This window comes from Streptomyces sp. 184 (genome assembly GCF_045781775.1).
GTDB lineage: Bacteria > Actinomycetota > Actinomycetes > Streptomycetales > Streptomycetaceae > Streptomyces.
The window spans coordinates 4,992,554-5,048,348 of the sequence record NZ_CP123230.1 but is presented as its reverse complement, the minus strand read 5'-3'; the positions used below and the strand labels follow the sequence as shown (position 1 = coordinate 5,048,348).

General features: G+C 74.7%; 54 protein-coding genes, 4 tRNA genes and 1 pseudogene (1 of these 59 only partly in view). 43 read left to right on the top strand and 16 right to left on the bottom strand.

From position 1 onward, the window contains the following. Positions 1–765: 765 nt before the first annotated feature. The gene (locus QBL21_RS21250; protein WP_407563814.1) at positions 766–1,623 is read right to left on the bottom strand and encodes a 3-hydroxybutyryl-CoA dehydrogenase; all 858 of its coding nucleotides are present in this window, start codon (positions 1,621–1,623) and stop codon (positions 766–768) included. 245 nt (positions 1,624–1,868) lie between these two features. Here QBL21_RS21250 and QBL21_RS21245 point away from each other — a divergent pair, with 245 nt between their 5' ends. Next, positions 1,869–3,083 (top strand): glycoside hydrolase family 10 protein, encoded by a 1,215-nt coding sequence (locus QBL21_RS21245; protein WP_407566498.1) that lies wholly within the window; start codon positions 1,869–1,871, stop codon positions 3,081–3,083. A gap of 57 nt (positions 3,084–3,140) precedes the next feature. Here the strand turns inward: QBL21_RS21245 and QBL21_RS21240 are convergent, their stop codons facing one another. Continuing rightward, on the bottom strand, positions 3,141–3,344 hold the full coding sequence (locus QBL21_RS21240) for a DUF1918 domain-containing protein (RefSeq protein WP_407563813.1): 204 nt from the start codon (positions 3,342–3,344) through the stop codon (positions 3,141–3,143). Between the two features lie 130 nt (positions 3,345–3,474). Here QBL21_RS21240 and QBL21_RS21235 point away from each other — a divergent pair, with 130 nt between their 5' ends. The 3 genes from QBL21_RS21235 (at position 3,475) to QBL21_RS21225 (ending at position 6,446) form a co-directional block, all read left to right on the top strand. After that, the gene (locus QBL21_RS21235; protein ID WP_407563812.1) at positions 3,475–3,960 is read left to right on the top strand and encodes a GNAT family N-acetyltransferase; all 486 of its coding nucleotides are present in this window, start codon (positions 3,475–3,477) and stop codon (positions 3,958–3,960) included. 21 nt (positions 3,961–3,981) lie between these two features. Further along, a complete protein-coding gene (locus tag QBL21_RS21230) occupies positions 3,982–4,557 on the top strand; it encodes a histidine phosphatase family protein (RefSeq protein ID WP_407563811.1) in 576 nt (191 codons plus the stop codon). Positions 4,558–4,688: 131 nt separating this feature from the next. Continuing rightward, positions 4,689–6,446, top strand: a complete 1,758-nt coding sequence (locus QBL21_RS21225; protein WP_407563810.1) for a GMC oxidoreductase — start codon at positions 4,689–4,691, stop codon at positions 6,444–6,446. Positions 6,447–6,496: 50 nt separating this feature from the next. On the opposite strand, the gene QBL21_RS21220 is transcribed toward QBL21_RS21225, so the two are convergent. Next, complete coding sequence (locus QBL21_RS21220) at positions 6,497–6,898, bottom strand: GlcG/HbpS family heme-binding protein (RefSeq protein WP_407563809.1); 402 nt, start codon at positions 6,896–6,898, stop codon at positions 6,497–6,499. Positions 6,899–7,048: 150 nt separating this feature from the next. Between QBL21_RS21220 and QBL21_RS21215 the strand changes: the two genes are divergently transcribed. From QBL21_RS21215 to QBL21_RS21180, 8 genes are all read left to right on the top strand, one after another. Then, positions 7,049–7,897 carry a helix-turn-helix domain-containing protein gene (locus tag QBL21_RS21215; protein WP_407563808.1) on the top strand — a complete coding sequence of 283 codons (849 nt, stop codon included), beginning with the start codon at positions 7,049–7,051 and terminating at the stop codon, positions 7,895–7,897. Between the two features lie 97 nt (positions 7,898–7,994). Continuing rightward, positions 7,995–9,023 (top strand): N-acetyl-gamma-glutamyl-phosphate reductase, encoded by a 1,029-nt coding sequence (gene argC, locus QBL21_RS21210; protein WP_407563807.1) that lies wholly within the window; start codon positions 7,995–7,997, stop codon positions 9,021–9,023. An 85-nt stretch (positions 9,024–9,108) separates the two neighbouring features. After that, complete coding sequence (argJ, locus tag QBL21_RS21205) at positions 9,109–10,311, top strand: bifunctional glutamate N-acetyltransferase/amino-acid acetyltransferase ArgJ (protein WP_407563806.1); 1,203 nt, start codon at positions 9,109–9,111, stop codon at positions 10,309–10,311. Beyond that, on the top strand, positions 10,308–11,249 hold the full coding sequence (argB, locus tag QBL21_RS21200) for an acetylglutamate kinase (protein ID WP_407563805.1): 942 nt from the start codon (positions 10,308–10,310) through the stop codon (positions 11,247–11,249). Before argJ ends, argB begins: the two co-directional genes overlap by 4 nt. Further along, positions 11,246–12,478, top strand: coding sequence for an acetylornithine transaminase (locus tag QBL21_RS21195; RefSeq protein ID WP_407563804.1), 1,233 nt, complete (start codon positions 11,246–11,248; stop codon positions 12,476–12,478). Before argB ends, QBL21_RS21195 begins: the two co-directional genes overlap by 4 nt. A 23-nt stretch (positions 12,479–12,501) precedes the next feature. Continuing rightward, positions 12,502–13,026 carry an arginine repressor gene (locus QBL21_RS21190; RefSeq protein WP_407563803.1) on the top strand — a complete coding sequence of 175 codons (525 nt, stop codon included), beginning with the start codon at positions 12,502–12,504 and terminating at the stop codon, positions 13,024–13,026. Between the two features lie 133 nt (positions 13,027–13,159). After that, on the top strand, positions 13,160–13,483 hold the full coding sequence (locus QBL21_RS21185; RefSeq protein ID WP_407563802.1) for a DMT family transporter: 324 nt from the start codon (positions 13,160–13,162) through the stop codon (positions 13,481–13,483). Then, positions 13,473–14,033, top strand: coding sequence for a TetR/AcrR family transcriptional regulator (locus tag QBL21_RS21180; RefSeq protein WP_407563801.1), 561 nt, complete (start codon positions 13,473–13,475; stop codon positions 14,031–14,033). The genes QBL21_RS21185 and QBL21_RS21180 overlap by 11 nt, the downstream gene beginning before the upstream one ends. 21 nt (positions 14,034–14,054) lie before the next feature. Here QBL21_RS21180 and QBL21_RS21175 read toward each other — a convergent pair whose 3' ends face one another. Together QBL21_RS21175 and QBL21_RS21170 are read right to left on the bottom strand one after the other, a co-directional pair. Beyond that, entirely contained in the window at positions 14,055–14,609 is a 555-nt protein-coding gene (locus QBL21_RS21175; RefSeq protein ID WP_407563800.1) for a GNAT family N-acetyltransferase, read from the bottom strand. A 52-nt stretch (positions 14,610–14,661) separates the two neighbouring features. Next, positions 14,662–15,717, bottom strand: a complete 1,056-nt coding sequence (locus QBL21_RS21170) for a tartrate dehydrogenase (protein ID WP_407563799.1) — start codon at positions 15,715–15,717, stop codon at positions 14,662–14,664. Positions 15,718–15,801: 84 nt separating this feature from the next. On the opposite strand from QBL21_RS21170, the gene QBL21_RS21165 reads away from it, so the two are divergent. The 11 genes from QBL21_RS21165 to QBL21_RS21115 all read left to right on the top strand — a co-directional run bounded on the left by QBL21_RS21165 (position 15,802) and on the right by QBL21_RS21115 (position 27,800). Then, positions 15,802–17,409, top strand: a complete 1,608-nt coding sequence (locus QBL21_RS21165; RefSeq protein ID WP_407563798.1) for an SLC13 family permease — start codon at positions 15,802–15,804, stop codon at positions 17,407–17,409. A gap of 148 nt (positions 17,410–17,557) precedes the next feature. Further along, the gene (locus tag QBL21_RS21160) at positions 17,558–18,754 is read left to right on the top strand and encodes an argininosuccinate synthase (protein WP_407563797.1); all 1,197 of its coding nucleotides are present in this window, start codon (positions 17,558–17,560) and stop codon (positions 18,752–18,754) included. Further along, positions 18,751–20,226 carry an argininosuccinate lyase gene (gene argH / locus QBL21_RS21155; protein ID WP_407563796.1) on the top strand — a complete coding sequence of 492 codons (1,476 nt, stop codon included), beginning with the start codon at positions 18,751–18,753 and terminating at the stop codon, positions 20,224–20,226. Before QBL21_RS21160 ends, argH begins: the two co-directional genes overlap by 4 nt. A 120-nt stretch (positions 20,227–20,346) precedes the next feature. Further along, entirely contained in the window at positions 20,347–21,318 is a 972-nt protein-coding gene (locus QBL21_RS21150; protein WP_407563795.1) for an aldo/keto reductase, read from the top strand. A gap of 106 nt (positions 21,319–21,424) precedes the next feature. Continuing rightward, complete coding sequence (locus QBL21_RS21145) at positions 21,425–21,661, top strand: hypothetical protein (RefSeq protein ID WP_407563794.1); 237 nt, start codon at positions 21,425–21,427, stop codon at positions 21,659–21,661. Next, the gene (locus QBL21_RS21140) at positions 21,658–22,725 is read left to right on the top strand and encodes an AAA family ATPase (protein WP_407563793.1); all 1,068 of its coding nucleotides are present in this window, start codon (positions 21,658–21,660) and stop codon (positions 22,723–22,725) included. The genes QBL21_RS21145 and QBL21_RS21140 overlap by 4 nt, the downstream gene beginning before the upstream one ends. Then, on the top strand, positions 22,722–23,681 hold the full coding sequence (locus QBL21_RS21135; RefSeq protein WP_407563792.1) for a DUF58 domain-containing protein: 960 nt from the start codon (positions 22,722–22,724) through the stop codon (positions 23,679–23,681). The genes QBL21_RS21140 and QBL21_RS21135 overlap by 4 nt, the downstream gene beginning before the upstream one ends. A 226-nt stretch (positions 23,682–23,907) precedes the next feature. Further along, positions 23,908–24,858, top strand: coding sequence for a VWA domain-containing protein (locus QBL21_RS21130; protein WP_407563791.1), 951 nt, complete (start codon positions 23,908–23,910; stop codon positions 24,856–24,858). 11 nt (positions 24,859–24,869) lie between these two features. Further along, the gene (locus QBL21_RS21125) at positions 24,870–25,799 is read left to right on the top strand and encodes a S1C family serine protease (protein WP_407563790.1); all 930 of its coding nucleotides are present in this window, start codon (positions 24,870–24,872) and stop codon (positions 25,797–25,799) included. A 10-nt stretch (positions 25,800–25,809) separates the two neighbouring features. Beyond that, a complete protein-coding gene (locus QBL21_RS21120) occupies positions 25,810–26,481 on the top strand; it encodes a response regulator transcription factor (protein WP_407563789.1) in 672 nt (223 codons plus the stop codon). After that, positions 26,478–27,800, top strand: coding sequence for a sensor histidine kinase (locus QBL21_RS21115; RefSeq protein ID WP_407563788.1), 1,323 nt, complete (start codon positions 26,478–26,480; stop codon positions 27,798–27,800). The genes QBL21_RS21120 and QBL21_RS21115 overlap by 4 nt, the downstream gene beginning before the upstream one ends. 34 nt (positions 27,801–27,834) lie before the next feature. Here the strand turns inward: QBL21_RS21115 and QBL21_RS21110 are convergent, their stop codons facing one another. Then, positions 27,835–28,506 (bottom strand): lysophospholipid acyltransferase family protein, encoded by a 672-nt coding sequence (locus QBL21_RS21110; RefSeq protein ID WP_407563787.1) that lies wholly within the window; start codon positions 28,504–28,506, stop codon positions 27,835–27,837. Between the two features lie 216 nt (positions 28,507–28,722). Here QBL21_RS21110 and QBL21_RS21105 point away from each other — a divergent pair, with 216 nt between their 5' ends. Genes QBL21_RS21105 through QBL21_RS21095 form a run of 3 tightly spaced genes read left to right on the top strand, consistent with a single transcriptional unit; the run spans position 28,723 to position 31,107 of the window. Further along, a complete protein-coding gene (locus tag QBL21_RS21105) occupies positions 28,723–29,892 on the top strand; it encodes a glycerophosphodiester phosphodiesterase (protein ID WP_407563786.1) in 1,170 nt (389 codons plus the stop codon). A 51-nt stretch (positions 29,893–29,943) separates the two neighbouring features. Beyond that, a complete protein-coding gene (locus QBL21_RS21100) occupies positions 29,944–30,528 on the top strand; it encodes a sigma-70 family RNA polymerase sigma factor (protein WP_407563785.1) in 585 nt (194 codons plus the stop codon). A gap of 54 nt (positions 30,529–30,582) precedes the next feature. After that, the gene (locus QBL21_RS21095; protein WP_407563784.1) at positions 30,583–31,107 is read left to right on the top strand and encodes a GNAT family N-acetyltransferase; all 525 of its coding nucleotides are present in this window, start codon (positions 30,583–30,585) and stop codon (positions 31,105–31,107) included. Here QBL21_RS21095 and QBL21_RS21090 read toward each other — a convergent pair. After that, positions 31,040–31,501: a hypothetical protein gene (locus tag QBL21_RS21090; protein WP_407563783.1), complete on the bottom strand. Its 462-nt coding sequence runs from the start codon at positions 31,499–31,501 to the stop codon at positions 31,040–31,042. The two genes, QBL21_RS21095 and QBL21_RS21090, sit on opposite strands and share 68 nt — an antisense overlap. Further along, entirely contained in the window at positions 31,494–31,862 is a 369-nt protein-coding gene (locus QBL21_RS21085; protein WP_407563782.1) for a hypothetical protein, read from the bottom strand. Before QBL21_RS21085 ends, QBL21_RS21090 begins: the two co-directional genes overlap by 8 nt. Positions 31,863–32,487: 625 nt before the next feature. Here QBL21_RS21085 and QBL21_RS21080 point away from each other — a divergent pair. The 8 genes and pseudogenes from QBL21_RS21080 to QBL21_RS21045 all read left to right on the top strand — a co-directional run bounded on the left by QBL21_RS21080 (position 32,488) and on the right by QBL21_RS21045 (position 44,174). Then, positions 32,488–33,531 (top strand): methionine ABC transporter ATP-binding protein, encoded by a 1,044-nt coding sequence (locus tag QBL21_RS21080; protein ID WP_407563781.1) that lies wholly within the window; start codon positions 32,488–32,490, stop codon positions 33,529–33,531. Further along, positions 33,528–34,247, top strand: a pseudogene (locus QBL21_RS21075) (methionine ABC transporter permease); the annotation flags it as partial. The gene QBL21_RS21080 and the pseudogene QBL21_RS21075, both read left to right, overlap by 4 nt. Before the next feature lie 84 nt (positions 34,248–34,331). Next, a complete protein-coding gene (locus tag QBL21_RS21070) occupies positions 34,332–35,048 on the top strand; it encodes a MetQ/NlpA family ABC transporter substrate-binding protein (protein ID WP_407566497.1) in 717 nt (238 codons plus the stop codon). A gap of 77 nt (positions 35,049–35,125) precedes the next feature. Then, positions 35,126–35,731 carry a GNAT family N-acetyltransferase gene (locus QBL21_RS21065; RefSeq protein ID WP_407563780.1) on the top strand — a complete coding sequence of 202 codons (606 nt, stop codon included), beginning with the start codon at positions 35,126–35,128 and terminating at the stop codon, positions 35,729–35,731. Between the two features lie 134 nt (positions 35,732–35,865). Further along, positions 35,866–37,185 carry a precorrin-6y C5,15-methyltransferase (decarboxylating) subunit CbiE gene (gene cbiE, locus QBL21_RS21060; protein WP_407563779.1) on the top strand — a complete coding sequence of 440 codons (1,320 nt, stop codon included), beginning with the start codon at positions 35,866–35,868 and terminating at the stop codon, positions 37,183–37,185. Positions 37,186–37,547: 362 nt separating this feature from the next. Beyond that, positions 37,548–41,753 (top strand): nicotinate-nucleotide--dimethylbenzimidazole phosphoribosyltransferase, encoded by a 4,206-nt coding sequence (gene cobT / locus QBL21_RS21055; protein WP_407563778.1) that lies wholly within the window; start codon positions 37,548–37,550, stop codon positions 41,751–41,753. 232 nt (positions 41,754–41,985) lie between these two features. Beyond that, positions 41,986–43,227 (top strand): uroporphyrinogen-III C-methyltransferase, encoded by a 1,242-nt coding sequence (gene cobA, locus QBL21_RS21050; RefSeq protein ID WP_407563777.1) that lies wholly within the window; start codon positions 41,986–41,988, stop codon positions 43,225–43,227. 128 nt (positions 43,228–43,355) lie between these two features. Beyond that, on the top strand, positions 43,356–44,174 hold the full coding sequence (locus QBL21_RS21045; protein ID WP_407563776.1) for a TrmH family RNA methyltransferase: 819 nt from the start codon (positions 43,356–43,358) through the stop codon (positions 44,172–44,174). A 111-nt stretch (positions 44,175–44,285) separates the two neighbouring features. Here the strand turns inward: QBL21_RS21045 and QBL21_RS21040 are convergent, their stop codons facing one another. Then, positions 44,286–45,596 (bottom strand): protein kinase domain-containing protein, encoded by a 1,311-nt coding sequence (locus tag QBL21_RS21040; protein WP_407563775.1) that lies wholly within the window; start codon positions 45,594–45,596, stop codon positions 44,286–44,288. Positions 45,597–45,766: 170 nt separating this feature from the next. Here QBL21_RS21040 and QBL21_RS21035 point away from each other — a divergent pair, with 170 nt between their 5' ends. The 4 genes from QBL21_RS21035 (at position 45,767) to QBL21_RS21020 (ending at position 48,140) form a co-directional block, all read left to right on the top strand. After that, entirely contained in the window at positions 45,767–46,021 is a 255-nt protein-coding gene (locus tag QBL21_RS21035; protein ID WP_407563774.1) for a hypothetical protein, read from the top strand. 184 nt (positions 46,022–46,205) lie between these two features. Then, the gene (locus tag QBL21_RS21030; RefSeq protein WP_407563773.1) at positions 46,206–46,412 is read left to right on the top strand and encodes a hypothetical protein; all 207 of its coding nucleotides are present in this window, start codon (positions 46,206–46,208) and stop codon (positions 46,410–46,412) included. A 275-nt stretch (positions 46,413–46,687) separates the two neighbouring features. Then, complete coding sequence (locus QBL21_RS21025) at positions 46,688–47,776, top strand: phosphotransferase family protein (RefSeq protein ID WP_407563772.1); 1,089 nt, start codon at positions 46,688–46,690, stop codon at positions 47,774–47,776. A 67-nt stretch (positions 47,777–47,843) separates the two neighbouring features. Then, positions 47,844–48,140, top strand: coding sequence for a zf-TFIIB domain-containing protein (locus tag QBL21_RS21020; protein ID WP_407563771.1), 297 nt, complete (start codon positions 47,844–47,846; stop codon positions 48,138–48,140). Between the two features lie 112 nt (positions 48,141–48,252). Here QBL21_RS21020 and QBL21_RS21015 read toward each other — a convergent pair. The 6 genes from QBL21_RS21015 to QBL21_RS20990 all read right to left on the bottom strand — a co-directional run bounded on the left by QBL21_RS21015 (position 48,253) and on the right by QBL21_RS20990 (position 51,467). Next, a tRNA-Val gene (locus tag QBL21_RS21015) sits at positions 48,253–48,324 on the bottom strand. A 156-nt stretch (positions 48,325–48,480) separates the two neighbouring features. Further along, on the bottom strand, positions 48,481–49,623 hold the full coding sequence (locus QBL21_RS21010) for a S1 family peptidase (RefSeq protein ID WP_407563770.1): 1,143 nt from the start codon (positions 49,621–49,623) through the stop codon (positions 48,481–48,483). A gap of 226 nt (positions 49,624–49,849) precedes the next feature. Then, positions 49,850–51,064, bottom strand: a complete 1,215-nt coding sequence (locus tag QBL21_RS21005) for a GNAT family N-acetyltransferase (RefSeq protein WP_407566496.1) — start codon at positions 51,062–51,064, stop codon at positions 49,850–49,852. Positions 51,065–51,221: 157 nt separating this feature from the next. Next, positions 51,222–51,296 (bottom strand) — tRNA-Val (locus tag QBL21_RS21000). Between the two features lies 1 nt (position 51,297). Then, positions 51,298–51,368 (bottom strand) — tRNA-Cys (locus tag QBL21_RS20995). 26 nt (positions 51,369–51,394) lie between these two features. Further along, positions 51,395–51,467 (bottom strand) — tRNA-Gly (locus QBL21_RS20990). 171 nt (positions 51,468–51,638) lie between these two features. On the opposite strand from QBL21_RS20990, the gene QBL21_RS20985 reads away from it, so the two are divergent. The 3 genes from QBL21_RS20985 to QBL21_RS20975 are packed head-to-tail and all read left to right on the top strand — an operon-like array spanning position 51,639 to position 54,456. Next, on the top strand, positions 51,639–52,736 hold the full coding sequence (locus tag QBL21_RS20985) for a chorismate-binding protein (protein ID WP_407563769.1): 1,098 nt from the start codon (positions 51,639–51,641) through the stop codon (positions 52,734–52,736). Then, the gene (locus QBL21_RS20980) at positions 52,733–53,572 is read left to right on the top strand and encodes an aminotransferase class IV (RefSeq protein WP_407563768.1); all 840 of its coding nucleotides are present in this window, start codon (positions 52,733–52,735) and stop codon (positions 53,570–53,572) included. The genes QBL21_RS20985 and QBL21_RS20980 overlap by 4 nt, the downstream gene beginning before the upstream one ends. Positions 53,573–53,625: 53 nt before the next feature. Continuing rightward, positions 53,626–54,456, top strand: a complete 831-nt coding sequence (locus tag QBL21_RS20975) for a GNAT family N-acetyltransferase (protein ID WP_407563767.1) — start codon at positions 53,626–53,628, stop codon at positions 54,454–54,456. A 53-nt stretch (positions 54,457–54,509) separates the two neighbouring features. Here QBL21_RS20975 and QBL21_RS20970 read toward each other — a convergent pair whose 3' ends face one another. Beyond that, on the bottom strand, positions 54,510–55,022 hold the full coding sequence (locus QBL21_RS20970; RefSeq protein ID WP_407563766.1) for a DsbA family protein: 513 nt from the start codon (positions 55,020–55,022) through the stop codon (positions 54,510–54,512). Positions 55,023–55,150: 128 nt separating this feature from the next. Here QBL21_RS20970 and QBL21_RS20965 point away from each other — a divergent pair, with 128 nt between their 5' ends. Together QBL21_RS20965 and QBL21_RS20960 are read left to right on the top strand one after the other, a co-directional pair. Beyond that, positions 55,151–55,630, top strand: a complete 480-nt coding sequence (locus QBL21_RS20965; RefSeq protein WP_407563765.1) for a hypothetical protein — start codon at positions 55,151–55,153, stop codon at positions 55,628–55,630. A 152-nt stretch (positions 55,631–55,782) separates the two neighbouring features. Beyond that, positions 55,783–55,795: the beginning of a hypothetical protein gene (locus QBL21_RS20960; RefSeq protein ID WP_164492506.1), read on the top strand. The gene runs 140 nt beyond the window's last position; 13 of the gene's 153 nt are visible here — the first part of the coding sequence; it begins with the start codon at positions 55,783–55,785; the stop codon falls past the right edge of the window.

The window sequence follows — 55,795 nt, the reverse complement described above, 5'->3', positions numbered from 1 at the left end:
GGGTGACGGCCCGGGGCCTGGGCACGGGCGCCGCGGGCGTTCGCCACGATTGCCGGGACCCGCGCCCAGGCGGGTGCTGCTGCGCGCCGATGCGCGGAAGTCGCGGCGCGTGGAAGATTTGCCCTATGTTGTTCAGGGTATTACCGCGGGTTCGTCGCCTTGACGCGCGCATCCGGACTCGCGGGAGGGTGACCCGCACCCCGCACCCGGCGGCCCGGGCGTGTGAACGCCGACGGGCGAAAGTCGAGGTGCGTGGGCGATTTATGCCGTTTTACAGTGTGGGTTACCGCCGGTACCGCCCACCGGCACGCACCCGGACGGACGTTGCGTGCGCGTCGCGCGCTGGGCGTCGGCCTTCGGGGCGGTCCGGGCGGGATACGAGGGCCCTACCGCCGATTGCTCCGCCCATCCGCCGATGACCTCCGACGCCGGGGCCAGGCGACGGCCGCCGGCTTTCGAGGGGGGTCCCAATGCTCCAACATCACGTCGCGGCAGCACACGTACGACCAGGCCCACCCCGCTCCCGGAGGGCCTGGGTCACCCAACGCACCCGCCCGGCCCGATCGCCCCGGCCCCCCGGCGGCCGGGGGCGGCGGTCCGGTTCGCGGGCAGGGCGCGGCACCGTGGCCGGACCGGAACGAACGCCACCGGCACGTACCCGCGGTAACCTGCCCCCGCGCACGCAGCCCCTGGGCCTTCAGGTCCGGATCGATCCGATCCAAGACCGGCACCCCGGGAGCCCGCCGCTCCTGTAGTACGAACCAACTAGTAGGAGTAGAACCCGGCGCCCGACTTGCGGCCCAGGCGGCCCGCCTCGACCATCCGCGAGAGCAGTGGGGGAGCGGCGTACAACTGTTCCTTGTACTCGAAGTACATCGAGTCGGCCACCGAGGCGACCGTGTCCAGGCCGATGAGGTCCGCGAGCTTCAGCGGGCCCATCGGGTGGGCGCAGCCCAGCTCCATTCCGTTGTCGATGTCCTCGCGCGTCGCGATGCCCGATTCGAACATCCGTACCGCGGAGAGCAGATACGGGATCAGCAGCGCGTTCACCACGAAGCCGGACCGGTCCTGGGCCCGGATGGCGTGTTTGCCGAGGACGTCGCGGGCCAGCGACTCGGTCCGCTTGAGCGTGTCGTCGCTGGTCGTCAGCGCCGGGATCAGCTCCACGAGCTGCTGGACGGGGGCGGGGTTGAAGAAGTGCATCCCGATGACCTGCTCCGGCCGCGAGGTGGCGACGGCGAGCTTGACGAGCGGGATGGAGGAGGTGTTGGAGGCGAGGACGGCGTCCGGGCGGGTGACGACCTGATCAAGGATCTGGAAGATTTCGGTCTTGACCTGCTCGTTTTCCACCACCGCCTCGATCACGAGGTCGCTGTCCGCCAGCTCTCCGAGATCGGTCGTGAAGCTCAGTGCGGCCAGCGCCTCGTCCCGCTCCGCCGCGGTGAGCTTGCCGCGTTCGGCGGCCTTGGCGAGTGAGTTGGTGACGCGGGTACGCCCCAGTTCGAGGGCGTCGCCGGTGGTCTCGGCGACGACGACCTGAAGCCCGGAGCGGGCACACACCTCGGCGATGCCCGAGCCCATCTGGCCGGATCCGACCACTCCGACGCGTTCGATGTCGGTCAATGTCACTCCTCGTCCCTCGTCCTGCCTTGTGGGCAACCCTTTCGGACCCCGACGTTACCCGCGTAGCGCATGGCTCTTGTCCCCGGGTGACACGGGACGCGAGGATGTGCCGCAACTGACGAGTGGTTCAGACCACTTGGCTCAGTCGGATTCTTGTTCTCGGCGACACTCGGAGGATCCAGATGGGGAGCAGCACTCCCGAAAGACCGCACCACCTCAGCCGGCGCCGCTTCGGCGCCGCGGCGGTGGGCGCGCTGTCCGCGGTGACCGTGGCGGGCGACGCGATGGCGGCCCCGGCCGGTGCGGCGGGACGCGGCCACGGCCGCCCGGCCGCGCAGATGCGCGGCTCGTGGGTGGCGACGGTGGCGAACATCGACTGGCCGGTCCAGCAGGGACTGAGCGCGCAGGAGCAGCAGCGCCAGTTGCTGGCCCGGCTCGACGAGGCGGCGGACCGCCGCATGAACACCGTGGTCTTCCAGGCCCGGCCGACGGCGGACGCGATGTGGCCGTCGCCGTACGAGCCGTGGTCGGAGTGGCTCTCCGGGACGCAGGGCGTCGACCCGGGCTGGGACCCGCTCGGCTTCGCCGTGCGCGAGGCCCACCGGCGGGGGCTGGAGCTGCACGCCTGGTTCAACCCCTACCGGGTGCGCAACGACGCCCTCGCGGAGAAGCTGGTGCCGGACCACCCGGCGAACAAGCACCCCGAGTGGGTGGTCCCGTACGGCGGCAAGATCTACTACGACCCGGGGGTGCCGGAGGTCCGGCGCTTCGTCCAGCGGTGCATCCTGGACGCCGTACGCCGCTACGACATCGACGCCGTGCACTTCGACGACTACTTCTACCCGTACCCGGTCGCGGGCCAGGAGTTCGCCGACGAGGAGACGTACCGGAAGTACGGCGGGGCGTTCGCGGACAAGGCCGACTGGCGGCGCAACAACGTCGACCTGCTGGTCGCGGAGCTGGGCCGGGCCATCAAGCGGACGAAGCGCAGGGTGCAGTTCGGCGTCAGCCCGTTCGCGGTCTGGCGGAACGCGGCCACCGACCCCGAGGGCTCCGACACCCAGGCCGGCACGCAGACGTACGACAACCTGTACGCCGACACCCGCAAGTGGGTGCGCGAGCGCTGGATCGACTACATCGTCCCCCAGGTGTACTGGAACATCGGCTTCGCCGTCGCCGACTACGCCAAGATCGTGCCCTGGTGGAGCGACGTGGTCGCGGGCACCGGCGTCAACCTCTACATCGGCGAGGCGCTGTACAAGGTCGGCGCGGCCGGCCAGCCCGAGGCGTGGTTCGACCCGGCGGAGCTGTCCCGGCACCTGACGTTCTGCCAGGACTACCCCGAGGTCCAGGGGAACATGTACTTCTCCGCGAAGCTGCTGCCCCAGGACCCGCTGGGCGCGGTCAGCAGGCTGGTCGCCGACCACTACGGAAAGCCGGCGCGGCCCCCGCGCTGCTAGCGGCGCACCCGCCGCCCCCTGCCGTCCCGGCCGCACCGCCACCCGCGGCCGCGGGCGTCAGCCCTGCCCGGACTCCCGGTCCCGATGCCGGACCACGGAGTCCGGGCCGGGCGACACCAGCGCCTCGTGGCCGTCGTCGTACCGCACCCGGTAGGGCGGCGCGCCGGCCGCGCCCATGACTTCGAGGATCTCCGCCGTCCGGTCCTCCCGGCCGACGACGCGGCCGTGCACACACAGCTTGTCGCCCACTTCAGCCTGCATGGGGTCGACCTCCCTGTCCGGCTCGTCACCAAATGGTGGTCCCGTGACCGCCAGTCTAGGGTCGCGTGCCGCACTTGGCCCCCGGAGAATCCGGGTGTACGGGCCATGCACCGCGTGCGAGGCTCTGCCCATGGCTCACGTGCCCGCCCCCTACGAGGTCTCCACCGACCCCGCCCGGCTCGACCGCGCGCTCGTCCACCGCTGGCTGTCCACCGACGCCTACTGGGCGCTCGGCCGCAGCCGCGCGCAGCAGGACACCGCGATCGACAACTCCCTGAACTTCGGCGTCTACGCCCCGGCAGCCACCCCCGCCCCCGGCAGCGTCACCGGCGACGTCCCCGGCGGCCCTCCCGACGGGGCCGGCGCGCAGGTCGCGTACGCCCGCGTCGTCACCGACCGCGCCACCTTCGCCTGGCTCTGCGACGTCTACGTGGCCCGCCCCGCCCGCGGCGCCGGCGTCGGCAGCGGCCTGGTCGCCGCCGTCCGCGACCACCTCGCGCCGTACCGGCTGCGCCGCGTCCTGCTGGCGACCGGCGACGCCCACGGCGTCTACGCGAGGTTCGGCTTCGCGCCGCTGGCCGATCCAACCCAGTGGATGGCTCTGGGCACAGCCTGAGAGCGCTCCTACCATCGCCGCATGAACGTTCGTCTCACGCTGCTCGCCGCGGCCCGCAACCCCTCGCGGCTCGCTGAGCGCTTCGAGGACGACCGGCCCCTGGACGCGGCGGGGTGGGTGGCGGCCGAACGCGCCGTTCCGGTGTTCTCGCCGCTGGCCGCCGCCGAGTTACGGTACTGCTCGCCCACGCAGCGCTCCCGCGAGACCGGGCGGGTGCTCGGCCTCGCGCCGCTGGCCCAACTCGCCCTGCGCGACTGCGACATGGGCCGGTGGCGGGGCCGCACGCTGGAGGAGGTGATGACGACGGAGCCGCGCGACGTGGACGCGTGGCTCGCGGATCCGCACTACGCGCCGCACGGCGGCGAACCGCTGATCACCTTCATCCAGCGGATAGGGGGCTGGCTGGACACCCGCCCGGTGGACGACGGCACCCACGTGCTCGCCGTCACCGAACCCTCGATCATGCGTGCGGCGCTGGTCTACGCGCTGAAGGCGCCGCCCGCCTCGTACTGGCACATCGACGTGATGCCGCTGTCGACGATCATCCTCACGGGCCGGCCGGGGCGGTGGAGTCTGCACGTCGACAGTTGGGTGTGAGCGCCGGGGCGAGTGGACGCGGGGAGCGCGGCGGGCGGATGATGTCGGGGCCATTGCCAACTCCCTACGGGTAGGTAAGTCTACTGCCTAGTAGGTAGCTGCGGCACCGCGTGCGCGAGGAGCGACCAGCGATGAGCTCGTACGACGTGATCGTGATCGGTTCCGGCTTCGGCGGCTCGGTGGCCGCGCTGCGCCTGACCGAGAAGGGCTACAAGGTCGGCGTGCTGGAGGCCGGGCGCAGATTCGCCCGCGCGGAACTGCCGAAGAACTCCTGGCGGCTGCGCGACTACCTGTGGGCCCCCGCCCTCGGCCTCTACGGCATCCAGCGCATCCACCTGCTCAGCAACGTCATGGTGCTCGCCGGCGCCGGCGTGGGCGGCGGCTCGCTCAACTACGCCAACACCCTCTACGTGCCGCCGCCCGCCTTCTTCCGGGACCGGCAGTGGGGCCACATCACCGACTGGCAGGAGGAGTTGGCCCCCTACTACGACCAGGCGCAGCGGATGCTCGGCGTCCGGGAGAACCCCACGACCACCGAGGCGGACACGTACCTGAAGGCCACCGCCGAGCGCATGGGCGTCGGCGACTCCTTCCGGCTCACCCCCGTCGGCGTCTTCTACGGCGACGGGCGCGACGCCGGCGGCGAGGCCGCGGCCGCCCCCGGCGAGACCGTCCCCGACCCGTACTTCGGCGGCGCGGGCCCGGAGCGCGTCGCGTGCCTCCAGTGCGGCTCGTGCATGACCGGCTGCCGCTGGGGCGCGAAGAACACCCTCACGGAGAACTACCTCTACCTCGCCGAGCGGCGCGGCGCCGTGATCCACCCGCTCACCACCGTCGTCGACGTGCACGAGGTCGCCGGCGGCGGCTACGAGGTGACCACCGTGGCGACGAACAGGCGCCGCCGCGGCAAGCGCGAGGTGCTGCGCTGCGCGCGCGTGGTGGTCGCGGCCGGCACGTACGGCACGCAGACCCTGCTGCACCGGATGAAGTCCACCGGCCGGCTGCCCGGGCTCTCCCCGCGCCTCGGGGAGCTGACCCGCACCAACTCCGAGGCGCTGGTGGGCGCGGTGACCTTCCCGCGCACGTACCGCAAGAAGCGCGGAGCGGGCGAGCTGGACTTCACCAAGGGCGTGGCCATCACCTCCTCGATCCACCCCAACGACACCACGCACATCGAGAACGTGCGCTACGGCAAGGGCTCCAACGCGATGGCGCTGCTCTGCGTCCCGCAGTTCCGGGCCACGGGGAAGCTGCCCAAGGCGCTGCGCGCGCTGGGCGCGTATCTGCGCCACCCGGTGCTGGTGGCGCGCACGGCGACGACCTACCGGTGGTCCGAGCGGACGATCATCGGGCTCGTCATGCAGACGCACGACAACTCGCTGACCACGCATCTGAAGGACAAGGGTCTCGGCAAGGGCCTGCTCACGGCCCGGCAGGGCCACGGGGCGCCCAACCCGGTGCACATCCCCGAGGGCGCACAGGCGGCGCGGCTGCTCGCCGAGCAGATCGGCGGGGTGGCGGGCACGAACCTGGGCGAGCTGATGGGCACCCCGCTGACGGCGCACTTCCTCGGCGGCTGCCCGATCGGCGAGGACGCGGAGCACGGCGTCATCGACCCGTACCACCGGCTCTACGGCCACCCCGGCATCTCCGTCGTGGACGGCTCGGCGGTCTCGGCGAACCTCGGCGTCAACCCGTCGCTGACGATCACGGCGCAGGCGGAGCGGGCGATGGCGCTGTGGCCCAACAAGGGCGAGGAGGACCCCCGCCCCGCCCAGGGCCGCCCGTACACCCGCCTCCGCCCGGTCGCCCCCCGCCGGCCCGCGGTCCCCGCGGGCGCGTTCGGCGCCCTGCTGCTCCCGGTCCCGGAGGTCCCGCCGAAGCCGTAGGGCCGACGCGGGGCGGCGGCACAGCTCGGCAGGCGTCCCGCCGGGCGGGGTCAGAGCGCCCGGGTGACGGCCTCCGCCACGTGGGTGTCCTGGTCGGCGGTGCCGCCGGAGACGCCGACGGCGCCGACGGCGTGGCCGGCGGCGTCGGTGAGCGGCAGGCCGCCGCCGAAGGAGATCAGGCCGCCGTTGCTGTGCTCGATGCCGTAGACGGGGCCGCCGGGCTGGGAGATCTCGCCCAGGGCCGCGCTGGGCATGGGGAACAGGACGGAGGTCCTGGCCTTCTTCAGCGCCAGGTCGACCGAGCCGAGCCAGGCGTCGTCCATCCTCGTGAAGTGCAGCAGGTGGCCGCCGGCGTCGACGATCGCGATGTTCATGGCGGTGCCGATCGTCTCGGCGGCGGCCCGGCCTGCGGCGGCGATACGGGTCGCGGTGTGAAGGGTCAGCGCGGACAAGGTGGTGCCTTTCTCCGGGGGCCGGTTCGTACGCGGGGCAGCCTGCCGCCGGCGCCGCGGGCGAGCCAGAGCCGTGTGGTGCCCGGGCACGCCGTTCCTGGGGATCGCCGCCCCGGGAACGTCCGCGGCGGCGGGTGTGAGACTGAGGACGTGAGTCAGCTCGGTGATTTCCTGAGGGCCAAACGCGCGCAGATCCCGCCCGGGCAGGTCGGGCTGCCCGCGGTGGGCAACCCCCGCCGGGTCACCGGGCTGCGCCGCGAGGAGGTCGCCCGGCTGGCCGCGGTGAGCGTCGACCACTACACGCGCCTCGAACAGGGCCGGGTCACCACGGCCTCCGACGGCGTCCTCGCCGCCCTGGCCCGCGCCCTCCTGCTGACCGAGGACGAACACGCCTACGTGCGGCTGCTCGCCCGCCCCCGGCCCGTGCCCCGCGCCCCGCGGGCGCCCGCCGGGGTCGCCGGACCGGTGCGTGACCTGCTGGACGCCCTGGGGCACACCCCGGCCCTCGTGCTCGGCCCCCGCTACGACATCCTCGCCTGGAACCCCGCCGCGACCGCGCTGTACCCGGACTTCGCCACCCTGCCCCCGGAGCACCGCAACCTCGTCCGGCTGGTGTTCCTCGACCCCCGCGTCCGCGGCCTGTACGAGGACTGGGAGCAGGTCGCCGCAGAAGCGGTCGCCCGGCTGCGCATGGCCTGCGGCCACGCCCCCGGCGACCCCCGCCTGGCCACGCTCGTCGGCGAACTGTCCGCGCGGGACGTCGACTTCCGCCGCTGGTGGGGCGGGCACGGTGTACGCACCCCCGGCGCAGGCCGCAAACGCCTGCGCCACCCCGTCGCCGGCAGCCTCGAACTGGACTGGCAGGCGATGCGGCTCGCCGCCGCCCCCGACCAGACCCTGGTCACCTACACCGCGCCGGCCGGCACCCCCGCCCACGAAGCGCTGGTCTTCCTCACCTCGTGGTCACGCCCTGCCGAGGACGCGGAAAGCCGGCCGTAGCGCCCGGCCACGCCCGCCCGTGCCCGCGCCGCCGCCGGATACTCTTTGCATAGCTCTGCTGTCGTCCGTATAGTCATGCCGTGACGAGGAGGAGCGGATGACCGTACGGGTGGCAGTGGCCGGGGCGAGCGGATACGCGGGCGGGGAGCTGCTGCGGGTGCTGCTGGCGCATCCCGGGGTGGAGATCGGGGCCCTCACCGCCAACTCCAACGCCGGCCGGCCCCTCGGCGACCTCCAGCCGCACCTCGCGCCGCTCGCCGGCCGCGAGCTGGCCGAGACCACGCCCGCCGTGCTCGCCGGGCACGACGTCGTGTTCCTCGCGCTGCCGCACGGGCAGTCCGCCGCCGTCGCCGCCGCCCTCGGCGACGACGTGCTCGTCATCGACTGCGGCGCCGACCACCGGCTCGCCGATGCCGCCGAGTGGGAGCGGTTCTACGGCACGCCGCACGCCGGCACCTGGCCCTACGGTCTGCCCGAGCTGCCCGGGCACCGCGCAGCGCTCCTCGGGGTCCGGCGCGTCGCGGTGCCCGGGTGCTATCCCACCGCCGTCTGCCTCGGCCTGTTCCCCGCGTACGCCGCGGGGCTCGTCGAGCCGGAGGCCGTCGTGGTCGCCGCCTCCGGCACCTCCGGCGCCGGCAAGGCGCTCAAGCCGCACCTGCTGGGCAGCGAGGTGATGGGCTCCATGAGCCCGTACGGCGTGGGCGGCGGACACCGGCACACGCCCGAGATCGGCCAGAACCTCAGCGCGGTGGCGGGGGAGCCGGTCACGGTCTCCTTCACCCCGACCCTCGCCCCGATGCCCCGCGGCATCCTCGCCACCAGCACGGCGCGGGCGCGACCGGGCACGACCGGGGACGCGGTGCGCGCCGCGTACGAGAAGGCGTACCAGGACGAGCCGTTCGTCCGGCTGCTGCCGCCCGGCCAGTGGCCCGCGACCGGCGCCGTCACCGGCTCCAACACGGCGCTGCTCCAGGTCGCGTACGACGAGAGCGCGCGGCGCGTCATCGCGATCAGCGCCATCGACAACCTCACCAAGGGCACCGCCGGCGGCGCGGTCCAGAGCATGAACATCGCCCTCGGCCTCCCCGAGGACCTGGGACTTTCCATGACAGGAGTGGCACCGTGAGCGACGCACGCGCGGCTGCCAGGGCGAGCCTGCACAGCGAACCGCGCTTTCGCCGCGCGGGCGGAGAAGCGAGCAAGGAGACACAGTGAGCGTCACGGCAGCGAAAGGGTTCACGGCGGCGGGCATCGCCGCCGGGATCAAGGAGAACGGCAACCCGGACCTGGCCCTCGTGGTCAACGAGGGGCCGCGCCGCGCCGCCGCCGGCGTCTTCACCGCCAACCGCGTCAAGGCCGCCCCGGTTGTCTGGTCCGAGCAGGTGGTCAAGGGCGGCGAGGTGTCCGCGGTCGTCCTCAACTCCGGCGGCGCCAACGCCTGCACGGGCCCCCGCGGCTTCCAGGACACCCACGCCACCGCCGAGCGCGTCGCCGAGGTGCTCGGGCACAGCGCCGCGGAGGTCGCCGTGGCCTCCACCGGGCTGATCGGCACGCTGCTGCCGATGGACAAGCTGCTGCCCGGTGTCGCAAAGGCCGCGGCCGAGCTGTCCGCGCACGGCGGCGAGAAGGCCGCCATCGCCATCAAGACCACGGACACCGTGCACAAGACCGCGGTCGTCACCGCAGGCGCGGCCGGTCCGGCCGGCGGGACCGGCCCGGGCGGCGCGGACGGTGGCGCGTCCTGGACCGTCGGCGGCATGGCCAAGGGCGCGGGCATGCTCGCGCCGGGGCTGGCCACCATGCTCGTCGTCCTCACCACCGACGCCGACGTGCCCGCCGCCGGGCTGGACGCCGCGCTGCGCGCCGCGACCCGTACGACCTTCGACCGCGTCGACTCCGACGGCGCCATGTCCACCAACGACACCGTGCTCCTGCTGGCCTCCGGCGCGAGCGGGGCCCGCCCCGGCCAGGACGAGTTCGCCGAGGCGGTACGGGCCGTCTGCGACAGCCTCGGGCGGCAGCTCATCGCCGACGCCGAGGGCGCGAGCAAGGAGATCAAGGTCGAGGTCGTGGGCGCCGCCACCGAGGACGACGCCGTGGAGGTCGGCCGCTCCATCGCCCGCAACAACCTGCTCAAGTGCGCCATCCACGGCGAGGACCCCAACTGGGGCCGCGTGCTGGCCGCGATCGGCACCACGTCCGCCGCCTTCGAGCCGGACCGGCTGAACGTCGCGATCAACGGCGTGTGGGTGTGCAAGAACGGCTCGTTCGGCGAGGACCGCGACCTGGTCGACATGCGCTACCGCGAGGTCCACATCGTGGCGGACCTGGCGGCCGGCGGCGCCGAAGCGGTGATCTGGACCAACGACCTGACCGCCGACTACGTCCACGAGAACAGCGCGTACAGCTCATGACGACGACCTCCGCGGCCCAGGCCACCCCCACCCGCAAGCACACCGCGCTGCCCAAGGCGCGCACCCTCATCGAGGCGCTGCCCTGGCTGACCCGCCACCACGGCAAGGTCGTGGTGGTCAAGTTCGGCGGCAACGCCATGGTCGACGACGACCTGAAGCGCGCCTTCGCGCAGGACGTCGTCTTCCTCCGGCACGCCGGGCTCAAGCCCGTCGTCGTCCACGGCGGCGGCCCGCAGATCAGCGCACAGCTCGACCGGCACGGTCTGACCAGCGAGTTCCGCGCCGGGCTGCGGGTGACGACGCCGGAGGCGATGGACGTCGTGCGGATGGTGCTCGCCGGGCAGGTGCAGCGCGAGCTGGTCGGGCTGCTCAACGAGCACGGGCCCTTCGCCGTCGGCCTGACCGGCGAGGACGCGCACACCATCACCGCCACGCGGCACCGCCCGGTGGTCGACGGCGAGCCGGTCGACATCGGCCGCGTCGGCGAGGTCACCGACATCGACACCGGCGCGATCCGGGCGCTGCTCGCCGACGGCCGGATCCCGGTCGTCTCCTCCGTCGCCCGCTCCGCCGACGCGAGCGACGCCGCGGGCGAGGTCTTCAACGTCAACGCCGACACCGCCGCCGCCGCGCTGGCCGCGGCGCTCGGCGCGGAGACCCTGATGGTCCTCACCGACGTCGAGGGCCTGTACGAGAACTGGCCGGACAGCGACGAGGTCATCAGCCGGCTCACCGCCGGCCAACTGGAGCGGCTGCTGCCCGACCTGGCCAGCGGCATGGTCCCGAAGATGGAGGGCTGCCTGCACGCGGTGCGCCACGGGGTGCACACCGCGCGGGTCATCGACGGCCGGGTGCCGCACTCCATCCTGCTGGAGATCTTCACGGACGAGGGCATCGGCACGATGGTCGTGCCGGACGCGGAAGGGTCTGCGACATGAGCGGCGAGACGGGCAGCGACACGAGCGGCGGCACGAGCGGCGCCATGGGCGGCAACGCGGAGCTGACCGGGCGCTGGCAGGGCGCGCTGATGGACAACTACGGCACCCCCCGCCTGCCCCTGGTCCGCGGTGCGGGCGCGAAGATGTGGGACGCGGACGGCAACGAGTACCTGGACTTCGTCGGCGGCATCGCCGTCACCTCGCTCGGCACCGCGCACCCCGCGGTCGTCGAGGCCGTCTCGAAGCAGATCGCCACCCTCGGGCACGTCTCCAACCTGTTCGTCGCCGAGCCGCCGGTGGCGCTCGCCGAGCGGCTGCTCGAACTCGCCGGCCGGCCCGGCCGGGTGTACTTCGCCAACTCCGGCGCGGAGGCGGTGGAGGCCGCGTTCAAGATCGGCCGGCTGACCGGCCGTCCGCACATGGTGGCCACCGCGGGCGGCTTCCACGGCCGCACCATGGGCGCGCTGGCGCTGACCGGGCAGCCCGGCAAGCAGGAAGGTTTCGGCCCGCTGCCGGGCGAGGTCACGCACGTACCGTACGGGGACGCGGACGCGCTGCGCGCCGCCGTGACCGAGGAGACCGCGCTCGTGATCGTCGAGCCGGTGCAGGGCGAGAACGGCGTCGTCGTACCGCCGGAGGGCTACCTCGCCGCCGCCCGCGAGATCACCCGGGCGGCCGGGGCGCTGCTCGTGCTGGACGAGGTACAGACGGGCATCGGGCGTACGGGCCACTGGTTCGCCGCGCAGGCGCAGGGGGTGGAGGCGGACGTCGTCACCCTCGCCAAGGGCCTTGGCGCCGGTCTGCCGATCGGCGCCACGCTGGCCTTCGGCCCGGCCGCCGGCCTGCTCACCCCCGGCCGGCACGGCTCCACCTTCGGCGGCAACCCGGTCGCCTGCGCCGCCGCGCTCGCGGTCCTGGACGTGATCGAGGCCGAAGGGCTGCTGGAGCGGGTCAAGCGCGTGGGGGAGCGGCTGAGGGACGGAATCGGCCGACTCGGGCACCCGCTTGTCGACCATGTGCGAGGCGCGGGGCTGCTGCTCGGTATGGTGCTCACCGAGGCCGTCGCGCCCCAGGTGCAACAGGCGGCCCAGGCAGCGGGATTCCTGGTCAACGCGGTGGCACCGGACGTGATCCGGCTCGCCCCGCCGCTGATCCTCGGCGAGGCGGAGGCGGACGCCCTGCTGGCCGCGCTGCCCGCCGTGCTCGACGCGGCGGGTCCCGCCGCCTAGCCCCGACGAGCCGGAAGGTGACGATGTCCGAGGAGCACAACGGTCCCGCCGTGCCGCACACGCGCACGGCACGCCACCGCAGGATCGTCGACATCCTGAACCGGCAGCCGGTCCGCTCGCAGAGCCAGCTCGCCAAGCTCCTCGCCGACGACGGCCTGACGGTGACGCAGGCGACGCTCTCCCGCGACCTCGACGAACTGGGGGCGGTCAAGATCCGCAACACCGGCGGCGAGCTGATCTACGCCGTCCCCTCCGAGGGCGGCTTCCGCACCCCGCAGGTGCCGCTGGGCGAGTCGGCGAAGGAGGAGCGGATGGCCCGGCTCGCCGGGGAACTGCTCATCTCCGCCGAGGCGTCGGCGAACATCGTCGTGCTGCGCACCCCGCCCGGCGCCGCCCAGTTCCTCGCCTCCGCGATCGACGCGGCGGAGCTGACCGCGATCCTCGGCACGATCGCGGGCGACGACACCCTGATGGTCATCAGCCGCGACCCGGCCGGCGGCCAGTCGCTCGCCGACCACCTGCTCAAGCTCGCCGACCGCGAGCGCTGACCGCGCCGGTCCGTACGCCACCGCCTCCGCGCACCGCGGGGGCGGTGCCGTACACTCGAAAACCTGGACAGATGTCCAGCTTGTTTCGGGCAGAGTGCCGGCTGGGGTGTCGGCAGAGGCGGAGGGGCGGAAGATGACCTATGTGCTGCTGATCGGTGCCATCCTCAGCGAGGTGACGGCGACGATCTCGCTGCGGCTCTCGGAGGGCTTCTCGAAGATCCTCCCGTCGGTCGTGGTGGTCGTCGGCTACCTGACGGCGTTCACGCTGCTGAGCCTGGTGCTCAAGCGCGGCATGTCCATCGGGATCGCGTACGGCATCTGGGCCGCCGCCGGCGTCGCGCTGGTGGCGCTGATCGGGGCGGCGTTCCTCGGCGACGGGCTGACGGGGGTCCAGATCGGCGGGCTGGTGCTGGTCGCGGCCGGTGTGGTGGCGCTGGAGGCGGGCGGTGCGCACTGAGCCCGGCGCCGCCGACGGGCGCCTCCAGCGCGGGCAGGAGCGGCGGCGCCTGCTGCTGGCGGCCACGGTCAGCGTCATCGGCCGCGGCGGCGTCGCCGCCGTGACGCACCGGGCCGTCGCCGCCGAGGCCGGCGTGCCCAAGTCGGTGGCCACGTACCACTTCCCGGCCGTCGCCGACCTGCTGGCCGCGGCGCTGCGCGACAGCATCGACGCCTACGCGAGCGCCCTGACCGCCGCGCTGCCCGAGTCGTACGACACCGCCGACCTGGGGCGGCACCTGGCGGCGTACCTGGACGAGCACGGCGCGCGCTGCGCGGCGGAGTTCGACCTGTACCTCTACGCCGCCCGCCGCCCCGAGCTGCGCCCCGTCCTGGGCCGCTGGCACACGCTGCTGGCGGACATCGCCGGCCGGTTCACCGGCGACCCGGTCGCGGTCGCCGCGTTCTGCGCCGCGCTCGACGGGCTCAGCTTCCAGTCGCTGCTGCGCGACGAGCCGCTGACCGCCGCCGAGATCCAGCGGGTCGTCGACCACGTCCTGCGCAGCGGCTGACGCCGGGGGGCGCGGGCCGGCTCAACCGCCCTGCGCCTCCCGCCACTCGCTGCCCAGCAGCGCCCAGACCTCCAGGTCGCGCCGCCTGCCGGCCATCTCGAACAGGCTGCGCAGCGTGCCCTCGTGGCTCATGCCCAGGCGCCTGGCGACCGCGATGCTCGCCTTGTTCGCCGGGTCGACCAGCCACTCCACGCGGGACATGCCGCGGACGTCCACCGCCCACCCGATCATCCGGCGGGACGCCTCGGTGACCAGCCCGCGGCCCTGCGCCTCCGGCGCCAGCCAGGCGCCCAGCTCGCAGGAGCCCTCCTCGGTGTTGAACAGCCGGTAGATCATGCCGCCGACCAGCTCGCCGTCCAGCCGGATGGCGAACATCCGGCCGGCGTCGCGGGCCTGCTTGTCGGCGTACGCCTGGAGGAAGCGGCGGGCGCCCGCCTCGTCGGTGACGGCGTGCGCCCAGGGCAGCCACGGCTCCAGATGCGCCCGGTTCCGGTCGGTGAACGCGACCAGTTCCGCGGCCTGCCACGGCTCCAGGGTGGTCAGTTCCGCGCCCTCGCCCAGGGGTGTGCTCAGCATCGGTGCATCCCTCTTCTCCCGCGGCCCCCACGCGTCCGCTTGCCGCGCGTCGTCACAGCCGTGTGATCACCGTACGGGTGAACTCCTCGGTGCTCGCGCTGCCCCCCAGGTCCGGGGTGCGGACGTCGGTGCCGGCGAGCGTCGCGGCGATGGCGTCGACGACCTCGGCGCCGGCCCGCTCGTGGCCGAGGTGGTCGAGCATCAGCGCCGCCGACCAGATGGCGCCGATCGGATCGGCGATCCCGCGGCCCGCGATGTCCGGCGCGGAGCCGTGCACAGGCTCGAACATCGAGGGGTACGTGCCCTCGGGGTTGAGGTTCGCCGACGGCGCGATGCCGATGGAGCCGGCGACGGCGGCGGTCAGGTCGCTGAGGATGTCGCCGAAGAGGTTGGAGGCGACGATCACGTCGAAGCGCCCGGGGTCGAGGACCACCTTGGCGCACAGCGCGTCGATGTGCTCCTGGTCCCACGTCACCTCCGGGTGCTCGGCGGCCCGCTCACGCACCAGCTCGTCCCAGAACGGCATGGTGTGCACGATGCCGTTGGACTTGGTCGCCGAGGTGAGCCGGCCCGTGCGGCGGCCGGCGAGGCCGAAGGCGTAGTCGAGGACGCGGGTGACGCCGGCGCGGGTGAAGACCGCCTCCTGCACGGCCATCTCCTCGGGGAAGCCGCGGTGCAGCCGCCCGCCGATCTCGCTGTACTCGCCCTCGGTGTTCTCGCGCACCACGACCAGGTCGACGTCGCCGGGACCGGCGCCGCGCAGCGGGCTCTCCATGCCCTCGAAGACCCGGACGGGCCGGAGGTTCACGTACTGCCGGAAGGCCCGGCGGATGGGGATCAGCAGCCCCCACAGCGAGACGTGGTCCGGTACGCCGGGCGCCCCGACGGCACCGAGGAACACCGCGTCGTACGCGCGCAGCCGCTCGATGCCGTCCTCCGGCATCATCGCGCCCTCGCGCTCGTAGCGGGCGCAGGACCAGTCGAGGTGCGTGTACGCGAACTCCACGCCGTGCCGCCGCCCGACGGCGTCCAGGACCTGGAGCGCGGCGGGCGTGACCTCCTGCCCGATGCCGTCTCCGGGGATGACCGCGATCCGATGTGTTGACATGACCCCTTCCCCTCAGCCGAGTTGTGCCCCACCTTACGGAGCAGTCCTGAATGTAAGCCAGCACACGGTTATCCGGAGGGGACGATGAAGTCCGACGCCACGACGCCAGGTGCCAAGACCGACGTCGAGCAGGCACTGCTCGGCCATGCGACCTACCGCAGTCTCGGCGAGCAGAGGCTCTCGCCACAGGAAGAGAAGTTCGAACGGGGCCGGCGGACCACCGGGTTCTGGCTGGCCCCGCTGGTTTCGGTGATCTTCCTCGCGCTCCCGCTGGACATGGCGGCCAGCCAGCAGACGCTGGCCGGCATCCTGCTCGGCGTCATCGTGCTGTGGGTGACCGAACCCGTGCCGATCCCGGTGGGCGGGCTCATCGGCGTCGGCGCGATCGTCGTCCTCGGCGTGGTGCCGCCGGACGACGCGCTCGCCCCCTTCGGCTCCTCCACGATCTTCACCTTCATCGGCGCGTTCATCCTGGCCCAGGCCATGCTCAAGCACGGCGTGGCCCGCCGGTTCGCCTTCTGGATCCTGGGCCTGCCGGGGGTGGGCCGCTCGACGTTCCGGCTGATCGCCGCCTTCGGCGTGATCACCTGTCTGCTGTCGGCGTTCGTCTCCAACACCGCGACCGTGGCCATGCTGCTGCCCACCGCGCTGGGCATCCTCACCGTCATCGCCAAGATGCTCCAGGACCGCGGTCTGGTGGAGCAGGACTTCGACCCCACGCGGCTGCGCATCGGCGCCGCGCTCGTGCTCATGCTCGCGTACGGCGCCAGCGTCGGCGGCCTGCTCACCCCGGTCGGCTCCCCGCCGAACCTCATCGGCCGCGGCCTGATCGAGGAGGCCACCGGCGAGAAGATCTCCTTCGCCGAGTGGACGGCCACCGCGCTGCCGCTGTGCGCCTGCATGTTCGTCGTCCTCGTCGTCGTCCTGCTGCTGCTCAACAAGCCGGAGATCCGGCGGATCGAGGGCGTGGAGGAGTACGTACGCGAACAGCGCGCCGCGCTGGGCACGTTCTCGCGGGCGGAGTGGAACACGCTGATCGCCTTCGGCATCACCGTGGCGCTGTGGATCACCCCGGGCATCGTCGCCCTCGCCGTCGGCACGGACGCCTCCGCGTACACCACCGTCAGCGACCGGCTCGACGAGGGCATCGTCGCCGTCCTCGGCGCCGCGCTGCTGTTCATCCTGCCGACGAACTGGGCGCGCCGCGAGGCCACGCTCAACTGGAGCGACGCGGCCCGTATCGACTGGGGCACGATCCTGCTCTTCGGCACCGGCATCATCTTCGGCTCGCTGCTCGCCGAGACCGGCCTGGCCGAGACCATCGGCAAGGAGTCCAACGACCTGCTCGGCTTCTCCAGCGTCTTCACCATCACGATCTTCGCGGCGGTACTGGCGGTGATCGTCTCGGAGACGACCAGCAACACGGCCTCGGCGGCGGTGGTGGTGCCCATCATCATCCCGATCGCGATGGCCGCGGAGGTCGATCCGTTCGTCCCGGCGCTGGCCGCGACCTTCGCCGCGTCCTTCGGCTTCATGCTGCCGGTCTCGACGCCGCAGAACGCCATCGCCTACGGCTCCGGCGTGGTGCCGATCACCACGATGATCCGCTCCGGCGCGGGCTTCGACTTCTTCGGCGTGATCCTGGTCATCCTGGGGCTGCCGCTGATGGTCGAGGTCACCGGCATCGGCTAGCCGGCCAGCGGGGCCCCCGGGCCCGTGGCGCCCGGCCGGAGGCGTGCCGCTCCGGCCGGGCGACCCGCCCTGCGCGGGGTGTTTTGACGAACCATACGGAGTGCTGCATACTTATTCCGGTCAGCGTATGCATCCTAAGGAGACTCCCGTGACCGAGCGCGTCGTACTCGCCTACTCGGGCGGCCTGGACACCTCCGTCGCCATCGGCTGGATCGCCGAGGAGACGGGTGCCGAGGTCATCGCCGTTGCCGTGGACGTCGGCCAGGGCGGCGAGGACCTCGACGTGATCCGCAAGCGCGCGCTGGCCTGCGGCGCCGTGGAGGCCGAGGTCGCCGACGCCCGGGACGAGTTCGCCGACGAGTACTGCCTCCCGGCGATCAAGGCCAACGCCCTCTACATGGACCGCTACCCGCTGGTCTCCGCCCTCTCCCGGCCCACCATCGTCAAGCACCTCGTCGCCGCCGCCGCGAAGCACGGCGCCGGCACCGTCGCCCACGGCTGCACCGGCAAGGGCAACGACCAGGTCCGCTTCGAGGCCGGCATCTCCTCCCTCGCCCCGGGCCTCACGTGCATCGCCCCCGTCCGGGACTACGCCATGACCCGGGACAAGGCCATCGCCTTCTGCGAGGACAAGGGCCTGCCCATCGCCACCACCAAGAAGTCGCCGTACTCCATCGACCAGAACGTCTTCGGCCGGGCCGTCGAGACCGGCTTCCTGGAGGACATCTGGAACGCCCCGATCGAGGACGTCTACGAGTACACCCAGAACCCGGCCGCGGCCCGGGAGGCCGACGAGGTCGTCGTCACCTTCGAGCGCGGCGTGCCCGTGGCGCTCGACGGCCGCCCCGTCACCGTGCTCCAGGCCATCCAGCAGCTCAACGAGCGGGCCGGCGCCCAGGGCGTGGGCCGGATCGACATGGTCGAGGACCGGCTGGTGGGCATCAAGTCCCGCGAGGTCTACGAGGCGCCCGGCGCCATCGCGCTGATCACCGCGCACCAGGAGCTGGAGAACGTCACCGTCGAGCGGGAGCTGGCGCGCTACAAGCGGCAGGTCGAGCAGCGCTGGGGCGAGCTGGTCTACGACGGCCTGTGGTTCTCGCCGCTCAAGCGGGCCCTGGACGGCTTCATCCAGGAGGCGAACGAGCACGTCACCGGCGAGATCCGGATGACGCTGCACGGCGGCAGGGCCGTCGTCACCGGCCGGCGCTCGCCCGCCTCGCTCTACGACTTCAACCTGGCGACGTACGACTCCGGCGACACCTTCGACCAGTCGATGTCCAAGGGCTTCATCGAGATCTTCGGCCTGTCCTCGAAGATCGCGGCGGGCCGGGACCTGGCCCGGTGAGCGACGGCGCACCGGGCACGGACCCGCAGGACCCGCCGCGGCAGGACGTGAAGCTCTGGGGCGGCCGGTTCGCCGACGGCCCCGCGGCGGCGCTGGAGCGGCTCTCCGCGTCCGTCCACTTCGACATGCGGCTCGCCCCGTACGACATCGCCGGCTCCCGCGCCCACGCGCGGGTGCTGGCCCGGGCCGGGCTGCTGACCGAGGACGAGCTGGCGCGGATGCTCGCCGGTCTCGACCACCTGGAGACGGACGTCGAGACCGGCGTCTTCACCGCCACCGTCGCCGACGAGGACGTGCACACCGCGCTCGAACGCGGCCTGCTGGAGCGGCTCGGCCCGGAGCTGGGCGGCAAGCTGCGCGCCGGCCGGTCCCGCAACGACCAGGTCGCCACCCTCTTCCGGATGTACCTGCGCGACCACGCCCGCACCCTCGGCGGCCTTCTCGCCGAGCTACAGCAGGCCCTCGTCGGCCTCGCCGAGGCGCACCCGGACGTCGCCATGCCGGGCCGCACCCACCTCCAGCACGCGCAGCCCGTCCTCTTCGCCCACCACGTGCTCGCGCACGCCCAGGCGCTCTCCCGGGACGCCGAGCGGCTGCGCCAGTGGGACGAGCGCACGGCCGTCTCGCCGTACGGGTCCGGTGCGCTGGCCGGCTCCTCGCTGGGCCTCGACCCCGAGGCCGTCGCCGCGGAGCTGGGCTTCGAGCGCGGCTCGTCGGGCAACTCCATCGACGGGACGGCGGCGCGGGACTTCGCCGCGGAGTTCGCCTTCGTCACCGCGATGATCGGCGTCGATATCTCGCGGATCGCCGAGGAGGTCATCCTGTGGGCCACGAAGGAGTTCTCCTTCGTCACCCTGCACGACTCCTTCTCGACCGGCAGCTCGATCATGCCGCAGAAGAAGAACCCGGACATCGCCGAGCTGGCGCGCGGCAAGTCGGGCCGGCTGATCGGCAACCTCACCGGGCTGATGGCGACGCTGAAGGCCCTCCCGCTCGCGTACAACCGCGATCTCCAGGAGGACAAGGAGCCGGTCTTCGACTCGGTCGACACCCTGGAGGTCCTGCTGCCCGCGTTCACCGGCATGATGGCCACGCTCACGGTCAACCGCGAGCGGCTGGAGGAGCTGGCCCCGGCCGGCTTCTCGCTGGCCACCGACATCGCCGAGTGGCTGGTCAAGCAGGGCGTGCCGTTCCGCGTCGCGCACGAGAGCGCGGGGGAGTGCGTCAAGGTCTGCGAGGCCGAGGGCATCGAGCTGGACCAGCTCACGGACGAGCAGTTCGCGAAGGTCTCCCCGCATCTGACACCCGAGGTGCGCACCGTGCTCACCGTCCCCGGCGCGCTCGCCGCCCGCGACGCCCGCGGCGGCACCGCGCCCGCGGCGGTGGCGGTGCAGCTCGCCGAGGTCAGGCAGGACGTGGCGGCGCAGTTGCGGTGGGCCGAGGCGGCGCGTCCGGCCGGCCCCGCGGCGTAGCCGGGAGGGCGAGGCGGCGGGACGGCGAGGCGGAAACCCGTGTCGGGCGCAGACCGGGGCGGGGCTCGTCTTCTACGGTGGACTGGCCTGACAGCCGCCCCGAGGACGTAGGAGCCCGCGATGGCGTTCGACCGACTGGCCGCAGTGACGACGCCCGCCGCCCACATCGGCTTCGGCCTCGCCGCCGTGGGCCGCCCCGCCTACCTCACCACCGGCCGCGCCGCGGACCTCCCGCCGGGGCGCGGCGTCGAGGACATGCGCACCCGCACCCACGAGCTGCTGGACGCCGCCTACGCCCAGGGCGTGCGGTACTTCGACGCCGCCCGCTCCTACGGCCGCGCCGAGGAGTTCCTCGCCGACTGGCTGCGCCGGCGCCCCGACGCCCGGGACGCCGTCGTCGGCAGCAAGTGGGGCTACGCGTACGTCGGTGACTGGCGCGCGGACGCCGAGGTGCACGAGGTCAAGGACCACGGCGCCGACGCCTTCGACCGCCAGCGCGAGGAGTCCGCGAAGCTCCTCGGCGACCGCCTCGACCTCTACCAGATCCACTCGCTGACCCCCGACAGCCCGGCGCTGACCGACACCGCCCTGCACGCGCGCCTCGCGGCGCTCGCCGCGGCCGGCGTCACCGTCGGGTTCTCCACCAGCGGCCCGGAGCAGGCCGCGGCGGTACGCGCCGCGCTGGACGTCGCCGTCGACGGCGAGCGGCTGTTCCACACCGTGCAGGCCACGTACAACGTGCTGGAGCCGGCCGTCGGCGAGGCGCTGGCCGAGGCGCACGACGCCGGGCTGACCGTGATCGTCAAGGAGGGCCTGGCGAACGGCCGGCTGGCCGGCGAGGACGCCCCCGCAGAACTGCGCGCCGTCGCCGCCGAGACCGGCGCGGAGCCCGACGCCGTCGCGCTCGCCGCCGTGCTCCGGCTGCCGTGGGCCGGCGTCGTGCTCTCCGGCGCCGCCACCGCCGCCCAACTGCACTCCAACCTCGACGCCGCCGCCGTCGACCTCGGCCCCGAGCAGTGCGACCGGCTCGCCGCGCTCGCCGAGCCCGCCGCCGACTACTGGCGGCGGCGGGCCGAGACCCCCTGGTCGTAGCCGTGCGGCAGCCGCCCGCCGAATCCGGCGCGCGGCGGCTTTAAGGGGATTTTCGCCTCCCGGTGATGACATGCGGTAACGCAGTCGTCTGACGGAGGAGACCCCGATGTCCCGTCGTATACGCAGGCTCTCGGTCGCCGGTGCCGCCGTGTTCGCCGTGGCCGGCCTGGCCACGGGCGCGTCCGCCGCGCTCGACCGCACGGACGAGAAGCCCGAGGTGCGGCTCGTCGTCAACGAGGACGGCGAGCAGACCGGAGCCCAGGGCGCCGACCACAAGGACTGCCCGGACAAGGGCGGTACCGAGGCGCCCTCGGGCGCCGCCGAGAACGCGGGCGACCTGTGACCACCACCACCCCCGCCGCCCCGGGGCCCGCCGCCGCGCAGGGCCCCTGGGCGGCGCTCCTGGAACAGGCGCTCTTCGAGGTCAAGCGGGTGATCGTCGGCCAGGACCGGATGGTCGAGCGGCTGCTGACCGCCGTGCTCGCCCGCGGGCACTGCCTGCTCCAGGGCGTGCCCGGCGTCGCCAAGACGCTGGCGGCGGCGACCCTGGCCACCGTCTCGGGCGGCACGTTCCACCGCATCCAGTTCACCCCCGACCTGGTGCCGTCCGACATCACCGGCACCCGCATCTACCGGCCCTCCAGCGAGACCTTCAGCGTCGAACCCGGGCCGGTCGCCGCCAACTTCGTCCTCGCCGACGAGATCAACCGCGCCCCCGCCAAGGTCCAGTCCGCGCTGCTCGAAGTCATGGCCGAGCGGCAGGTCAGCATCGGCGGCCGGACCATCCCCATGCCCGAGCCGTTCCTCGTCCTCGCCACCCAGAACCCCATCGAGTCCGAGGGCGTCTACCAGCTCCCCGAGGCCCAGCGCGACCGCTTCCTGCTCAAGGTCGACGTCACCGCGCCCACCGAGGACGAAGAGCTGGCGATCCTCTACCGGATGAGCGTCGACCCGCCCGCCGCCCGCCCGGTGCTCACGCCGCAGACCCTCGCGGCCCTCCAGCGGCGCGCCGACGAGGTGTTCGTCCACCACGCCCTCGCCCAGTACGCGGTACGCCTCGTCCTGGCCACCCGCGAACTCGCCGCCCACGGCGACGCCGCGGCCGGCGGCCGGCTCGCGTACGGCGCGGGCCCACGGGCCACGCTCGGCCTGGTGGCGGCGGCGCGGGCGCTCGCGCTGCTGCGCGGGCGCGACTACGTGCTGCCCGCCGACATCGCGGCGCTCGCGCACGAGGTCGTCGCCCACCGCCTGGTGCTGTCCTTCGACGCGCTGGCCGACGGCGTCACCCCCGGGTCGGTCGTCGACGAGGTGCTGGCCGCCGTGCCGCAGCCGCGGGTGACGCCGCTCCAGGCGGAGGAGGCCGCCGAGGACCTCGACGGGCTCGGCAAGACCGGGAGGGCGGCATGAGCGCGCCGGGCACCCCAGGACGCGCTACGCCCCGGGGCGTACCCGGATCGCCGTCGCTGGGCGAACTCACCCCCGAACAGGCGCTCCAGCACCTGCGGCTCCTCTTCACCCGCCGCCCCGACGGCCTCCTCCAGGGCGACCACACCGCCCTCGTCCCCGGCCCCGGGACCGAGCCGGACGAGAGCCGCCACTACACCCCGGGCGTGGACGACGTCCGGCGCATGGACTGGAACGCCACCGCACGCACCACCGTGCCGCACGTGCGGACGACCCTCGCGGACCGCGAACTGACCACCTGGATCGTCCTCGACGCCAGCGCCAGCATGGACTTCGGCACCGGCCGGATGGAAAAGCGCGACCTCGCCGTCGGCGCCGCCGCGGCCGTCGCCTTCCTCACCGAGCGCGCCGGCAACCGCCTGGGCGCCCAGCTCGTCCGCCCCGACGGCATCGAGCGCATCCCCGCCCGCGGCGGCCGGCGGCACCTGATGCGGGTGCTGCGCACCGCGCTGGAACGCCCTCGCGTGCCCGCCGGGCCGCAGACCCACACCCTCGGCGAGGCGGTGGCCGCGCTCCAGCGCACGGAGCGCCGCCGCGGGCTGGTCGCCGTCGTCTCCGACTTCCTCGAACCCGGCTGGGAGCAGCCGCTGCGGTCCCTGGCCCGGCGGCACCAGGTCCTGGCGGTCGAGGTCGTCGACCCCCGGGAGCTGGAGCTGCCCGCGGTGGGGCTGCTGACCGTCGTGGACCCGGAGTCGGGGCGGCGCCGGGAGATCCCCACGTACTCCCGGCGGCTGCGGGAGCGGTACGCCGCCGCCGCGGCCGAGCAGCGCGAGGCGATCGGCCGGGTGCTGCGGGCCGCGGGCGCGGCGCGGCTGCGGCTGCGTACGGACCGCGACTGGGTGCGCGACATCGCGCGGTTCGCGGCGGCGCAGCGCCGCGGGACGGGCGGTGCGGCATGACCTGCGGTCCGGCTCCCGGCCGGCCCGGATCCGCCGCCGCCGCGGCGTCGGGGGCCGCGTCGTCCCGGACGGGCCGGGCGCCGCGCCCCCGCCGCCCGCCGCGCCGCGAGGACGGCCGGCACCCGGCCGGCCGCCACCGTTCCGGTGCGTACCCCCGCGGCTGCACCCGGCCGCCCCGGTTCCGTACCCGCGACCGCGGCCCCGGCCGGTTCCCCGGGGGTGGCGCATGAGCCTCGCCTCGCCCGGGTGGCTCGCGCTGCTCGTGCCGCTCGCCGCCCTCGTCGTCGCCTACGTCGTCATGCAGGCCCGGCGCAGCCGCTACGCCGTGCGGTTCACCAACGTCGACCTGCTCGACAAGGTCATGCCCCGCCGCCCCGGCTGGCGCCGGCACGTGCCGGCCACCGCGTTCTGCGCCATGGCCGGGCTGCTCGTCGTCGGCTTCGCCCGGCCCACCGCAGAGACCCAGGTGCCGCGGGAGCGGGCGACGATCGTGGTCGCGCTGGACGTGTCCGCCTCGATGCGCGCCACCGACGTCCGGCCGTCGCGGTTCACCGCCGCCCAGGACGCCGCCCAGGCGTTCGTGACCGAACTGCCCGAGCGGTTCAACGTCGGGCTCGTCACCTTCAGCGGCGCCTCCACCCTCGCGCTGCCGCCGACCACCGACCGCGAGGCCCTGCGCCGCGCGCTGGACCGGCTGGACACCCGGCAGGGCACGGCGATCGGCGACGCGGTGTTCTCCTCCACCGAGGCGATCCGCACGCTCGACGAACAGGCCGAGCGCGAACCGCCGCCCGCCCACGTCGTCCTGCTCTCCGACGGGCAGAACACCACCGGCCGCTCCACGCCCGCCGCCGCCGAGGAGGCCGCCGCGGCCGGGATCCCGGTCTCCACGATCGCCTACGGCACCGAGGACGGCAGCATCGACCTGGCAAGCGGGCAGAGCGTGCCCGTGCCGGTCGACGGGCCCGCGCTTGAGGAACTGGCCACCGCGACCGGCGGCGCGTTCCACGAGGCCGCCTCCGGCGAGGAGTTGGAGGCCGTGTACGAGGACATCGGCAGCTCCGTCGGCTACCGCACCGAGGAGCGCGAGATCTGGCAGTGGTTCGTCGCCGGCGCGCTCGTCGCCGCGCTGCTGGCCGCGGCCACGTCCCTGCTGTGGTTCTCGCGCCTACCGTGAGGAGAACGACCGTGACCCACCCCCGTACCGGCCTCGGCGAGCCCCGCGGCCCCGCGTTCACCGCCGCCGACCGCCCCGGCGCCGCGCTCCCGCGGCCGGCGGGCGGACCCCCGCCGGGCGGGCCCGTACCGCCGGCGTCCCCGTACGCCGGACCCGCGGCCCCGGCACCCACCCCGACCCCGCCCCCGGCGCCGCGCCGTGCGGCGAACCGCGCCCTGGCCGTCGCCGTCGTCGCCGCAGTCCTCGCCGGCGGCGCGGCCGGCTTCGCCGCAGGCGAGATACGCGGCGCCGGGGGCGGTGAGGAGGCGGCGGCCGGCGCACCCCCACCGGCCGCCGCCGGGCGGAACCCGGGCGGTCTCGACAGCGTCGCCGCCCGGGTGCTGCCCGGCGTGGTGTCGGTGCAGGCCGGCGGCCGGCAGGGCTCCGGCTTCGTCTTCGACGACCGCGGCCGCATCCTCACCAACGCCCATGTCGTCGGCGGCGCCACCGACGCCTCCGTGGTGCTGCACAGCGGGCGCCGGGTGGACGCCGAGGTGCTGGGCCGCAACACCGGCCGGGACGTGGCGGTGCTGGAGGTGGCCGGTGCGTACGCCCCGCGCCCGCTGCCGATGGGCCGCGCCGCGGACCTGTCCGTCGCCGACTCCGTCCTCGCCATCGGCTCGCCGCTGGGCCTGTCCGGCACCGTCACCTCCGGCATCGTCAGCGCCGTCGACCGCGAGGTCTCCCTCGGCGGCGGCGCCGAGCAGCCGGCGGTGCAGACCGACGCCTCCATCAACCCCGGCAACTCCGGCGGCCCGCTGGTCGACGCCCGCGGCCGGGTCGTCGGCATCAACACCGCCAACGTCTCGGACCGGGACGGCGGCGGCTCGATCGGCATCGGCTTCGCCGTGCCCGTGGAGGACGCGGTCCGGGCTGCGGACTCGATCATCGACGGCGATTAGGTTCTCACCCATGCGGATTCTCGTGGTCGAGGACGAAGAGGACCTGGTGGGCGCCCTCCGGGTCGGGCTGGTGCGCTCCGGGTACGCGGTCGACACCGCCGCCGACGTGGACGGCGCGATGGAGAGGCTCGGGGTCAACGACTACGACCTCGTGCTGCTCGACCTCACCCTGCCCGACGGCGACGGCCTCGCCGTCTGCCGGGAGATACGCGCGGCCCCCGGCGGCCCGCGGATCCTGATGCTCACCGCCCGCGACCGCCTCGCCGACCGGGTACGCGGCCTCGACGCGGGCGCCGACGACTACCTCGTCAAGCCGTTCGCGCTGCCCGAACTGCTGGCGCGGATACGGGCCCTGCTGCGCCGCGACGAGGGCGGCACGTCCGTCGTGGAGGTCGGCGAACTGCGGCTGGACACCGCCAGGTTCGAGGCGTACCGCGGGACGCGCCCGCTGCGGCTCACCCCCAAGGAGTTCGGGGTGCTGCACTACCTGATGACCCGGCCCGGCCGCGTCATCTCCACCGAGGAGCTGCTGGAACACGTCTGGGACGAGAACGCCGACCCGTTCACCAACACTGTGCGCGTCACGGTCGGCTCGCTGCGCCGCAAGGTCACCGGCCAGGACGAGCCGCTGATCGAGACCGTCATCCGGCACGGCTACCGGCTGCGGGAGGAGGCGCCGTGAGGCGGCCCCGGCTGCCGCTTCCGGCGTTCGTGCACACCATCCGCTTCCGGCTCACCGTGCTGTACTCGGCGCTGGTCTTCTGCCTGACCGCGCTCGTGCTCGGCGGCGCGTACGTGGCGGTGCAGCGCAGCGGCGACGCCCACCCGGTCAGCAAGGAACTCCAGGCCGAGAAGCGGGTGGACGGCGTACGGGTCGGGGACATCGACGTCGTCAAGGCCGAGGACGTCGAGGCCGCCGTCAACTACGAGACGCTGGGCAACCTGCGCAACTTCTCCTTCGCCGTGCTCGGCGGCGTGGCCGTCGCCAGCCTCGGCACCGGCTGGGTGCTCTCCGGCCGCGCACTGCGCCCCGTACGCGCCATCGCCCGTACCGCCGAGGAGATCCAGGCGGGCAGCGACCTCTCCCGCCGGATCCGGCTCGACGGGCCGCGCGACGAGCTGCGCATGGTCGCCGACACCGTCGACTCCATGCTCGACCGGCTCGACGGCGCCTTCGCCGCGCAGCGCCAGCTCGTCGACGACGCCTCGCACGAGCTGCGCACCCCGCTGGCCATCATCCGGGCCAACCTCGACGCGGTGCTCCTGGCCGAGGAGTCGGAGCCGGAGGAGCGCGGCCGCGCCGTCGCCGTGGTCGACCGGGCCACCACGCGGATGACGCGGCTGGTGGAGGACCTGCTCGCCACCGCCCGGCGGTCGGCCGCCGCGTTCGCCGACGCCGACGTGGACCTGGCGGCGGTGGCGGACGAGGCGTGCGAGGAGTTCGCGCCGCTGGCCGCGGAGCGGGGGCTGGTGATCCGGCGCCGGCTGCACGAGGGCCTGGTGCTGATCGGCGACCCGTACGCGCTGCGCCGGGCCGTCGGCAACCTGCTCTCCAACGCGGTCCGCCTCGCGCCCGCCGGCACCCGCATCACGGTGGCCGCCGGACGCGCGGAGGGCTGGCTGTGGATCGCCGTGCAGGACGCGGGCCCCGGCATCGGCGAGGGCGAGCAGGCCCGCGTCTTCGACCGGTTCTGGCGCGGCCAGGCCGGCCAGGAGGGCCGCCCCCGGGACCGGCACGCGGGGCTGGGGCTGGCGATCGTGCGGCAGATCGTGGAGTCGCACGGCGGGCAGCCGCGGCTGTTCTCGCGGATGGGCGCGGGCAGCACGTTCGTGCTGTGGCTGCCCGACGTGGGCGCCGCGGCCGGGGCGCGCACGGCGGGCGGCCCGCCGGACGAGCTGCCCGCGGAGATGCGCGGCGCGGCAGGCGAAGGGCCGGCGGGCGAAGGACCGGGCGACGAGGGGCCGGGGGACGGCCGGGCGGCGGAGGTGCTGGAGAAGTAGGCGCCGCGGGGCGGCCGTTCGTACCGCGTACGGCTCAGGCCGCCGCCTTCACCTTCGTGGCGTACACGTCGACGTACTCCTGCCCGGACAGCCGCATGACCTCGCTCATGACCTCGTCGGCCACCGCGCGCAGCACGTACCGGTCGCGGTCCATGCCCTCGTAGCGGGAGAAGTCCAGCGGCGCCGCGAAGCGCACCGTGAACCGGGCGATCCGCGGCCGGCCCGAGCCGCCCGGCTGGATCTTCTCCGTGCCGACCATCGCGAACGGCACCACCGGCGCGCCGGTCATCAGCGTCAGCCGCGCCACACCGGTACGCGCCCGGTACAGCCGGCCGTCGGGGGAGCGGGTGCCCTCGGGGTAGATGGCGAAGACCCGGCCCTCCTCCAGGATCCGGCGACCGGTCATCAGCGCCGCGACGCCGCCGCGACCGCCGTCCCGGTCCACCGGGATCATCCCGACCGAGGTGAAGAACCAGGCCATCAGGCGGCCCTTGAGGCCCTTGCCCGTGACGTACTCGTCCTTGCCGATGAAGAACACCGGCCGCTTCACGACCAGGCCGAGGAACATCGAGTCGACGAACGTCAGGTGGTTGCCGGCGAGGACGACCGGGCCCGTGCCGGGAATGTGCTCGTGACCCTCCACCCGGGGGCGGTACAGGACACGCATGAGCAAGCCGAGGAACGCCTTGATCAGGATGCGGAACAACGAAGGATCCTCCGGTCGGGATGGTGACTCTTGCGACGATACTCGCCTGTCCCGGCGCATCCCACCCCGGATTCGACCGGCCGAGACGCAGTGTTGCCGCCGATTTAACGAGCACGCCGCCGCAAGTCTCCCGTACCCCCGCAGGTGCGGCCTAACATCGGGCCGTCTTTTGTCGAGGCGCCGGCACGGCGCGGGTACGGCGGAGAGGTGGCTGACATGAGCGACGGCGGTACGGAGGGGTGGAAGCCCGGCAGACGCGCGGTGCTCGGCGCGGCGGCGCTGGGCGGCGCGGTGGCCGCGGCGGGCCTGCCGGGTACGGCGCGGGCCGCGGGCGGCTCCGGCGGCCACGGCGGGCCGGGCCCGGGCGGGAAGCTGCCGAACCCGGCGGTGATCGCGCACCGCGGGGCCAGCGGCTACCGGCCGGAGCACACCCTCGGTGCGTACGAGTTCGCCCTCGACATGGGCGCCGACGTCATCGAGCAGGACCTCGTCCCGACCCGGGACGGCCACCTCGTCTGCCGGCACGAGAACGAGATCGGCGGCACCACCGACGTCGCGGACCACCCCGAGTTCGCCGACCGCAGGACCACCAAGACGGTCGACGGCGCGGCGATCACCGGCTGGTTCACCGAGGACTTCACCCTCGCCGAGCTGAAGACGCTGCGCGCCACCGAGCGCATCCCGGCCGTACGGCAGCGCAACACCCTCTACGACGGCCGCTGGGAGGTGCCCACCTTCGAAGAGGTGCTCCGGTGGGCCGAGCGGCAGCGGCGCGCCACCGGCCGGGCGGTGTGGCTGCACGTGGAGACCAAGCACCCCACCTACTTCCGCTCCATCGGCCTGGAGCTGGAGAAGCCGCTGGCGCGGCTGCTGCGCCGCTACGGCCGCGACCGGCGCAACTCGCCCGTCTTCCTCCAGTCGTTCGAGCCCACCAGCGTCGAGCGGCTCGCCCGGCTCGTGGACTCGCCGGGCGTCGTGCTGCTCGGCGCGGCGTCCTCGCGGCCGTACGACTTCGTCGCGGCGGGCGACCCGCGCACCGTCGCCGACCTGGTCAAGCCCGAAGGGCTGGCGTGGATCGCGGGCTTCGCCAAGGGCCTCGGGCCCACCCTGGACCTGATCATCCCCAAGGACGCCACCGGCAGGCTGCTGGAGCCCACCACGCTCGTGGGCGACGCGCACGACGCCGGGCTGGTGCTGCACCCGTACACGATGCGCAACGAGAACAGCTTCCTGCCGCTGGACTTCCGCACCGGCACCGACGCGGCGCAGTACGGCGACGCCTTCGGCGCGTTCCGGGTCTACTTCGAGACGGGCATCGACGGCATCTTCACCGACAACCCCGACACCGGGCTGCTCGCCCGGGACGACTTCCTCTCGAAGGGGTGAGCCGCGGGGCCGCCGGCAACCGGCGGCCCCCGCCCGCTCGTCACCCCCTGCATGTCCACCGAGCGCCCCGAGGATCACGGCCCGGCCGTCGCGCTGCGCCCGCTGCTGCGGGCGGAGGCGGCGGCCGAGTCGTACGCGACCGGAGTCGATGCCGCGGACGTCGAACAGTGCGTGCTGCTGCGGCTGCTGGAGCACGGCGCGGCGGGCGGGCAGCCGGCGCCCGCGGACGCGGCGTGGGTGCGCGCCGCGGTACGGGCCGAGGTGCGCGCCGCGCGCCGCCGGGCCCGGCGCGAAGTGCCGCTCGGCGCGGCGGGGGAGGGGGCGTACGGCACCGGGGACCCGGGGGCGTACGAGGCGCAGGAGGCCGGTGCCTACGGGGACGATCCCGCCGCTGTCGTGCTCGCCGCCGAGCGGCACCGCGCCCTGCACGCCGCGGTGCGCCGGCTGCCTGCCCGCTGCGCCGGGCTCCTCGCCGCACAGCTCGATCGCGCCGATCCCACGTACCGGGATATCTCGGGCGAGTTGGCAATATCACAGGGAAGCCTGGGCCCAGTCCGTAGCCATTGCCTGACCGCGCTGCGCAGAATGCTCACGGCGGAGGTTGCGCCGGGTGAAGTGCGGGGAAACACGCGGTAGGCCGCAGGTTTTGCGGCCTGTCTACCGGGGTGCACTTAAGGAGGCGGGCGCGGCATGGGCAAGAGTGTGACGATTACGCCGGCGACGAACGACGACGCCGAGCAAGTCCTGAAACTCCAGTACCTCTGTTACCAGGCCGAGGCCGCGCTGTACGGCGACTACCGCATACCCCCGCTGACCGAGACCCTCGACGAGCTGCGTGCGGAGTTCGACCGCGGCGCCGCCGTCGTCGCGCGCCTGGGCGACGAGGTCGTCGGCGCCGTCCGCGGCACGGTCGAGGCCAACGGCACCGCCGTCATCGGCCGGCTCATCGTGCACCCCCGGATGCAGGGCCACGGCCTCGGCGCCCGGCTGCTGCTCGCCATGGAGGTCCGGCTCGCCGAGGGCGGCGAGGCGGTCAAGCGGTTCCAGCTCTTCACCGGGCACCGCAGCGAGGCGAACCTGCGGCTGTACCGGCGACTGGGCTACGAGCCGGTGGGCACGGAGAAGGTCAGCCCGCGGCTGAGCCTGGTCACTCTGGAGAAGGCCCCGCAGGGCGCCCCTGCGAAGACCGTTTCCCCAGCCACCACAGCCCGATGACCGGCAGGATCACGGGCAGGAAGAGGTAGCCGCGGCCGTAGTCGGACCACACGGTCTGGTCCGGGAACTCGGACGGCTGCACCTCGGTCCACGTGCCGATCGCCAGCACGCCGACCAGCTCGGCGGTGATGCACACCAGCGCGAGCCGGCGCGCCGTCTCGCCGCCGCGCGCGAGGGCGACGGTGATGAGGACGTAGACGACGGCGGCCAGCGCGGAGAGCACGTACGCGAGCGGTGCCTCGTCGAACTGCGTGCTGAGCTGGTAGACCGCCCGCGAGGTGGCGCCGACCGCGAAGACGCCGTACAGCGCGAGGATCAGCCGCCCGGGCCCGCTCGACAGGCCGACGTCCCCGCGCTCGCGCGGCTCCCCGGCCGCCGGCCGCCGGTCAGGCACCGGTGCCCGCCCAGATGTCGTGCAGCCGCACCTGGAGCACGGCCAGGACGAAACCCCCGACGGCCACGGTCGCCGAGCCCCAGCGGCTGCGCTCCGAGAGCGACAGCACACCGGTCCCGGGCACCGCGAGGCCGGCGGCGAGCAGATAGGCGACGAACACCGCCGTGCCCTCGTCCGCCTCCTCGCCGCGGCCGAGCTGCACCAGGCCGACGACCACCTGGGCCAGCGCGAGGACCGTCACCACGGCCATGCCGGCGAAGTGCCAGTCCTTCGTGGGCTGATCCTTGACGGCGGCGTACCCGCACCAGGCCGCGAGAGCGAGCGCGGCCACCGCGACCGCGATCGTCAAGGGGAGGAACATGACTCGACCTTACTGCGTCGTCCCGCGCCCCCCGATCCGGGTCCCGGCACCGTCCGTACGCATCCGGCCACCCGCCCGGCGCGGCGGGCGCGGCCGTGGCGTTGACCACAGCGCACCCCCCGCGCCGCCCTGCCGGCCCGGTCGACCGGCGCCGTATCCACGCAGGTCACGGCGGTGTACGGGGAGGCAGGCAGCGGCCCGTCCGCGGCTGTCCGCAATACGGACATGCGTTCCGGCCCGCTCGGGCCATCTGTTTTACTGGCCCGTATGACCACGACGAGCAGCCGCACCTGTGCGACCGAGGCGAAGAAGATGACGCCCGGTGCTCGCCGTATGTGTCGAATGCACCGCTGAGGGCCCCCGCCACGAGACTCGCGCCCCGAAGCGAGTCCGCGGGCCGCTCGGCCGCCGTGCCACGCACGGCCGTGCCGTGAGCCGCGCCCGCGTGCCCCGAGGCCGCACCGCACCCCCGTGTGCACCGCCGCCAGGAGCACCCCGTCACTTGAGCCACCCCAGTCACCCCTGTCACCTCAGCCACTCCACTCACCCGAGCAGCGCGCCCCGCCGTGGGCGCGCCCGTGCCCGCCCGCGCCCGCGGCGGGCACCCGAGAGCGATGGAACCCACGTGATCACAGTTACGGACCTCAAGAAGGTCTACCGCTCCCGCGGTCGCGAGACCGCCGCGCTCGACGGCGTCGACCTGCGCGTACGCGAGGGCGAGGTCTTCGGCGTCGTCGGCCGCAGCGGCGCCGGCAAGTCCACCCTCATCCGCTGCATCAACCTCCTGGAGCGCCCCGACTCCGGCACCGTCACGGTCGCCGGCCAGGACCTCACCGCCCTGTCCGGCAGCGAGCTGCGCGCCGCCCGCACCCGTATCGGCATGATCTTCCAGCACTTCAACCTGCTGAGCGCCCGCACCGTGCAGGACAACGTCGAACTGCCGCTGGAGATCCTGGGCCTGTCCGGCCAGGAGCGCGCCCGCAAGGCGCTCGAACTCCTCGACCTCGTCGGCCTCGCCGACCGCGCCAGGTCGTACCCGGCGCAGTTGTCCGGCGGCCAGAAGCAGCGCGTCGGCATCGCCCGCGCGCTCGCCGGCGACCCGCAGGTGCTGCTCTCCGACGAGGCCACCTCCGCGCTCGACCCCGAGACCACCCGCTCCGTCCTCGCGCTGCTGCGCGAACTCAACCGCGAACTCGGCCTGACCGTCCTGCTCATCACCCACGAGATGGACGTCGTCAAGGCCGTCTGCGACTCCGCCGCCCTGATGCGCTCCGGCCGCATCACCGAGTCCGGCACCCTCGACGAACTGCTGGCCACCCCCGGCTCCGAGATCGCCGCCCAGCTCTTCCCGGTCGGCGGCGAGGCATACGGCACCAGGAGCACCATCGTCGACATCACCTTCCACGGCGACACCGCGAGCCGCCCGGTGATCTCCCACCTGTCGCGCACCTACAACCTCGACGTGTCGATTCTCGGCGCCGCCATGGACACCGTCGGCGGCCGGCAGGTCGGCCGGATGCGCATCGAGCTGCCCGGCCCGTACGAGGAGAACGCCGTCCCCCTGGGCTTCCTGCGCGAGCAGGGCCTACAGATAGACCCGGTCGGCATCGACGCCGACCGGGTCGGCGCCGGCGCCGCCGGCCTGTCCGCCCTGGAGAGTGCCAAGTGAGCTGGACCGAGATACGCCCCGAGCTGCTGACCGGGCTGTGGGAGACGCTGGCCATGGTCGGCTGGGCGGCGCTCGTCGCCGTCGTACTCGGCACCCCGCTGGGCGTGCTGCTGGTCCTCACCGACCGCGGCCGCCCGCTGGAGAACGTCCTCGTCAACCGGGTCATCGGGCTCGTCGTGAACATCGGCCGGTCGCTGCCGTTCATCATCCTGATGCTGGCGCTGACCGCCTTCACCCGCGCCCTGGCCGGCACGTCCATCGGCCTCAAGGGCGCGATCGTGCCGCTGGCCATCAGCGCCGTCCCGTTCTTCGCCCGGCTGGTGGAGACCGCGGTACGGGAGGTCGACGCCGGCCTCACCGAGGCCGTCCAGTCGATGGGCGGCAGCACCTGGACCGTGGTCCGCAAGGCGCTCCTGCCGCAGGCGCTGCCGTCCCTGGTCGCGGGCCTGACCACCACCGTCATCGCCCTCGTCGGCTACTCCGCCATGGCCGGCGCCGTCGGCGGCGGCGGCCTCGGCGACGTCGCCATCCGCTACGGCTACCAGCGCTACGAGGGCGACATCATGCTCGTCACCGTCGTGCTGCTCGTCGTCCTCGTCAACGTCGTCCAGTTGATCGGTGACTTCTTCGTCCGCAGCCTCGCGGACCGCAGCACCCGCAGCGCCGCCTACCTGCGCATCTCCCGTCCCGCCAGGGCCGGGGTCACCGCGGTCGCCGGCGTCGCGCTCGTCGGCACGCTCACCGCCGGCACCATCGGGCTGACCTCCGACGGCGGCGACGGCGACGCGAACACCGTCACCGTGGCCGCGACGCCCGCGCCGCACGGCGAGATCCTGACCTTCGTCAAGGACAACCTCGCCGAGGACGCCGGGATCGACCTGCGGATCCGCGAGTTCACCGACTACGTCAAGCCCAACGAGGCCGTCGCCAACGGCGAGGTCGACGCCAACTTCTTCCAGCACACCCCGTTCCTCGACGACTACAACGACAAGAACGGCACCGACATCGTCCCGACCGTCGGCGTCCTGGTAGAACCGCTCGGTCTGTACTCCGAGGAGGCCGACGACGTCTCCGGCCTCGGCAGCGGCGACACCGTCGCCGTACCGAACGACACCACCAACGAGGGCCGCGCCCTCCATCTCCTCGACGCCCAGGGCCTCATCGAGCTGAAGGACGGCACCGGCCTCAACGCCACCCTCGGCGACATTGCCGACGACCGCGGCCTGGACATCGAGGAACTGGAGGCGGCCCAGACACCGCGGGCGCTCCAGGACGTCGATGCCGCCGTCATCAACGGCAACTACGCCATCGACTCCGGCCTCGACCCGCGGACCGACGCCGTCGCGCTGGAGGAGGCCGAGGGCAACCCCTACGTCAACATCCTCGCCGTACCGGCCGACGACGCGGACAACCCGGAGATCAGGAAGCTCGGCGAACTGCTCAACTCCCCCGAGACCAAGGCGTTCATGGAGAAGGAGTTCCCCTCGTCCGTACCGGTGTTCGGTCCCGTCGGCTGAGCCGTGGCATATCCGCCCGCGGATGCTGCATGCTGTCCGGGTCAGCTCGTCATCGGTCCACGCACTCGGAGAAGCGCATGTCATCCACCTTCCCGGACGTCTCCCTCAGCACGGACCGGCTGGTGCTCCGACCGTTCGACGAGGAGGACGTGCCGGCGCTGACGGAGATGATGAACGACGAGGCCGTCACCGCGTGGACGCAGGCGCCGCACCCGTACACACGGGACGACGCCCGCGACTGGGTGACGCGCGTAGCCCCGGCCGAGCGCACCGGCGGCCGGGGCATCGTCTTCGCGGTCTCGGAGTTCCTCACCCAGCGGCTCGTGGGCGTCGTCCACCTGCGGCGCACCGACTGGCGCACGCTGGCCGCCGAGGTCTCGTACGTCGTCGCCCCCTGGGCGCGCGGCGAGGGGTATGCCGCGGAGTCGGTGCTCGTCGTGGCCCGCTGGCTCTTCGACGTGCAGAAGTTCGAGCGTCTTGAGCTGCGCACCGCCGCGGACAACACCGCGGCGCAGCAGGTCGCGCAGAAGCTCGGCGGCATCAGCGAGGGCGTGCTGCGCAACGCCTGGATAGCGCGCACCCGCACCGAGGACGGCGGCTGGACGGACATCCGCACCGACCTGATCGTCTGGAGCCTGCTGCCGGAGGACCTGGACGCGGACGGCGGGAGTAGTGTGCTCTGACGCTCCCTTACCTCCGGTGCGCCCTCGTACGAACGGCCGCGTACGGCCGCGTACGCGCGCGCCGCCGCGGGCCGGGAGCGGGGCGCCGGCCCGCCGGCGCGTCCCGCAGCCGACGACCAGGGGAGAAGTGAGCGATGGCGGACCGCGTCACCGTGATCGGGTGGGACGGTTCTCCGCCGACCGACGCGGCGCGCGCCGCGCTCGGCGCGGCCAGCCTCGTCGCCGGGGCGGCCCACCACCTCGACCTGCCCGAGGTGCCGCCGGGCGCCGAGCGGATCCGCCTGGGCAGCGTGGGCCTCGCGGCCCGCAGGATCGCCCGCCACCGCGGCTCCGCGGTGGTGCTCGCCGACGGCGACCCGGGCTTCTTCGGCGTCGTACGCACCCTGCGCGCCCCCGAACACGGCCTGGAGGTCGAGGTGCTGCCGGCGGTCTCGTCCGTCGCCGCCGCCTTCGCCCGCGCCGGGATGCCGTGGGACGACGCCCAGGTCGTCGTCGCGCACGAGCGCAACCTGCGCCGGGCCGTGAACGTCTGCCGGGCGCACCCCAAGGTCGCCGTCCTCACCTCGCCGGGCGCGGGCCCCGCCGAACTCGCCCTGCTGCTGCGGGACGTGCACCGGACCTTCGTCATCTGCGAGGAGCTGGGCGGGCGGCAGGAGCGGGTGACGGTGCTCACATCCGACAAGGTGGCGGACCACGTCTGGCGGGACCCGAACGTGACGCTGGTGATCGGCGGCGGCATCGGGTCGGGCGCCGGCGCGGTGCCCGCCGCTGCCGGCACCGCGGGCGCTCCCGGGGCTCCGGGGGCTCCCGGCCAGGGCGCCGCCGGGCAGCCCGCGGCCGGCGGCTGGCTGGCCGGACACGACGCCGGCTACCCGCCCGCGCTGCGCGGCTGGAGCCTGGCCCCCGCGGAGTACGCCGCCGCACCCGACGAGGGCGAGGCGCCGCAACTGCGCGCCGTCCAACTCGCCCGGCTCGGGCCCCGGCAGGGCGACCTGGTGTGGGACATCGGCTCCGGCAGCGGCGCGGCGGCCGTCGAGGCCGCGCGCTTCGGCGCCGCCGTCATCGCCGTCGACCGCGACCCCGACGCCTGCGCCCGCGCCGCCGCCGCGGCCCGCCGCTTCGGGGTGCTGCTCCAGACCGTCCACGGCACCGCCCCCGGGGTACTCAACGACCTGCCGGAGCCGGACGTGGTGCGGGTCGGGGGAGGGGGCGCGGCGGTCGTCGCGGAGTGCGCCGCCCGGCGCCCGGAGCGGATCGTCGCCCACGCCCGTACCCGGGACGCCGCCGAGGAGGTCGTACGGGCCCTCTCGGACGCCGGATACGCCGTGGAGTGCTCGCTGCTCCAGTCCGTCGACCTCGACCCGGACGCCCCCGCGGACGCCGGGCAGGGCACCGGCTGGCGGGAGCGGGAGCGCACCGTGGTGTTCCTGATCGCGGGGAGCCGCGGGAGCTGACCCGGGGGTGCGCGCGGTGCGCGCGATGCGCTCCGGGAGCGCGGGAGGCGTGCGCCGGGTGCTCCCCGGGATGCGCCCGTTGGCACCCGCGGGCCCCGACCCCAGCCGGACTCGCGTGCGGATTGCGGGTAGGCTGGCCGACTGTTGTGCCGTGACCTGGCGTTCGTTGCAGCGTTGCCGAATGCCGGTAATGTCCGGGGGTCTTGTCGCAGTTGTCGGGAAGGTAAACCCTGCTGGACGGTCGTGCCGCCGGGCGGGGTGTGCTCGTTCTAGCTATGGGCGGCCGGTCTGTCCCGCGGGGGGCTGCTGCCGGACGGACGGTCGGAGAAGGAGCTGGAGCGATGGGCGAGGGGTACGGACGCATGACTGACACCGGCAAGCTCCCGGAGGGGCACCAGCCGGGGCCGGACGACGCCGCCGGAGGACACCACTCCGCCCCCGCCGCCGCGCAGCCGGGCGCCCCCGCGCCCGCCCCGGACCCCGAGCCCGCCCCCGCGGCGGACGACGACGACTTCCTGTTCCTGCCCGGCGCGCAGGGCGCCTGGACCGACCCGCGGCTCCCGGCGGCCGCCGGGGCGACCGCGGACACCGGCGCGCGGAGCGCGCCGCCTGCGGGCGGTGCGGAGCCGGCCACGGGCGGGCAGCGGCGTCCGCTGCACATGGGCCCGCCGGTGCCGGAGACGGCCGGGGGAGTGGTGCGTTCGCTCGCCGACCGGGGTCCGGCGAGCGGTTCCGTGGACACCCGTGAGGCGGTCGCCGCCGCGGACGCGGGCGCGTCGAGCGCCCCGGGCGGCGTAGCCCCGATCGGTGGCGCTCCGGGCGCCGGCGCTTCGGCGGACGGCGGCAACGCGGCCGGTACGGAGGCCGGTTCGCCGGTTCCGGCTGCGGCCGGGCCGGAGGCCGCCGCGGTGCAACGCGGGCCGGAGGGGCCGGGAGCGGTGCCGGGTGCCGGGCAGGCCGTGCAGGCCGGACCGCAGGCGGTGGCCGCTGACGTACCCGAGCAGACTTCCGCGGCGGGCGGGCCCGTTCACGCCGCCGCACCCGGGGAGGGCGGGACCTCGGCCCACGGGTCGCTGCCGACCGCGGTGGGTTCCGTACCGCCGCAGGTGGCCGGGGCCGGCGGGCAGGTCCCGCAGCCGCCGGTGCGTACCCCGGGGCCGCCGACGGTCGGCCCGGAGTACCTGGACGTCACCCGCGTCGGCCCGGCCCACCTGCCGGGTCCGCAGCTCGGCGAGATCCCGCCTGCCCCGGCGGGCTGGACGACCGTCTCGCACGCCGCCGACGCGGAGACCGTCGCCCCGGCCACGCCGCGGGAGGTCGGTGCGGAGGACTCCGCGGGCGCGACCGCCCCGGAGGCGGCCCCCGCGCGCGACGGCGCCACGGTGGCGGCCCCGGTGCCCCCGCCGTCCGGCGCGACGCCCGAACAGGGCGCGTTCGACGGGACCACCCCGGGCGCCGACGGCGAGCAGGCCGCCGCGGCGCAGGCCGCGAACCCCACGGCCGAGCAGGGCGCGGGCGGTACGCACGCACCGGCTCCCGTGAGCGCCGGCGTGGACGCGGCACAGGCCGCCGTCCGCAGGGCGGCGGCCTCGGCGGGCGCCTCGCTGGGCCGCGGGATCTCCACCCAGGACAGGTCCGTTACGCCCTCCGGCGGCCAGGGCGGTGCCGCCGAGGCACAGCCCGCAGACGCCGCTCCCGCGACCGGCGGGCAGGCCGTCAACGGCACCGCGACCCCGCAGGCCGCCGCAGCGACCCAGGCGACGGTGCCGGCTCCCGCGGAACAGGCGCAGGCTGCCGGGACCGGTGAACTCGCCGACGGTGCGGCGCCGCACGCCGTACCCGCCGCGGCGCAGTCCGGCGACGGTGCCGCGCCGCAGGCCGCCGCTGCCGCCGAGCCCCGGGAGACCGACGGCCGACCCACTGACATGCAGTCCGGCACCGACTCCCCGGCGCAGACGGCCGGTCGCACCGATGCCGCCGCGGGGGACCAGCCCGCGGACGGCGGGGCGGCCCCGGCCGTAACGGAGGGGCAGACGGACGACGGCTCCCGGCCCGACGCCGGGGAAGAGAAGCCGGCGGACCACACGACCCCCGCCGAACCCCCGGCCGCGGCGCAGGTGAACGGGCACGCCAGGACGGACCGTCCGGGCGGCGCCGCCGAGCAGCCCGCGGACGGGGCCGTGCCCCATCCCGTGGCCAACGGGCAGCCCGTCAACGGCACCAAGGCGCGGGCCGCGAACGGTCAGGCCGTGCCCGGCGGGCAGCCCGCCGTACCCGCCGCGCGGACGGCGGGCGACGACGCCGCCGCGACCGGCCCCGTACACGCGGCAGCCGGTGCCCGGCGCGGCGTGTCGCTGGACGTACAGACCGACGCCGAGCCCGCTCCGCCCGCCACCGCCGCGGACGCGGCGGCCGACTCCGCGTCCGAAGTCCCGCCCGAGGGCGAGGTGACCGCCGCCAACGCGCGCGCCGGCGCCCTCGTCACGCAGCTCCGCGCCCGGCGCCGCCGCGGCACCGCGGTCAGCGCGCCGGTCACCGCCGCCGCTGCCCCCACCGGTGACGGCCAGGCGGCTGCCCAGGACGCCGCGGCTCCCGGCGTCTCCGTACCGGCGCAGGGCCCCCCGGCGCCCCAACCCGCCCCGGCGGACGACGCATCGGCCACCCCGGCCCCCGCCGCCGGCACCCCGGCCCCCGCCGCTGCCCCCGCCGCCGCGACGGACGCACCCGCAGCCGACGCACCCGCCGCAGCGACGGACACACCCGCCGCCGCCGCGGACGCACCCGCTCCCGCCCCGGCGGACGCCCCCGGCGACGAAGCCCCCGCGGACACCCCCGACGCCGCCCCCGGCTTCGCCGACGCCGAGCGCGCCGCCGTCCACCGCGTCATGCGCGAACGCCGCGACATCCGCAACGGCTTCCGCTCCGACCCCGTCCCCCACGAGGTGCTGCTCCGCGTCCTGGAGGCCGCCCACACCGCCCCCAGCGTCGGCCACTCCCAGCCCTGGGACTTCGTCGTCATCCGCTCCGAGGAGACCCGCCACCGGATGCACGAGCTGGCCGCCCGCCAGCGCGAGGCGTATGCGAAGAGCCTCCCCAAGGGCCGGGCGAAGCAGTTCAAGGAGCTGAAGGTCGAGGCCATCCGGGACACCCCGGTCAACATCGTCGTCACCGCCGACCCCACCCGCGGCGGCCGGCACACCCTCGGCCGGCACACGCAGCCGCAGATGGCCCCGTACTCCTCCGCGCTCGCCGTCGAGAACCTCTGGCTCGCCGCCCGCGCCGAGGGCCTCGGCGTCGGCTGGGTCAGCTTCTTCGACGAACGCGAACTCGTCCGCGAGCTGGACCTGCCGGAGCACCTGGACGTCGTGGCGTACCTCTGCGTCGGCTACGTCGACGAGTTCCCCGACGAGCCGGAGCTGGTGCAGGCCGGCTGGTCCAAGCGCCGCCCGCTGTCCTGGGTCGTCCACGAGGAGAGCTACGGCCGCCGCGCGCTGCCCGGCGAGGACCCGCACGACCTGCTCGCCGAGACGCTGGAGGGCATCCGCCCGCTGGACGCCAAGGCGCTCGGCGAGGCGTGGGAGCGGCAGAAGCGGATGACGAAGCCGGCCGGCTCGCTCGGCGTGCTGGAGATCATCGCGGCGCAGCTCTGCGGCCTGTCCCGGAAGTGCCCGCCGCCGGTGCCGGAGCCCGCGGCCGTCGCGGTCTTCGCCGGCGACCACGGCGTGCACGCGCAGGGCGTCACGCCCTGGCCGCAGGAGGTCACCGGCCAGATGGTCGCCAACTTCCTCGGCGCCGGCGCCGTCTGCAACGCCTTCGCCGCCCAGGTGGGCGCCGAGGTGTGCGTCGTGGACGCCGGGGTGGCCGCGGAACTGCCCGCCACCGCGGGTCTCGTACCGCGGAAGGTGCGCAGGGGCACGGCCGACATGACCGCGGGCCCCGCGATGACCCGCGAGGAGGCGCTGCGGGCCGTCGAGGTGGGCATCGAGACCGCCCGTGACCTGGTCGCCGCGGGCAACAAGGCGCTGCTGACCGGCGAGATGGGGATCGCGAACACGACCGCGTCCGCCGCGATCATCGCCGTCTTCACCGACTCCGAGCCCGCCGAGGTCACCGGCCGCGGCACCGGCATCGACGACGAGACGCACGCCCGCAAGGTCGAGGCCGTCCGCCGCGCCATCGAGGTCAACCGCCCCGACCCCTCCGACCCGATCGGCGTGCTGGCCGCGGTCGGCGGCCTGGAGCACGCCGCGCTCGTCGGCTTCATCCTCGCCGGCTCCGCGCTGCGCACGCCCGTCATCCTGGACGGCGTGAGCGCGGGCGCGGCGGCGCTGGTCGCCCGCGCGGTGGCGCCGGAGTCGCTGGCGGCCTGCGTCGCGGGCCACCGCAGCCCGGAGCCCGGGCACGCGGCGGCGCTGACGAAGCTGGGGCTGCGCCCGCTGATCGACCTCGACCTGCGTCTCGGTGAGGGCACCGGCGCACTGCTGGCGCTGCCGCTGGTGCAGAGCGCGGCGCGGGCGATGCACGACGTGGCGACGTTCGACGCGGCGGGCGTGACGGAGAAGGGCTGAGCGCAGGTGCGCGTACGGCCCGGAGAGAGCGGGTCGTACGCGGCCGTGTGCTGACGGCCCGCGCGGGTCCCCGGTACGCGGGGCAGGTGTCCGCCGCGACGGGGCTTCCGCGCAGGCCATAGGGTTGGCGTCGCGGGCCGCACGCGCCGCGGCCCGGCAACCGACCGCAGTCAGCGACGAACCGCCGCTCCAGCGCCGCAGCGGCCGGCACACGTACGAGGAGCCGCTCGCCATGTCCCGTCCCCCCGCCCGTCCCGCCCCCGGTTCCGACGCGTCTCCGTACCCCGTCGGCCTGCGCCTCGCGGGCCGGCGCGTCGTCGTCCTCGGCGGCGGCCAGGTCGCCCAGCGCCGGCTGCCCGCGCTGCTCGCCGCAGGCGCCCGGGTCACGCTCGTCTCGCCGTCCGCGACCCCGTCCGTGGAGGCGATGGCGGACGCCGGGGAGCTGACGTGGGAGCGGCGGCGGTACGCGGACGGGGATCTGGAGGGCGCCTGGTACGCGGTCGTGGCCACCCGCGACCCCGAGGCCAACGCCGCCGCCTCCGCCGAGGCCGAGCGCCGCCGCGTCTGGTGCGTACGCAGCGACGACGCCTCCGCCGCCACCGCCTGGACCCCGGCCACCGGCCGCAGCGAGGGCGTCACGGTCGCCGTGCTCACCGGCAGCGACCCGCGCCGCTCCGCCGCCGTCCGCGACGCCGTCGTGGAGGGCCTGCGCGACGGTACGCTCACCGCCCCGCACCACCGTACCCGCGTCCCGGGCGTCGCCCTCGTCGGCGGCGGCCCCGGCGACCCGGACCTCATCACCGTCCGGGGCCGCCGGCTGCTCGCCGAGGCCGACGTCGTCATCGCCGACCGCCTCGGCCCCCGCGACCTCCTCGACGAACTGCCGCCGCACGTCGAGGTGATCGACGCCGCGAAGATCCCGTACGGGCGGGCCATGGCCCAGCAGGCCATCAACGAGGCGCTGATCCGGCACGCCAGGGCGGGCAAGGCGGTCGTCCGGCTCAAGGGCGGCGACCCGTTCGTCTTCGGCCGCGGCATGGAGGAGGCGGAGGCGCTCGCGCAGGCGGGCGTGGCGTGCACGGTGGTGCCGGGCGTCACCAGCGCGATCAGCGTTCCGGCGGTAGCCGGCATCCCGGTCACGCACCGCGGGGTGGCGCACGAGTTCACCGTCGTCAGCGGCCACGTCGCGCCCGACGACGAGCGATCGCTCGTCGACTGGCCGGCGCTCGCGCGGCTGCGCGGCACGCTGGTGCTGCTCATGGCGGTGGAGCGGATCGGCGCCATCGCGGAGACGCTCGTACGCGAGGGGCGCGACCCCGCGACGCCGGTGGCGGTCGTGCAGGAGGGCACGACCGCGGCGCAGCGGCGGGTGGACGCCACGCTCGCCACGGCGGCGGAGGCGGTGGAGCGTGCGGGGGTACGGCCCCCGGCGGTGATCGTCGTCGGCGAGGTCGCGGCGCGGTCGTTCGGCTGAGCGGACGGCCGCGTGGACGGCTGAGCGGACCGCGGGCCCGGTCGCCCGGCCGAAGGAACGGCGGCCCGGCCGGCCCCGCCGCGTACCCCGGCGTCGGGATTCCGCCCGCGGCACGGCAGGATCGTCCCGTGGCAGAACTCCTGACGATCGACGACCCCGCCGACCCGTGCCTGTCCGACTACGCCGGCCTCACCGACGTCGAGCTGCGCCGCCGGCGCGAGCCCGCGGAGGGGCTGTTCATCGCCGAGGGCGAGAAGGTCATCCGGCGCGCGGTCGCGACCGGCTACGAGACGCGCTCGATGATGCTCTCCGCCAAGTGGGTCGACGTGATGCGGGACGTCATCGACGCGCTGCCGGCGCCCGTGTACGTCGTCAGCCCCGAGCTGGCCGAGCAGGTCACCGGCTACCACGTGCACCGCGGCGCGCTCGCCTCCATGCACCGCAGGCCGCTGCCCGAAGCCGCCGGGCTGCTGGCGCGCGCCCGCCGCGTCGCGGTGCTGGAGACCGTCAACGACCACACCAACGTCGGCGCCGTCTTCCGCAGCGCCGCCGCCCTCGGCATGGACGCCGTGCTGCTCTCGCCGGACTGCGCGGACCCGCTGTACCGGCGGTCCGTGAAGGTCTCCATGGGCGCCGTCTTCCACGTCCCGTACGCGCGGCTGGAGTCCTGGCCGCACGATCTGGAGACGGTCCGCGAGGCGGGCTTCACCCTCGTCGCCCTCACCCCGGACCCGCAGGCGGTGCCGATCACCGAGGCGGCGCCGCAGCGGCTGCCGCGGGTCGCCCTGATGCTGGGCACGGAGGGCGCCGGGCTGTCGGCGGGGGCCCTGCGGGCGGCGGATCAGCGGGTACGTATCCCGATGTCGAACGGCGTGGACTCGCTGAACGTCGGCGCCGCCGCGGCCGTCGCGTTCTACGCGGTCGCCACCGCCCCGGCCGAGGGCTGAACCCGGCCCCGGCGGCCGGGCCGCAGCGCGTGGCCGAAAACCGCCGCGGGCCGCGGCGGGCGCGGTGGGCCGCCCCCGGACCGTGCGGCCCGGCGTGATCCACCGGTTGTACTACAGGGGGCCCTGGCAGCCCTGGGCCGCCGCGATGCCGAGCGCGACCAGCAGCGTCACCGTCACGAACACGATCAGCCGCTGCCGCATCAGCCGCGCCCGGTCCGGCGCCGGCCGGCGCGGCGGCGCGGCCTTGCGCGGCGTCGCCGCGCCGCCCTCGCGCGGCCCGCTCCGCGACCCCGGCATACGCTGCTCCGCCGCCCGCCCGCGCTCCGCGGCCGGCCGGCCCCGGTCCGGCGCCGGTGCCTGCCCCCGCGCCGCACCGCCGCCGCCCGCGCGCTGCCCCGGCCGCTGCGCCGGCCCGGGACGCTGCTGCGCACCCGGCCGCCCGGCGCCCTGCGGCCCGGGGCGCTGCGCGGGGCCCGGACCCGGACCCGGCCGGGCCGGACCCGTCGCCCGCGGCGTCGGCGGCCGGTGCGCGGCGGTCGGGCCCGGGGCCGTACGCTCCGCGGCGGCTCGGCGCGGCGGGACGGCGTCCTCCCTCGGGCCGTGCGTCTCGCGGGCCGCGATCTCCTTCAGCCGCAGCGAGAGCTGGAGCGTCGTCGGCCGGTCGTCCGGCGTCTTGGCCAGGCACGTGCGCAGCAGCGGCGCCAGCGCGTCCGGCACCGCGTCGAGCAGCGGCTCCTCGTGCACCACCCGGTAGAGCATCACCTCGGAACTGCCCTGCCCGAACGGCGAGTCGCCCGTCGTCGCGTACGCGAGCGTGGCGCCCAGCGAGAACACGTCGCTCGCCGGCGTCACCGGCTGCCCCCGCACCTGCTCGGGCGCCAGGAACCCGGGCGAGCCGACCGCCGTGCCGACGTGCGTCAGCGTGGAGGCGCCGGTCGCCCAGGCGATGCCGAAGTCGATGATCCGCGGGCCCTTGGGGGAGAGCAGGATGTTGGACGGCTTCAGGTCCCGGTGCACCACGCCCGCCTCGTGCACGGCGACCAGGCCCTCGGCCAGCGCCGCGCCGATCGCCGCGACCCGCGCGGCCACGAGCGGCCCCTCGTCGCCGACCTTGTCGTGCAGGGAGGGGCCCGGTACGTACTGCGTGGCGAACCACGGGCGGTCCGCGTCCAGATCGGCGGCCACCAGCCGGGCCGTGCAGCCGCCGCGGATCCGCCGGGCCGCCGAGACCTCGCGGGCGAACCGCGAGCGGAACTCCTGGTCCTCCGCCAGGTCAGGCCGGATCACCTTGAGCGCGACCCGCTGCCCGCGCCGGTCGGAGCCCAGGTAGACCACGCCCATGCCGCCCGCGCCGAGCCGCCGGTGGATCCGGAACGAGCCGACGACACGCGGATCCTCACGACGGAGCCGCATCATCGCCATGCCGTAACCATCCCCGCTGCCCGGTCTGTCTGCCGTGCACAGCTTACGGACTTGACCGCCGCTCGCGCTGGCAGGGCGCCGTGCGGCGGGCCGAATTGTCAGTCCCGGGTGGGATCCTGGAGGTATGGCCGGGCCCAAGTGCGGCCCCTTGGAAGGGGGATGCGGGACAGGTGAAGGGCGATCGAGTGGAGATAGTCGTGGACGCGGGGGACACGACGCGGACGTACCAGGTGGTGGCCTCGCGCGCCGGCCGGAGGGTCGAGACGTCGGTGCGCCGGGGAGTGGTCGAGGTCAGCGAGGTGACGCGCAGCGGCTCGGTGGTGCGCACGGCCCGGTTCATGGCCACCAGGGTGCTCGCCCTGGTGGAGCATCCCGTGCCGCGCACGGACGGCGAGGTCCCCCTCCGGGAAGACCCTGGGACGTAGTACGCGGTCTCCACCCATGGGAGTAGCGACTTCTCGCCGTAGTCATCCTCCGGGAGGCCAGGCAATCGATACGCGGGCATGACGACCCGTGCCGATCATTTCCCTAATGTTGTCGACAAGCGGCGGGCGCAGCACTCGTCCCCCGAGGTCGGACGCCCGCCGCCCCAACACAGGAGTGGGAACCATGGAGAGAACAGCGGAGCACACCGCACGGCCCAAGGCCGTCGCCGGGGCGCTCGCCGCGTTCGGCGCACAGCCGTCGGAGCGCCGGCACCCGCTGGTCGCACTCGCCATGGTCCTTCCTCTGGCGACCGTGCTCACCGTCGTCTTCGGCGGCTGGGAAGCGGTCATCACACATGCGTCGTCCGTGGCCGGAATGATGGGGCACTAGCCCCGTCAGGCCCGGGAGAGCGGCCCGGGCCGGGGACAGCCGGCTCAGCCCCGTGGGGACGGGGGTGCGGCGGACGGACGTGTACGCCCGGGCGTCTGGGGAGACGCCCGGGCTACGCGTTTTCCGGGCCCGTCGCGGACCGCGCCACCCGGCTGTCCCGCGGGCGCACCCGGCCCGCGCCTCCCGCCCGGGAGGCACCCGGGCCCGTGTCCGCGCGCGTACCGGTCTTGTCACGTTCATGCAGGCCGCCGCGGTACCGGGCCTAGGATGGGCCGGTGCGCGCACGCCTCGTCGACCTGCTGGCGGAGCTGAGCCGGGGGCCCGGCGAGCCCGTGGTGATCGTCGACCGCCCGGACGTGACCGTCGTACGCGGCGGCGGCACCGTACTCAAGGCCCACGCCCCGCGGCTGGACCCCGCTGCCCTCGCCACCCGGCTGCGGGTGGCCGCGCACCCGCTGCTCGCGGGCATCCTGCTGGCGCCCCTCGGCGAGCTGACCGGCCCGGTCGGGGGTCGGCACGTGAGCCGCTGGCCGTACGGGGCCACGGTGGCGCCGGACGCGCCCGACGCGGCGCCGTGGCGGGAGGCGGGGCACCTGATCGCCCGGCTGCACGCGATACCGGCGGACCGGCTGCCGGGGCCGCTGCCGCCGATGTCCGGCCCGGCGAACGCGGCCCGCGCCGTGGCGGCCCTGCGCACCCTGCCCCCCGCCCTCCCGTCCCCGACGCCCGCCCCGGACGGCGCTCCCACCCCCGCCGGCACCTCCGCAGCGCCGGAACGCGGCACCCCGCCCGCGCTCTCGACCGGCCCCTCCCCGGTACGGCTCCCGCCGCCGACGCCCGCCCCGTCACCCACGCGCACGCCCACCCGCACGTCCGCCGCCGCGCTCGTCCTGCGCGCCTGGGAGTGCCTGCCCGGCTGGGCCCGCGGCGAGGAGCCCCGCGCCCAGCCGCGCTCCCTCCTCTGCCACGGCGACCTCCACCTCGGCCAACTCGTGCGCCACCCCGCCCCCGACGGCCCCTGGCACCTCATCGACGTCGACGACCTCGGCCTCGGCGAGCCCGCCTGGGACCTCGCCCGCCCCGCCGCCGGCTACGCCACCGGCCTCATCCCCGTGGCCGACTGGGCGGCCTTCCTCGCCGGCTACCGCGCCGCCGGCGGCCCCGCCGTCGCCCCCGGCGACGACCTCTGGCCGCCCGAGGTCGACGTGCCGGCCCGCACCCTCACCGTCCAGCTCGCCGCCCGCGCCCTGGTGGACGAGTCGGCGGGCGTGCGGCCCCTGGACGAGACCGACCACGACCTGCTCGCGGCCTGCGCCCGCATCGCCGCGATGGGGGGCGGGACGGGGCCGGGCGGCGCGTCGTAGGCTGTGCAGCCATGGCCGCCGTCCGTCATCCGTGGCGGCCGGGAGAGTTGAGGAGTTGAGGGCGACCATGCAGTGTCCCAAGTGCCGTGCGCCGATGCAGACGTACAACCGCAACGGCGTGCAGATCGAGCAGTGCAGCGGGTGCCGGGGGATCTTTCTCGACTACGGCGAGCTGGAGACCCTGTCGCGTCTCGAATCCCAGTGGGCACAGCAGGCCCCGCCGCCTCCGCCCCCGCCGCCCGCGCAGGGCTACCCGCAGCAGGCCCCGGGCTGGGGCGGCGGTCAGCACGGTGGCCACCACGGCGGTCACGGCCACTACGGCCACCGCAAGGGCGGCTTCTCACGCATGCTCTTCTCGTCCTGACCCGGGACCCGGTTCGTACGGCCTCCGCGCGGGGGGCCGTACGGCCACCCGGCCGTGGAACACCCACGGCAAAAGGCCGGAGCGAACTGCTCCGGCCTTCGTCCTTCTGCTGTGCGCGGTACTGGGATTGAACCAGTGACCTCTTCCGTGTCAGGGAAGCGCTCTCCCGCTGAGCTAACCGCGCGCGGTTTCTGCTGCGGCTAGATACTTCCACGCGCCGACCGCCATCGCAAGTCCATGATCATCGTGTGGTCGCGGTACGACCCGTGCCACCCGCCGGCGGGCGGGCGGCACGGGCGAGCGGTCACCGGCGAGGGGCCGGTGCCGCGGTGCGGTCGCGCTACGCGGTGTGCAGCGTCAGCCCGTAGCGGCCGAGGATCTCGTTGACCGGCTGGTACCAGGTCTCGCCGCCACCGCTGCAGTTGCCCCAGCCGCCCGACGTGACGCCCTGCGCCTGGTCGCCGCTGATGAACGAGCCGCCCGAGTCGCCGGGTTCGGCGCACACGCTCGTCTTGGTGAGCTGGTGCACGACGGCGCCGCCGCTGTAGTTGACCGTCTCGTTCTTGGCCAGCAGCGTGCCGCAGTGCCAGCGCGTGGTGGAGCCGGAGCGGCAGATGGAGGCGCCCACCGGGGCCTCCGCCGAGCCGCGGACGAGCTGGTCGGGCACGGTGCCCCAGCCGAGGACCACGGGGACGGTCCACCAGCCGCTGCCGACGCTGACCCAGGCGTAGTCGTTGTCGGGGAACGACGAGCCCTGGAAGGTGCCGATGTGCGAGCCGTCCCAGCCGCGCACCGCCGCGCCCCCGCCGCCGCAGTGGCCCGCGGTGACGAAGCCGCCGTGCACGGAGAAGCCGATGGAGCAGCGGACGTTGCCGGTGTAGTACGGGTCCCCGCCGACGGTTCCGGCGGCGAAGGTGCTCGGTGCCTCGGCGACCGTCCCGACCTCGACGGGACCGGCGGCGCGGGCCCGTTCGAGGAACGTGCGGACGGCGGCGTCGTCGCGGCGGCCGGCGACGACGTCGACCCGGACGCTGTTGGCGCGCGCGTCGACGTGCCAACTGGCCACCCCGGCGGGGGCGGACAGCTCGTCCAGGCGCTTCTTCGCCGCGTCCAGCCGCGCGGCGCTGTGCTCGACGACGCGTACGTCGGCACCCGCCGCCCGTACCGCCTCCGCGTGCCGCGGTGCGGTGACGGCGACGGTGAGCCGGCCGCTGTCCGCGTCGTACCAGGAGCCGCCGTAGGCGGATCCGGCGGCGCGCTCGGCCTTCTTCTCGATCCCGGCTGCCCGGCGTTCGTCGGCCAGCCGCTCCCGGGCCTGGTCGGCCGTCAGGCCGAGATCCCGTTCCAGCGCGGCCAGCAGTCCTGCCGAGAGCCGCGGCGCGGAGTCCGCGCCGGCGGCGGGGGCGAGCGCGGCGGCGCCGCCCCAGGTGCCGAAGAGCAGGAGTGCGGACAGGCCGAGCCTCAATCCGGAGGTGCGTCTCACGATGGCGGACCTTTCTGTAGTTCCCTCGTGTCGAGTGGGGGTGGAACACAGATGGTTGAGAGCGCTCTCACTCGGTGCGCTGTCACCACAGCACGGGCCCGCGTGTTTGTCCAGACCTTTCGCACGCACCGCAAAACGGCCGCCCGGTCCTCTCGGGACCGGACGGCCTGCGTTGCGGCTCCTGCTCAACCGCCTCCGGGCGTACGCCTCTTCGGGCGCGCCGCGGCTAGAACTCCTCCACCGTGTGCGGCAGCAGCGGCGTGCGCAGCGCGGCGTCGAGCGCGTCGGCCGCGCCCGCGGTGTGCTCGGTCGCCAGGCCCGCGCGGACGGCGCCGGCGAGGGTGGAGCCGCCGAGGTAGGCGGCGGACAGGTCGCGTACGTCCACGCTGAGGTCCGGCTCCGCGTCGGCGCCCTCGTAGGCGGCCGGGGCGCCGGGCGCGACCGTGAGCCGGTACGTGCCCGCGTTGGCCGGCACCGCGGAGTCGGCCACCGCCAGCACGACGTCCGCCGCGGCGGCCCAGGAGCGGCGCCGCAGGGCCGTGCCGACGTCGGTCAGCCGCACCCACAGCGCCGGGAACGTGCTCGTGACCCGCACCTGGTCGCGGTCGGCGGCGAAGAGCAGCAGCGGGTCGTCGAGCGGGCGGCCCCAGGCGCGTACCGTGCCGGTCAGGTCGAGGGAGGCGAGGTAGCGCCACAGGGCCGCGGCCACGGCCGGGGTGTCCGCCTCCAGTTCGTCCAGGCGCACCAGGCCCGGGGTGTCGGGGCGGTCGCCCTCGTCCTTCGTGCGGTAGACGGCGTAGCCGGCGAGGGGTTCGCCGAGGGCGACGACGCGCGGCCGGGAGAAGTCCTCGTCGTCCGGGTCCCGCTCGACCATCCACTCCTCGGCCCACCACTCCTCGCTGCGCGCGGGCCGGCCGGCGCGCGCCGCACGGGTGCGGTCGTAGTACGGGCCGAGCAGCGCGGGCGCCTGCGCCGGGTCCACCAGCCGCAGGGGCCGCTCGTCGGGGGTGATCCGCAGCCGCAGCGCGGCCCGGGAGTCGATCTCGACGGTGGCGCCGTATGTGGCGGGGCCGAACCCGAACCGCCCGTAGATGGCGGTCTCCGACGCCCACAGCGCCGAGATCGGCCAGCCCTCGGCCGTGCAGCGCGCGAACAGCTCGGCGATCATCCCGGAGAGCACCCCGCGGCGCCGGTGGGTCGGCGCCACGGAGACGAACGTCAGGCTGGGACAGGGGAGTTCGGCGCCGGGGACGGCCATCGTGAACGGCAGTGCGGCGACCATGCCGACCAGCGTGTTCGCGTGGTACGCGCCGATGCGCAGGCAGCCCGCCAGAAGTTCGTGATGACGTTTGCGAAGCTCGTCCTCGGGCTTCTCGTGGAAGACCAGATAGGCCAGCTCCTGAGCCCGGTCGATGTCACTTTCGGGTATTTCACGGAACACAATGGCAGCACGGTCGTTCATATTCCGACACTATCCGTCATGCCCGAACCGCGCACATCGCTTTCATGCCACAGCGGGACGGGCGCGGTGCAGCCGCGCGGCAACGAAGAAGGCGACCCATGAGCGCGTGCTGCGCGGTCATGGGTCGCCCCTCGCGTGGTGGACGATACTGGGATTGAACCAGTGACCCCTTCCGTGTCAGGGAAGTGCTCTCCCGCTGAGCTAATCGTCCGAGGTGGAGACGGGATTTGAACCCGTGTAGACGGCTTTGCAGGCCGTTGCCTCGCCTCTCGGCCACTCCACCAGCGAGGGCCATCGAGGCCCTCATCGAGCGGACGACGAGATTCGAACTCGCGACCCTCACCTTGGCAAGGTGATGCTCTACCAACTGAGCTACGTCCGCCGGTCGTGCTCGGAAGGCGCCGGTGAGGCCCTTCCGGTAGTCATGAACCTTAGCGGATTCCGGGGCCAGCTCAAATTCGGTTTCCCGCACGTGCCGGGACCGCGGCCGGCCCGTACCCGGCGGGCGTCGGCGCCGGCGGCCGGTGTCCGCCGGCCGCCATAGACTCGCCGCGTGCCCCGCCTCGCCCCGCTCGCCCGCTTCGGCGGTCTCGTCGCCTCCGACCTGCGCGACGTGACCGGCGACCCGGCGGCGCTCGACTCCTCGGGCTGGTGGGCCGTCGTCGCCGGGTACGAGGGCCGCACGGTGTGCGCGCGCTTCGGCGACGTACGCCCCGACCCGCACCCGCCCGCCCGCCGCGCGCACCGGTGGCGCGGCCCCGGCGCCGCGCGCTGGACCAGCTCGCTCGACCGCGCCGGCTACGTCGCGGGGGTACGCCGCATCAAGGAGCACATCGCCGCGGGCGACGTCTACCAGGTCAACCTGTGCCGCGTCCTCACCGCCCCGCTCCCCGGACCCGGTCCCGACGCCGCCGACTCCGATTCCGGATCCGACGCCGCCGACGTCGATGCCCTCGCCGCCGTCCTCGCCCGCGGCAACCCCGCCCCGTACGCCGGTGTCGTCCGGCTGCCCGCGCACGGCGTCGAGATCGCCACCGCCTCGCCCGAGCTGTACCTGCGCCGCACCGGCCGTGCCGTCGAGTCCGGCCCCATCAAGGGCACCGGCCGCACCGCCGCCGACCTGACCGCGAAGGACCGCGCCGAGAACGTCATGATCGTCGACCTCGTGCGCAACGACCTCGGCCGCGTCTGCACCACCGGCTCCGTCACCGTGCCCGCCCTGTGCGCCGTCGAGGAGCACCCCGGCCTCGTCCACCTCGTCTCCACCGTCCGCGGCGAGCTGGCCCCCGGCGCCGGCTGGGCGGAGCTGATCGGCGCCACCTTCCCGGCCGGCTCCATCACCGGCGCGCCGAAGAGCAGCGCGCTGCGCATCATCGACGCGCTGGAGACCGCCCCCCGCGGCCCGTACTGCGGCGGCCTCGGCTGGGTCGACGCCGACCGCGGCACCGGCGAACTCGCCGTCGGCATCCGCACGTTCTGGATCGACCGGACCGCGGCCCGCGGCCCCGTCCTGCGCTTCGGCACCGGCGCGGGCATCACCTGGGGCTCCGACCCGGAGCGGGAGTGGCGCGAGACGGAGTTGAAGGCGGCCCGGCTGCTCGGGGTAGCGTCGGAAGCGGAAGTCACGAGTGAAGGGACCGTACGCCCATGAAGGTCTGGCTCGACGGCGGGCTGCGCGAGGTGGCCGAGGCACGGGTCTCGGTGTTCGACCACGGCATCACCGTGGGCGACGGCGTCTTCGAGACGCTGAAGGCCACCGGCGGTACCGCCTTCGCCGTCACCCGCCACCTGGAGCGCCTGGCGCGCTCCGCCCGCGGCCTCGGGCTGCCCGAGCCCGACCTGGACGAGGTCCGCCGGGCCTGCGAGGCGGTGCTGGCGGCCGAGCCCGTGCCGCACGGCCGGCTGCGGGTCACGTACACCGGCGGCACCGCCCCCCTGTCCTCCCTCCGCGGCGACGCGGACGACAGCCGCCCCACCCTGGTCGTCGCCCTCGCCGCCGCCGAGCCGCGGCCGGACGGGACGGACGTCGTCACCGTGCCCTGGACCCGCAACGAGCGCGGGGCCGTCGCGGGCCTGAAGACCACGTCGTACGCGGAGAACGTCGTCGCGCTCTCCCGCGCGCACGAGGGCGGCGCCAGCGAGGCGCTCTTCGCCAACACCCGCGACCGGCTCTGCGAGGGCACCGGCTCCAACGTCTTCGTCGTCGTCGGCGGCGAGGTGCACACCCCGCCGCTCGACTCCGGCTGCCTGGCCGGGATCACGCGGCAACTGGTGCTGGAGTGGACCGGCGCGCGGGAGACGGACCTGCCGTTCTCGGTGCTCGCGGAAGGCGGTGACGTGGACGAGGTCTTCCTGACCTCCTCGCTGCGCGACGTCCAGGCCGTACGCCATCTCGACGGCCGCGTGCTGCCGGGCGTCCGCGGTCCGGCCACGGCAAAGGCGATGCAGGTGTTCGCCGAGCGCTCCGCGGGGGACATCGACCCGTAGGAACGCGGTGACCGGAGCGGTACGCCGAGCGGTGCGAGGACGAAGGGGAAGCGATGACGACCCACCTGCGCCCGGCCGGAGCCGAGCGGCACGAGGCGGACGGCGGCCGTACGCGCGCGTACGCCGTGTGCGTCAACGGCCACCCGGTCGGCGACGTCGAGCTGGCCACCGACCCGCGCCTCGGCCCCACCGCGGGCCGCGTACGCACGCTGCGGATCCACAAGCCCGAGCGCGGCCGGGGGCGCGGCACGGTGGCCGCGCTGGCGGCCGAGGAGGTGCTGCGCGGCTGGGGCTGCCGGGACGTCCTGCTCAGCCTCGACGCCCGCGCGGACGTCGGCCTGCGGCTGGCCGCGGCGCTGGGCTACACCGAGACGGGCCGCACGCTGGACAAGAAGCCGGCCGAGGCGCCCGAGCTGCCGCACGGCTGCGTCGTACGGCCGATGGCCGCGGCCGAGTACCCGGACTGGCGGATCGCCGAGGCGGACACGTACGCGCAGCGGTGGCGGGAGCGGGGGATGTCGCCGGACGAGGCGCGCAGCCGCTCGCGCGCCGACCACGACGACCTGCTGCCCGCCGGCGCCGCCACCCCGGACGTCGCGCTGCGCGTCCTGGAGCACGACGGGGCGGCGGTGGGCACGGTCTGGATCGCGCTGCGCCCGCTGATCGCCACCGGCGGGTACGTCTATTCCGTGGCCGTCGCGCCGGAGCACCGGGGGAGGGGCCACGGCCGGACCCTGATGCGCGTCGCGGAGCGCGAGTGCCTGGCCGCGGGGCTGCCCACCCTGGGGCTGCACGTCTTCGCCGGGAACGACGTGGCACTGCGCCTGTACGAATCGCTGGGCTACCGCCCGACCGCGTACCACCTGCGCAAGCCGCTGATCTGAGCAACCAGGCGGGCGGCGCGGCGGCCCGCCGGTTCGCCCGCCGGCCGGCCGACTCAGTCGGCCGCGGCCAGCAGCCGGTCCGCGATCTCCCCGATCCGCTCCCGCAGCCCCTCCTGGCTCTTGCCGCCGTCCAGCCGCTCGCCCCCGATGACGTACGTCGGCGTCCCCGTCACCCCGATCGCCTTGCCCTCGGCCACGTCGGCGTCCACGATCAGGAAGTGCCGCCCGTCCACGAGCGCGGTCTCCACCTCCGCCGCGTCCAGGCCCACCTCCCGCGCCGTCTCGACCAGCAGCGGCTCGCCCTTCCTGCCGAACTCCTCGGCGCGCGCGAGCACCGCCTCCGCGTACTCCCAGCCCCTGCCCTGCTCGAAAGCCTCCTCGGCCGCCTGGGCGCCCGCCATGGCGTGCTCGTGCCTGCCCAGAGGGAAGTGGCGCAGCCGGATGTCGAGCCGGTCCCCGTAGCGCTCCCGCAGCGCGCGCAGGTCGGCGAGCGCCGTCCGGCAGTCCGGACACTGAAGCTCGCACCACACGTCGAGGACGGGCGCAGCGTTCACATCGTTCTCCATGGGCGCCAGTCTTCCAGGCCCGCGGGGGTGCCCCCGTCTCGGTCCTGGGGACGAGCCGGACCCGGAGATGTCCCCCATGCCGTGCCGCACCATGGCAATCGCGACGCGTTCCGGTGCACGATGGAAGCATGTTCACCACCACGGTCTGCGCCGCGCTCTCCGCGGCGGGGCTCGCGATCTCGCTGCTGACCGCATACCGGCGAAGGTTCCGGCGGGCGACGAAGATCGCCGCCCTGTCGCTGGTGCCCGTCGGCCTGGCCATGGCGGGCCTGATCGAACTCGGCGGCAAGGTGGGCCGGGCGATCGGGGACTGGGCGGCGGACCTCGTCCTCAAGCCCTCGGTCTGGGGCGGCTTCGCGGTGCTCGCGGTCGCCGTGCTGCTGTGGATCGTCCAGCGCCTCGTCGGCGAGCGCGCCAAGCGCAAGGAAGGCGGGAGCGCACCGGCCGCCCCGGCGGCGGCACCGTCGGCGTCCCGCCCCGCGCTCGGCGGGGGCCGGGCGGGCAAGTCGCGCGGCGCGGCGCCGGCGACGGGCGGCCGCAAGCGTTCCGGGTCCGGGGACGAGGACTTCTCCGACATCGAGGCGATTTTGAAGAAGCACGGAATCTGACGCTACGGGCCTCCCGAACTACCCTGCGCAGCCACCGAGTCGACGTCCGGCGACAAGAACCGATCAAGCACGGCCGATCTTCGTGAACAGGCCGTTGTTTCCTGGCGTGTTGCCCACTTGGGCATGCGTGCCTGCGTAATCATCTGCGCGAGATGAACGACCACA

Bases quoted from the DNA above. Each gene is read 5' to 3' on its own strand.
- QBL21_RS21170 (WP_407563799.1), bottom strand. From the start codon at position 15,717: ATGTCAACACATCGGATCGCGGTCATCCCCGGAGACGGCATCGGGCAG.
- QBL21_RS20980 (WP_407563768.1), top strand. From the start codon at position 52,733: ATGAAGGTCTGGCTCGACGGCGGGCTGCGCGAGGTGGCCGAGGCACGG.
- QBL21_RS21195 (WP_407563804.1), top strand. From the start codon at position 11,246: ATGAGCGGCGAGACGGGCAGCGACACGAGCGGCGGCACGAGCGGCGCC.
- QBL21_RS21135 (WP_407563792.1), top strand. From the start codon at position 22,722: ATGAGCGCGCCGGGCACCCCAGGACGCGCTACGCCCCGGGGCGTACCC.
- QBL21_RS21030 (WP_407563773.1), top strand. From the start codon at position 46,206: ATGGAGAGAACAGCGGAGCACACCGCACGGCCCAAGGCCGTCGCCGGG.
- cobT (WP_407563778.1), top strand. From the start codon at position 37,548: ATGACTGACACCGGCAAGCTCCCGGAGGGGCACCAGCCGGGGCCGGAC.
- QBL21_RS21165 (WP_407563798.1), top strand. From the start codon at position 15,802: ATGAAGTCCGACGCCACGACGCCAGGTGCCAAGACCGACGTCGAGCAG.
- QBL21_RS21100 (WP_407563785.1), top strand. From the start codon at position 29,944: ATGTCCACCGAGCGCCCCGAGGATCACGGCCCGGCCGTCGCGCTGCGC.
- QBL21_RS21145 (WP_407563794.1), top strand. From the start codon at position 21,425: ATGTCCCGTCGTATACGCAGGCTCTCGGTCGCCGGTGCCGCCGTGTTC.
- QBL21_RS20975 (WP_407563767.1), top strand. From the start codon at position 53,626: ATGACGACCCACCTGCGCCCGGCCGGAGCCGAGCGGCACGAGGCGGAC.
- argC (WP_407563807.1), top strand. From the start codon at position 7,995: ATGACCGTACGGGTGGCAGTGGCCGGGGCGAGCGGATACGCGGGCGGG.
- QBL21_RS21185 (WP_407563802.1), top strand. From the start codon at position 13,160: ATGACCTATGTGCTGCTGATCGGTGCCATCCTCAGCGAGGTGACGGCG.
- QBL21_RS21175 (WP_407563800.1), bottom strand. From the start codon at position 14,609: ATGCTGAGCACACCCCTGGGCGAGGGCGCGGAACTGACCACCCTGGAG.
- QBL21_RS20965 (WP_407563765.1), top strand. From the start codon at position 55,151: ATGTTCACCACCACGGTCTGCGCCGCGCTCTCCGCGGCGGGGCTCGCG.
- QBL21_RS21190 (WP_407563803.1), top strand. From the start codon at position 12,502: ATGTCCGAGGAGCACAACGGTCCCGCCGTGCCGCACACGCGCACGGCA.
- QBL21_RS21120 (WP_407563789.1), top strand. From the start codon at position 25,810: ATGCGGATTCTCGTGGTCGAGGACGAAGAGGACCTGGTGGGCGCCCTC.
- cobA (WP_407563777.1), top strand. From the start codon at position 41,986: ATGTCCCGTCCCCCCGCCCGTCCCGCCCCCGGTTCCGACGCGTCTCCG.
- QBL21_RS21230 (WP_407563811.1), top strand. From the start codon at position 3,982: ATGAACGTTCGTCTCACGCTGCTCGCCGCGGCCCGCAACCCCTCGCGG.
- QBL21_RS21150 (WP_407563795.1), top strand. From the start codon at position 20,347: ATGGCGTTCGACCGACTGGCCGCAGTGACGACGCCCGCCGCCCACATC.
- QBL21_RS21040 (WP_407563775.1), bottom strand. From the start codon at position 45,596: ATGGCGATGATGCGGCTCCGTCGTGAGGATCCGCGTGTCGTCGGCTCG.
- QBL21_RS21240 (WP_407563813.1), bottom strand. From the start codon at position 3,344: ATGCAGGCTGAAGTGGGCGACAAGCTGTGTGTGCACGGCCGCGTCGTC.
- QBL21_RS21095 (WP_407563784.1), top strand. From the start codon at position 30,583: ATGGGCAAGAGTGTGACGATTACGCCGGCGACGAACGACGACGCCGAG.
- QBL21_RS21065 (WP_407563780.1), top strand. From the start codon at position 35,126: ATGTCATCCACCTTCCCGGACGTCTCCCTCAGCACGGACCGGCTGGTG.
- QBL21_RS21130 (WP_407563791.1), top strand. From the start codon at position 23,908: ATGAGCCTCGCCTCGCCCGGGTGGCTCGCGCTGCTCGTGCCGCTCGCC.
- QBL21_RS21235 (WP_407563812.1), top strand. From the start codon at position 3,475: ATGGCTCACGTGCCCGCCCCCTACGAGGTCTCCACCGACCCCGCCCGG.
- cbiE (WP_407563779.1), top strand. From the start codon at position 35,866: ATGGCGGACCGCGTCACCGTGATCGGGTGGGACGGTTCTCCGCCGACC.
- QBL21_RS20970 (WP_407563766.1), bottom strand. From the start codon at position 55,022: ATGGAGAACGATGTGAACGCTGCGCCCGTCCTCGACGTGTGGTGCGAG.
- argB (WP_407563805.1), top strand. From the start codon at position 10,308: ATGACGACGACCTCCGCGGCCCAGGCCACCCCCACCCGCAAGCACACC.
- QBL21_RS21225 (WP_407563810.1), top strand. From the start codon at position 4,689: ATGAGCTCGTACGACGTGATCGTGATCGGTTCCGGCTTCGGCGGCTCG.
- QBL21_RS21020 (WP_407563771.1), top strand. From the start codon at position 47,844: ATGCAGTGTCCCAAGTGCCGTGCGCCGATGCAGACGTACAACCGCAAC.
- QBL21_RS21085 (WP_407563782.1), bottom strand. From the start codon at position 31,862: ATGTTCCTCCCCTTGACGATCGCGGTCGCGGTGGCCGCGCTCGCTCTC.
- QBL21_RS21105 (WP_407563786.1), top strand. From the start codon at position 28,723: ATGAGCGACGGCGGTACGGAGGGGTGGAAGCCCGGCAGACGCGCGGTG.